Origin of the sequence: Corallococcus sp. Z5C101001, assembly GCF_007352635.1 — a bacterium.
Taxonomy (GTDB): domain Bacteria; phylum Myxococcota; class Myxococcia; order Myxococcales; family Myxococcaceae; genus Corallococcus; species Corallococcus silvisoli.
In genome coordinates this window covers 400,758-453,902 of record NZ_VKLU01000006.1, presented here as the reverse complement: position 1 = coordinate 453,902, position 53,145 = coordinate 400,758, and the positions used below count along the sequence as shown (strand labels likewise).

Annotated in this window: 43 protein-coding genes (1 of these 43 cut by a window edge); 22 read left to right on the top strand and 21 right to left on the bottom strand. The window is 71.0% G+C overall.

Annotation, left to right across the window (positions count from 1 at the left end):
* The 6 genes from FOF48_RS16990 to FOF48_RS16965 all read left to right on the top strand — a co-directional run.
* Window positions 1–4,569 (top strand): response regulator (locus tag FOF48_RS16990; RefSeq protein WP_143902850.1); only part of this gene is annotated, 4,569 nt, incomplete at its 5' end.
* A gap of 119 nt (window positions 4,570–4,688) precedes the next feature.
* Entirely contained in the window at window positions 4,689–6,662 is a 1,974-nt protein-coding gene (locus tag FOF48_RS16985) for a PAS domain S-box protein (RefSeq protein ID WP_143902848.1), read from the top strand.
* Window positions 6,663–6,791: 129 nt separating this feature from the next.
* Window positions 6,792–8,633, top strand: a complete 1,842-nt coding sequence (locus FOF48_RS16980) for a DUF1549 domain-containing protein (protein WP_143902846.1) — start codon at window positions 6,792–6,794, stop codon at window positions 8,631–8,633.
* Complete coding sequence (locus tag FOF48_RS16975; RefSeq protein WP_143902844.1) at window positions 8,633–9,688, top strand: hypothetical protein; 1,056 nt, start codon at window positions 8,633–8,635, stop codon at window positions 9,686–9,688. Before FOF48_RS16980 ends, FOF48_RS16975 begins: the two co-directional genes overlap by 1 nt.
* 12 nt (window positions 9,689–9,700) lie before the next feature.
* Entirely contained in the window at window positions 9,701–11,278 is a 1,578-nt protein-coding gene (locus FOF48_RS36475; protein ID WP_186001943.1) for a DUF1501 domain-containing protein, read from the top strand.
* Between the two features lie 72 nt (window positions 11,279–11,350).
* Window positions 11,351–11,968: a glutathione S-transferase domain-containing protein gene (locus tag FOF48_RS16965; RefSeq protein ID WP_143902842.1), complete on the top strand. Its 618-nt coding sequence runs from the start codon at window positions 11,351–11,353 to the stop codon at window positions 11,966–11,968.
* A 27-nt stretch (window positions 11,969–11,995) separates the two neighbouring features.
* Here the strand turns inward: FOF48_RS16965 and FOF48_RS16960 are convergent, their stop codons facing one another.
* Genes FOF48_RS16960 through yedA form a run of 3 tightly spaced genes read right to left on the bottom strand, consistent with a single transcriptional unit; the run spans window position 11,996 to window position 14,597 of the window.
* Window positions 11,996–12,901, bottom strand: coding sequence for a DUF3396 domain-containing protein (locus FOF48_RS16960; protein ID WP_255442289.1), 906 nt, complete (start codon window positions 12,899–12,901; stop codon window positions 11,996–11,998).
* Window positions 12,898–13,707 carry a hypothetical protein gene (locus FOF48_RS16955; RefSeq protein ID WP_186001942.1) on the bottom strand — a complete coding sequence of 270 codons (810 nt, stop codon included), beginning with the start codon at window positions 13,705–13,707 and terminating at the stop codon, window positions 12,898–12,900. Before FOF48_RS16955 ends, FOF48_RS16960 begins: the two co-directional genes overlap by 4 nt.
* Window positions 13,704–14,597 carry a drug/metabolite exporter YedA gene (yedA, locus tag FOF48_RS16950; RefSeq protein ID WP_255442288.1) on the bottom strand — a complete coding sequence of 298 codons (894 nt, stop codon included), beginning with the start codon at window positions 14,595–14,597 and terminating at the stop codon, window positions 13,704–13,706. Before yedA ends, FOF48_RS16955 begins: the two co-directional genes overlap by 4 nt.
* A 204-nt stretch (window positions 14,598–14,801) precedes the next feature.
* Here yedA and hrcA point away from each other — a divergent pair, with 204 nt between their 5' ends.
* Complete coding sequence (gene hrcA, locus FOF48_RS16945; RefSeq protein WP_143902840.1) at window positions 14,802–15,833, top strand: heat-inducible transcriptional repressor HrcA; 1,032 nt, start codon at window positions 14,802–14,804, stop codon at window positions 15,831–15,833.
* Here the strand turns inward: hrcA and FOF48_RS16940 are convergent.
* Window positions 15,793–16,809 (bottom strand): lipid kinase, encoded by a 1,017-nt coding sequence (locus tag FOF48_RS16940; RefSeq protein ID WP_370456588.1) that lies wholly within the window; start codon window positions 16,807–16,809, stop codon window positions 15,793–15,795. The genes hrcA and FOF48_RS16940 overlap by 41 nt on opposite strands.
* Window positions 16,810–17,055: 246 nt before the next feature.
* On the opposite strand from FOF48_RS16940, the gene FOF48_RS16935 reads away from it, so the two are divergent.
* Window positions 17,056–17,505 carry a transcriptional regulator gene (locus FOF48_RS16935; RefSeq protein ID WP_143902838.1) on the top strand — a complete coding sequence of 150 codons (450 nt, stop codon included), beginning with the start codon at window positions 17,056–17,058 and terminating at the stop codon, window positions 17,503–17,505.
* Window positions 17,506–17,569: 64 nt separating this feature from the next.
* Here FOF48_RS16935 and FOF48_RS16930 read toward each other — a convergent pair whose 3' ends face one another.
* The 3 genes from FOF48_RS16930 to FOF48_RS16920 all read right to left on the bottom strand — a co-directional run bounded on the left by FOF48_RS16930 (window position 17,570) and on the right by FOF48_RS16920 (window position 19,580).
* Window positions 17,570–18,283, bottom strand: coding sequence for an HAD family hydrolase (locus FOF48_RS16930; RefSeq protein WP_143902836.1), 714 nt, complete (start codon window positions 18,281–18,283; stop codon window positions 17,570–17,572).
* 46 nt (window positions 18,284–18,329) lie between these two features.
* Window positions 18,330–19,148 carry a hypothetical protein gene (locus FOF48_RS16925; protein WP_143902834.1) on the bottom strand — a complete coding sequence of 273 codons (819 nt, stop codon included), beginning with the start codon at window positions 19,146–19,148 and terminating at the stop codon, window positions 18,330–18,332.
* A gap of 84 nt (window positions 19,149–19,232) precedes the next feature.
* On the bottom strand, window positions 19,233–19,580 hold the full coding sequence (locus FOF48_RS16920; RefSeq protein ID WP_143902832.1) for a hypothetical protein: 348 nt from the start codon (window positions 19,578–19,580) through the stop codon (window positions 19,233–19,235).
* Between the two features lie 215 nt (window positions 19,581–19,795).
* Here FOF48_RS16920 and FOF48_RS16915 point away from each other — a divergent pair, with 215 nt between their 5' ends.
* From FOF48_RS16915 to FOF48_RS16905, 3 genes are all read left to right on the top strand, one after another.
* A complete protein-coding gene (locus tag FOF48_RS16915; protein ID WP_143902830.1) occupies window positions 19,796–20,797 on the top strand; it encodes a site-2 protease family protein in 1,002 nt (333 codons plus the stop codon).
* On the top strand, window positions 20,794–21,603 hold the full coding sequence (locus FOF48_RS16910; protein WP_143902828.1) for a hypothetical protein: 810 nt from the start codon (window positions 20,794–20,796) through the stop codon (window positions 21,601–21,603). The genes FOF48_RS16915 and FOF48_RS16910 overlap by 4 nt, the downstream gene beginning before the upstream one ends.
* Window positions 21,604–21,755: 152 nt before the next feature.
* Window positions 21,756–23,753 carry an ATP-dependent DNA helicase gene (locus FOF48_RS16905; protein ID WP_143902826.1) on the top strand — a complete coding sequence of 666 codons (1,998 nt, stop codon included), beginning with the start codon at window positions 21,756–21,758 and terminating at the stop codon, window positions 23,751–23,753.
* On the opposite strand, the gene FOF48_RS16900 is transcribed toward FOF48_RS16905, so the two are convergent.
* The 5 genes from FOF48_RS16900 to FOF48_RS16880 all read right to left on the bottom strand — a co-directional run bounded on the left by FOF48_RS16900 (window position 23,707) and on the right by FOF48_RS16880 (window position 30,401).
* Entirely contained in the window at window positions 23,707–25,887 is a 2,181-nt protein-coding gene (locus FOF48_RS16900; protein ID WP_255442286.1) for a TonB-dependent receptor, read from the bottom strand. The two genes, FOF48_RS16905 and FOF48_RS16900, sit on opposite strands and share 47 nt — an antisense overlap.
* A gap of 161 nt (window positions 25,888–26,048) precedes the next feature.
* Window positions 26,049–26,468 (bottom strand): DUF5684 domain-containing protein, encoded by a 420-nt coding sequence (locus tag FOF48_RS16895; protein WP_143902824.1) that lies wholly within the window; start codon window positions 26,466–26,468, stop codon window positions 26,049–26,051.
* A gap of 120 nt (window positions 26,469–26,588) precedes the next feature.
* Window positions 26,589–27,695 (bottom strand): type IV pilus twitching motility protein PilT, encoded by a 1,107-nt coding sequence (locus tag FOF48_RS16890; protein WP_143902822.1) that lies wholly within the window; start codon window positions 27,693–27,695, stop codon window positions 26,589–26,591.
* Window position 27,696: 1 nt separating this feature from the next.
* Window positions 27,697–29,607 (bottom strand): type IV pilus twitching motility protein PilT, encoded by a 1,911-nt coding sequence (locus FOF48_RS16885; RefSeq protein WP_143902927.1) that lies wholly within the window; start codon window positions 29,605–29,607, stop codon window positions 27,697–27,699.
* A 254-nt stretch (window positions 29,608–29,861) separates the two neighbouring features.
* On the bottom strand, window positions 29,862–30,401 hold the full coding sequence (locus FOF48_RS16880; RefSeq protein WP_120605084.1) for an N-acetyltransferase: 540 nt from the start codon (window positions 30,399–30,401) through the stop codon (window positions 29,862–29,864).
* A 269-nt stretch (window positions 30,402–30,670) separates the two neighbouring features.
* On the opposite strand from FOF48_RS16880, the gene FOF48_RS16875 reads away from it, so the two are divergent.
* The 3 genes from FOF48_RS16875 to FOF48_RS16865 all read left to right on the top strand — a co-directional run bounded on the left by FOF48_RS16875 (window position 30,671) and on the right by FOF48_RS16865 (window position 33,339).
* The gene (locus FOF48_RS16875) at window positions 30,671–31,390 is read left to right on the top strand and encodes an ATP/GTP-binding protein (RefSeq protein ID WP_143902820.1); all 720 of its coding nucleotides are present in this window, start codon (window positions 30,671–30,673) and stop codon (window positions 31,388–31,390) included.
* A complete protein-coding gene (locus tag FOF48_RS16870; protein ID WP_143902818.1) occupies window positions 31,387–32,883 on the top strand; it encodes an ATP-binding protein in 1,497 nt (498 codons plus the stop codon). Before FOF48_RS16875 ends, FOF48_RS16870 begins: the two co-directional genes overlap by 4 nt.
* A 207-nt stretch (window positions 32,884–33,090) precedes the next feature.
* Window positions 33,091–33,339 (top strand): hypothetical protein, encoded by a 249-nt coding sequence (locus FOF48_RS16865; protein WP_143902817.1) that lies wholly within the window; start codon window positions 33,091–33,093, stop codon window positions 33,337–33,339.
* On the opposite strand, the gene FOF48_RS16860 is transcribed toward FOF48_RS16865, so the two are convergent.
* Both FOF48_RS16860 and FOF48_RS16855 read right to left on the bottom strand, forming a co-directional pair.
* On the bottom strand, window positions 33,336–34,679 hold the full coding sequence (locus FOF48_RS16860) for an MgtC/SapB family protein (protein ID WP_143902815.1): 1,344 nt from the start codon (window positions 34,677–34,679) through the stop codon (window positions 33,336–33,338). The two genes, FOF48_RS16865 and FOF48_RS16860, sit on opposite strands and share 4 nt — an antisense overlap.
* Before the next feature lie 466 nt (window positions 34,680–35,145).
* Window positions 35,146–36,252, bottom strand: a complete 1,107-nt coding sequence (locus FOF48_RS16855) for an aquaporin (RefSeq protein ID WP_143902813.1) — start codon at window positions 36,250–36,252, stop codon at window positions 35,146–35,148.
* Between the two features lie 161 nt (window positions 36,253–36,413).
* On the opposite strand from FOF48_RS16855, the gene thiL reads away from it, so the two are divergent.
* The 8 genes from thiL (at window position 36,414) to larC (ending at window position 44,995) form a co-directional block, all read left to right on the top strand.
* Window positions 36,414–37,376, top strand: a complete 963-nt coding sequence (gene thiL / locus FOF48_RS16850; RefSeq protein ID WP_143902811.1) for a thiamine-phosphate kinase — start codon at window positions 36,414–36,416, stop codon at window positions 37,374–37,376.
* Window positions 37,377–37,440: 64 nt separating this feature from the next.
* Window positions 37,441–38,814 carry a methyl-accepting chemotaxis protein gene (locus FOF48_RS16845; protein WP_143902810.1) on the top strand — a complete coding sequence of 458 codons (1,374 nt, stop codon included), beginning with the start codon at window positions 37,441–37,443 and terminating at the stop codon, window positions 38,812–38,814.
* Window positions 38,815–38,869: 55 nt separating this feature from the next.
* A complete protein-coding gene (locus tag FOF48_RS16840) occupies window positions 38,870–39,292 on the top strand; it encodes a chemotaxis protein CheW (protein ID WP_143902808.1) in 423 nt (140 codons plus the stop codon).
* Window positions 39,293–39,363: 71 nt separating this feature from the next.
* Window positions 39,364–39,732 (top strand): response regulator, encoded by a 369-nt coding sequence (locus FOF48_RS16835; protein ID WP_014400067.1) that lies wholly within the window; start codon window positions 39,364–39,366, stop codon window positions 39,730–39,732.
* 63 nt (window positions 39,733–39,795) lie between these two features.
* Window positions 39,796–42,417, top strand: a complete 2,622-nt coding sequence (locus FOF48_RS36470; protein WP_186001941.1) for a chemotaxis protein CheA — start codon at window positions 39,796–39,798, stop codon at window positions 42,415–42,417.
* Window positions 42,414–43,004 carry a chemotaxis protein CheC gene (locus FOF48_RS16820; protein ID WP_143902806.1) on the top strand — a complete coding sequence of 197 codons (591 nt, stop codon included), beginning with the start codon at window positions 42,414–42,416 and terminating at the stop codon, window positions 43,002–43,004. Before FOF48_RS36470 ends, FOF48_RS16820 begins: the two co-directional genes overlap by 4 nt.
* A gap of 66 nt (window positions 43,005–43,070) precedes the next feature.
* On the top strand, window positions 43,071–43,823 hold the full coding sequence (gene larB, locus FOF48_RS16815; protein WP_143902804.1) for a nickel pincer cofactor biosynthesis protein LarB: 753 nt from the start codon (window positions 43,071–43,073) through the stop codon (window positions 43,821–43,823).
* Between the two features lie 5 nt (window positions 43,824–43,828).
* The gene (gene larC, locus FOF48_RS16810; protein WP_186001940.1) at window positions 43,829–44,995 is read left to right on the top strand and encodes a nickel pincer cofactor biosynthesis protein LarC; all 1,167 of its coding nucleotides are present in this window, start codon (window positions 43,829–43,831) and stop codon (window positions 44,993–44,995) included.
* 15 nt (window positions 44,996–45,010) lie between these two features.
* On the opposite strand, the gene FOF48_RS16805 is transcribed toward larC, so the two are convergent.
* The 7 genes from FOF48_RS16805 to FOF48_RS16775 form a co-directional block, all read right to left on the bottom strand.
* Window positions 45,011–45,793, bottom strand: coding sequence for a VOC family protein (locus FOF48_RS16805; protein ID WP_143902802.1), 783 nt, complete (start codon window positions 45,791–45,793; stop codon window positions 45,011–45,013).
* Window positions 45,794–45,890: 97 nt separating this feature from the next.
* The gene (locus FOF48_RS16800) at window positions 45,891–47,594 is read right to left on the bottom strand and encodes a DUF6311 domain-containing protein (RefSeq protein WP_143902800.1); all 1,704 of its coding nucleotides are present in this window, start codon (window positions 47,592–47,594) and stop codon (window positions 45,891–45,893) included.
* A 61-nt stretch (window positions 47,595–47,655) separates the two neighbouring features.
* The gene (locus FOF48_RS16795) at window positions 47,656–48,963 is read right to left on the bottom strand and encodes a hypothetical protein (protein WP_143902798.1); all 1,308 of its coding nucleotides are present in this window, start codon (window positions 48,961–48,963) and stop codon (window positions 47,656–47,658) included.
* 35 nt (window positions 48,964–48,998) lie between these two features.
* Window positions 48,999–50,300 (bottom strand): hypothetical protein, encoded by a 1,302-nt coding sequence (locus FOF48_RS16790; protein WP_143902796.1) that lies wholly within the window; start codon window positions 50,298–50,300, stop codon window positions 48,999–49,001.
* A gap of 79 nt (window positions 50,301–50,379) precedes the next feature.
* On the bottom strand, window positions 50,380–52,104 hold the full coding sequence (locus tag FOF48_RS16785; RefSeq protein WP_143902794.1) for a caspase family protein: 1,725 nt from the start codon (window positions 52,102–52,104) through the stop codon (window positions 50,380–50,382).
* Window positions 52,101–52,901, bottom strand: a complete 801-nt coding sequence (locus FOF48_RS16780) for a hypothetical protein (RefSeq protein WP_143902792.1) — start codon at window positions 52,899–52,901, stop codon at window positions 52,101–52,103. Before FOF48_RS16780 ends, FOF48_RS16785 begins: the two co-directional genes overlap by 4 nt.
* Window positions 52,898–53,145: the final stretch of an RNA polymerase sigma factor gene (locus FOF48_RS16775; protein WP_235685892.1), read on the bottom strand. The gene runs 421 nt beyond the window's last position; the window shows 248 of its 669 coding nt (coding positions 422–669); its start codon lies beyond the right edge, outside the window; it ends in the stop codon at window positions 52,898–52,900. The genes FOF48_RS16780 and FOF48_RS16775 overlap by 4 nt, the downstream gene beginning before the upstream one ends.

The window sequence follows — 53,145 nt, the reverse complement described above, 5'->3', positions numbered from 1 at the left end:
ACCATCAACACGATGGTGGACCAGCTCCGCGCGTTCGCGGCGGAGGTGACCCGCGTCGCGAAGGAGGTGGGCACGGAGGGCAAGCTGGGCGGTCAGGCGGACGTGAAGGGCGTGTCCGGCGTGTGGAAGGACCTCACGGACAACGTGAACGTCCTCGCCGGCAACCTCACCGACCAGGTGCGCAACATCGCCAAGGTGACCACGGCGGTGGCCAACGGCGACCTGTCCCAGAAGATCACCGTGAGCGTGAAGGGCGAGGTGCTGGAGCTCAAGAACACCATCAACACGATGGTGGACCAGCTCCGCGCGTTCGCGTCGGAAGTCACGCGCGTGGGCAAGGAGGTGGGCACGGAGGGCAAGCTGGGCGGTCAGGCCGCGGTGCCCGGCGTCGCCGGCGTGTGGAAGGACCTCACGGACAACGTGAACGTCCTCGCCGCGAACCTCACCGACCAGGTGCGCAACATCGCCAAGGTGACCACGGCGGTGGCCTACGGCGACCTGTCCCAGAAGATCTCCGTCGAAGCGAAGGGCGAGATTCTGGAGCTCAAGAGCACCATCAACACGATGGTGGACCAGCTCCGCGCGTTCGCTTCCGAGGTGACCCGCGTCGCGAAGGAGGTGGGCACGGACGGCAAGCTGGGCGGTCAGGCCGCGGTGCCCGGCGTCGCCGGCACGTGGAAGGACCTCACGGACAACGTGAACAGCATGGCCTCCAACCTCACCAGCCAGGTGCGCAACATCGCGCTGGTGACGACGGCGGTGGCCAACGGCGACCTGTCCAAGAAGATCACCGTGGACGCGAAGGGCGAGATCCTGGAGCTGAAGAACACCATCAACACGATGGTGGACCAGCTCAACAGCTTCGCCTCCGAAGTGACCCGCGTCGCGCGCGAGGTGGGCGCGGAAGGAAAGCTGGGCGGACAGGCGGAGGTGAAGGGCGTGTCCGGCACGTGGAAGGACCTCACGGACAACGTGAACTTCATGGCCCGCAACCTCACGACGCAGGTGCGCGGCATCGTGAAGGTGGTGACGGCGGTCGCCAACGGCGACCTCAAGCAGAAGCTGGTGGTGGACGCGAAGGGCGAGGTCGCGGCCCTGGCGGAGACCATCAACAACATGACCGACACGCTGGGCATCTTCGCGGAGCAGGTCTCCACGGTGGCCCGCGAGGTGGGCGTGGAAGGAAAGCTGGGCGGACAGGCCCGCGTGCCCGGCGTGGCCGGCACGTGGAAGGACCTCACGGACAACGTGAACTTCATGGCCTCCAACCTCACCACCCAGGTGCGCGGCATCGTGCGCGTGGTGACGGCGGTGGCCAACGGCGACCTGACCCAGAAGCTCATCGTGGACGCGAAGGGCGAGGTCGCGGCGCTCGCGGACACCATCAACAACATGACCGACACGCTGGGCACCTTCGCGGAGCAGGTCTCCACGGTGGCCCGCGAGGTGGGTATCGAAGGAAAGCTGGGCGGACAGGCCCGCGTGCCCGGCGCGCGCGGCACGTGGCGGCAGCTCACGGACAACGTGAACCAGTTGGCCGGCACGCTGACCAGCCAGCTGCGCGCCATCTCCGACGTGGCCACCGCCGTGACCAAGGGCGACCTGACCCGCAGCATCACGGTCGTCGCGGAGGGCGAGGTCGCGGCGCTGAAGGACAACATCAACCAGATGATCGTCAACCTGCGTGAGACCACGCAGAAGAACCAGGAGCAGGACTGGCTCAAGACGAACCTGGCGAAGTTCAGCGGCATGATGCAGGGCCAGAAGTCCCTGGACGCCGTCAGCCGCCTCATCATGAGCGAGCTGACGCCCCTGGTCTCCGCGCACCACGGCGCCTTCTTCCTCTCCGACCCCGAGGGCGGCGTGCCGTCCCTCAAGCTCACCAGCACCTACGCGTACCGGGAGCGCAAGCACCTGGCGAACCGCTTCCGGCTGGGGGAGGGACTCGTCGGCCAGTGCGCGCTGGAGAAGAAGACCATCCTCCTCACGCGCGTGCCGTCGGACTACATCACCATCTCCTCCGGCCTGGGCGAGGCCGCGCCGCTCAACATCATCGTCCTGCCCGTCCTCTTCGAGGGCGAGGTGAAGGCCGTCATCGAGCTGGCCTCGTTCCACACCTTCAGCGCCATCCACCAGATCTTCCTGGACCAGCTGACGGAGAGCATCGGCGTGGTGCTCAACATGATCATGGCGAACATGCGCACGGAGACGCTGCTCTCCGAGTCGCAGCGCCTGACCCAGGAGCTCCAGAGCCAGTCGCGCGAGCTCACCCAGCAGCAGGACGAGCTCAAGCGCACCAACATCGAACTGGAGGACAAGGCCAAGGAGCTGGCGGACCAGAACACCCGCGTGGAGGAGAAGAACCGCGAGGTGGAGCTGGCGCGCGTCAGCCTGGAGGAGAAGGCGGAGCAGCTCACCATCATCTCCAAGTACAAGAGCGAGTTCCTGGCCAACATGAGCCACGAGCTGCGCACGCCGCTCAACTCGCTGCTCATCCTCGCCAAGCTCCTGTCGGACAACAAGGACGGCAACCTCTCCACCAAGCAGGTGGAGTACGCCAACACCATCTACGCGTCCGGCGGGGACCTGCTCAGCCTCATCAATGAGATCCTCGACCTGTCCAAGGTGGAGGCGGGCAAGATGCAGGTGGAGCCCCGGGACATCATCCTCACGGAGCTCAACCAGTTCATCGAGCGCAGCTTCCGCCCGGTGGCGGACCAGAAGGGCCTCACCTTCCAGGTGGAGGTACTGTCGGGGACGCCGCGCCACGTGCGCACGGACCCGCAGCGGTTGCAGCAGGTGCTCAAGAACCTGCTCTCCAACGCCTTCAAGTTCACCGACGAGGGCGGCGTGAAGCTCACCGTGCGTCTGGCGGACAAGGGCATGCGCTTCGACCACGAGGCGCTGCGCCGCTCGCGGCACGTGCTCGCCTTCGCCGTGAGGGACAGCGGCATCGGCATCGCCAAGGACAAGCAGCGCATCATCTTCGAGGCGTTCCAGCAGGCGGATGGCTCCACCGCGCGCAAGTACGGCGGCACGGGCCTGGGCCTGTCCATCAGCCGGGAGATCGCCAAGCTGCTCGGCGGCGAGATCCGCCTGGAGAGCGAACCCGGCAAGGGCAGCACCTTCACCCTCTACCTGCCGCCGGAGTACCAGGGGTCGGACGAGGAGGTCCCGGCCAGCGACGCCGCCGGGCGCGCGCTGGGCGCCCTGGCGGAGGGGCTCAATCCACCGCCCCCGGCCACCCCCCCCGCCACGCCCCCGCCGCTCCCCACGCAGCCGCTGATGTCGGAGCCGCAGGGGCACGTGCTGGACGCCGCGCTGCCCCCGCAGGTGGAGGGCCCCCACACGCCCGTCGTGGTGGAGGACGACCGTGAGTCCATCCGCGAGGGCGACCGCACCCTGCTCATCATCGAGGACGACCTCAAGTTCGCCCGCATCATGGTGCAGATGGCACGTGAGAAGGGCTTCAAGGCCCTGGTCGCCACGCGCGGCGACAGCGGCCTGGCGATGGCGCACGAGTACCAGCCGGACGCCATCACCCTGGACATCCAGCTGCCCGTGGTGGACGGCTGGAGCGTGCTGGACCGCCTCAAGCGCAACCCGCGCACGCGCCACATCCCCGTCCACATCATCAGCGTGATGGACAAGCACCTGGGCAACACCCAGGGGGCGTTCGGCTACCTCACCAAGCCCGTGAGCAAGGAGGGCCTGGAGCGCGTCTTCGGCCAGCTGTCGCGCTTCCTGGAGCGCCGCGAGCGCCGCCTGCTCGTCATCGAGGACGACGACGTGCAGCGCAACAGCCTCACCCAGCTCTTGAGCGACGGCGGCGACGTGCTCGTCACCGCGGTGGCCACGGGCCAGGAGGCCCTCGAGAAGCTGGAGCAGAACGAGTACGACTGCCTTGTCATCGACCTGCTGTTGCCCGACATGGACGGCATCAAGCTGGTGGAGGAGGTGAAGACGCAGCAGCGCTTCCGCGACCTGCCCATCGTCGTCTACACCGGCCGGGAGTTGACGCCCAAGGACGAGGCCCGCCTGCGCCGTTACACCGGCAGTGTCATCCTGAAGAGCGGCGCGAAGAGCCCCGACCAGCTCCTCAGCGACACCGCCCTGTTCCTGCACCGTCTGGATGAGAACCTTCCGGCGCGCGCCCGGGCGGCCCTGGCGCAGCGCAACGACCAGGACGCGCCGCTGGCGGGCAAGAAGGTGCTCCTGGTGGATGACGACATGCGCAACATCTTCGCGCTCACCAGCGTGCTGGAAAATCACAGCATGCAGGTCATCTTCGCGGAGAACGGCCGGGCCGCCATCGAGCTGCTGGGGCAGAACCCCGACGTGGACGTGGTGCTGATGGACGTGATGATGCCGGAGATGGACGGCTACGAGACCATGCGTGCCATCCGGAAGGACCCCAAGTACGCCAGCCTGCCCATCATCGCCGTCACCGCGAAGGCGCTGAAGGACGACCGCGAGAAGTGCATGGCGGCCGGCGCCAGTGACTACCTGCCCAAGCCGGTGGACACCGACAAGCTGCTGGAGCTCGTCCGGCTGTGGGTGAGTGCTTGAAACTCAACGGCGGCGATCCACCGTGGGACCCCCTTTGCACTTCCGTCTGGAAGGGGGCAGCCCTAGCCTTGTTCGCCGTGTCTCGGCTCACCTGACTCACGCGCTCCCCCGCCGCGCACATGAACTCCACTGAGCACACCCCGGAACGTCCGCAGGAAGCCGCGCCCCCTCCGCGCGCGGCCATCCTGATGGTGGACGACCATCCGGCCAACCTGCTGGCGCTGGAAGCCATCCTCGAGCCGCTGGGCCAGGAGCTGGTGAAGGCCACCAGCGGAGAGGAAGCGCTCAAGCAGCTCTTGCAGCGCGACTTCGCCGTCATCCTGATGGACGTACAGATGCCGGGGCTGGACGGGTTCCAGACGGCCTCGCTCATCAAGCAGCGCGAGCGCACGCGCACCATCCCCATCATCTTCCTCACCGCGCTCAGCCGTGACGCCGCGCACGTCTTCAAGGGGTACGCGCACGGCGCGGTGGACTACCTGCTCAAGCCCTTCGACCCGGAGATCCTCCGCTCGAAGGTCAGCGTCTTCGTGGATCTGTTCCTCAAGGAACAGCAGCTGCAACGCCAGGCCGCGCTCCTGCGCCAGCGCGACCGCGAGGCCCTGGAGCGCCAGAGCGCGCTGCGTTACCGGCGGCTCACGGAGTCCCTGCCGGAGCCCATGTGGGCCGCGCGCGCGGACGGCTCGCTGACGTACGCCAACCGGGCCTGGCGCGACTACACCGGGCACCAGGAGGGGTATGAGCTGTCGCTCTCCTCCTTCCTCCAGGACGTGCACCCCACGGACCGCGAGCGGATGCGCGGCGTGTGGAGCGACGCGCTGGAGCGCGTGCAGGGCAGCGCGGAGGAGTTCCGCCTGCGGCGCAAGGACGGCGTCTATCGCTGGCACCTGGCGCGCGCGGTGCCGGAGCACGACGAGAACGGGGCGCTGGTGGGGTGGCTGGCCATCGCCACCGACATCGACGACAAGCGCCGCGCGGAGGAGGCGCTGGGGCGCTTCAAGACGACGCTGGACGCGACGCTGGACTGCGTCCTGATGTTCTCCCCGGACACGCTCACGCTCACGTACGCCAACGCGGGCGCGGCCAAGCAGCTCTCCGCCGGCGCGGATGAGCTGGTGGGCCTGTCGGTGCTGGACGTGGAGGGCGCCTTCGACGAGACGGGCTTCCGCAAGCTGTTGGCGCCGCTGATGTCCGGCACGCTGCCGTCACAGACGTACTCCACCAACCACCGGCGCCGCGACGGCGCGGAGGTCCCGGTGGAGGTGGTGCTCCAGTACGTGGCGGAAGGCGACGGCCCGGGCCGCTTCATCTCCGTGGCGCGCGACATCACCGAGCGCCAGCGCGCGGAGACGGCGCTGCGGCTGGCGAGCGAGGCGAAGGACGCGTTCCTGGCCGCCGCCAGCCATGAGCTGCGCACGCCGCTGGCCGCGGCGAAGGGCCACGCGCACCTGGCCCTGCTCAAGCTGGGCGGGCAGACGGAGGCTGGCCCGGGCAAGTCCTTGCAGATCATCAACCGGCAGATCGACCGCATGGCGAAGCTGGTGGAGGACCTGCTGGACATCAGCCGGCTGCAGGCGGGGCGGCTGTCCCTGGAGCTGGAGCCGTTTGATTTGTCGCAGCTCGTGTTGGAGACGCGGGACCGGATGGCGGTGCTGTCCCAGACACACGAGCTGAAGGTGGACGTGCCGGAGCACCTGGAGGGCACGTGGGACCGGGGGCGGTTGGATCAGGTGCTGACGAACCTGCTGTCCAATGCCATCCGCTATTCACCCGAAGGCGGCCAGGTGTTGGTGCGCGTGGCGGCGGAGGGCGACACCGGCGTGCACCTGTCCGTGAAGGACGAGGGCGTGGGCATCCCCAGCGAGAAGCAGCGCCTCATCTTCGAGCGCTTCGGCCGCGCGCACGGCAGCAAGTACGGGGGCCTGGGGCTGGGGCTCACCATCAGCCAGGGCATCGTGGAGCAGCACGGGGGCCGCATCTGGGCGGAGTCCAGCGGCACCGCCGGCCAGGGCTCCACCTTCAATGTCTGGCTGCCCCGCCGCACGGAGGCCCAGGCGGCCTCTCCGGTGGAGGCCTCGCGCACGCCGAGCTGACGTCCCAAGTGGGGGGAGTCGTCACCACGAATGGCGCGGACTGTAGAGGGGAGTCCACCCCTCTTCTCTCGGAATGGCAGACGAAATCAGGGATTCGCGGATGCGACAGGAAATGCTATTGTTTCATGCATGCACTGGCACCTGCACCTGAAGAGCGCGGCCCTCGCGGCGGTGCTGTTCGCGATGTTCGGGCTCACAGGGCCCGATGCGCACGCGCAGCAATGCGAACCCAAGCCGTCTGATCCGGTCAAGCCCACCAACGACCAGCTGAGTGACACGCGGTTGTTACGGCGCATCGTGCTGGGGCTCACCGGCACCACGCCGACCGTGGAGCAGTACGAGGCCATGGGCGCCGCGGCCACGCCCGAGGCGCGCGCCACGCTCCTGCGGGCGGCGCTGGACGAGGCGCTCGCATCTCCGAAGTTCTATGAGCGGATGCTGCGCTTCGGGCACGAGTGGATCGCGGTGGGCGCCTACACCACCGGTGCCAACGGCGACGCGTATCAGGGTGACATGTCGGGTCACCTTCACCGGTGCGACGACGGCAGCCTGCATCCCGGCGCGTACTACTCCGTGAGCGAGTTCCTCTCGTCACAGGACCCGAGGAACCAGTGCGCGGACAAGGACGGCACCGGCGCTCCCGCCGTGCCCGAGGTGCGCTCCGTCGAGCCCTGGTGGGCCCCTGGGACCACGGTCCAGGTGCTGGGCAAGGCCGGCTCCGACGTCAAGCAGGTCACGGACTCCTCCACCGGGAAGGTCTACGACTGCGGCGTCGCCTCCGGTGGCTACTATGACCCCGCGATCCCCCGTGGATGTGGCTGCGGGCCGAACCTGGTGTGGTGTTCGCCGCTCGTCGGTCTGAACAGCACGGGCACCTCGTCCCTCAGTGGTCAGCGCCGCCACCCGTACGAGGAGCCGGCGCGCCTGTTCGCGCACCTCGCGTGGTACGACAGGCCCCTGTCCGACCTCGTCGTCGGCAACTACTCGGTCGGAACCAACTGGCTGCGCGCGCTGTATGTGCGCTTCGGCCGCCAGATGGGCAGCAGCGTGGTCGACGCGAACACCACCTGGTGGCGCCCGGACGCGGACAGCGCTCCGCGCGACCCCCTGCACCCCAATCCCAACGACCCGCAGGCGTGGCGCGAGTTCGTGGTGGAGGACCTGGAGCCCTTCCATCTCTCGCTCACCAACGACAAGTCGCGCTCCGGCAGCCTCGAGCGCACCTATCGCTTCGACCCGCGCACCACCACCGAACCCGCGAAGGGGCTGCCCACCGCCGGTGTGCTCACGATGATGGGGGCGATGTCGTCGTTCCCTCGCGAGCGCGTCCGGGCCGCGCGCTTCCTGGAGATCTTCGCCTGCCAGAACTTCTCGCCGCCGCCCGCGGACGTTCACTTCCCTCCGCTGGAGATCGACCCCGCCACCGGCGGGACGTGCCTGCACTGCCACAAGACGCTGGACCCCGCGGCCATCTCCTTCAAGCGGTGGGACTTCACCCCGTTCCCGAGCTACTACGTCCCGTGGCCCTTCATTGGTGGTGTGGGCAACCAGCGCATCACGAAGGATTGGCTGTCCGGACAGTATCCGCACACGGGCAACGCCCCGGGGCTGCGTTGGAGGAACGCCTTCGTCCCCAACACCATGCTGACCCCCATCACCCCGGAGGAGCTGAAGGCCAACCCGGAGTCGGTGCTGCTGGACACGATGCCCGAGTCCTACACGCTGCTCGGCGTGAACGGCGACGGCACCATGGGGCCGCTGGGCTTCGGCAAGCTCCTGGTCCGCTCCGGTGAGTTTGACCGCTGCGCCGCGCGCAGGCTCTACGCGATGTTCGTCGGCCGGGATTTGAACCCGGCCACGGAGAAGGGCTTCATCGACAAGCTCGGGCGGGAGTTCGCCGCGAGGGAGCGAAAGCTCCGGCCCTTCATCCGCTATCTCTTCGAGCAGTCCGAGCTGCGGAGGGGCCTGTGATGCGCACGGTGCGTTCGTTCCTGCTGCCTGGCGCGCTGGTCGCGCTCGCGCTCAACCTGGGGGCTTGTTTCGGGGAGGGGGTCATCGGCCCGGCGAATCATGCGAGCAATGATCCACCCGACTCGGGGACCGTCTGCGCCGCGTCCAGCGACAACGACGCCGTCCGCCTCGCGCTCGCGCCCGCCTGCGAGGGCTGCCACGTCAATGGCAACAAGCCCTTCTTCGCCTCGCTCGCCGCGTTCGAGAGCGGGCTCGTCTACAACGAGCGGTACGTCAAGCGCGGGGACCCGGAGAACAGCCTCCTCATCCAGATGCTCAAGGGCAGCGCTCCGGGGAGCTATCCCCAGATGCCGCCGGGACAGCCCTATGACCAGCTGCTCGCCAATGGTCGCGTCACGATGACCATCGCGCAGGTGGAGCAGTGGATTCGCGACCTGAAGGAGCCGCCCGCGCAGCTGGAGACGCCGTCACCCGCGGAGTTCCGCGTCCGCCGGCTGACCGCCGAGGAGATGGTGGTGAGCCTGATGGATCAGCTGGGGCTCACGCTGGAGGACTTCGTCAGCACCAGCAACCCCGACTGGCGCGACAGGCCGTACGTGGTGGGCTGGAACCGGTTCTTCGTGTGGCCTGGAGACCGGGCGCCCGGCATCTCGGGCGAGTACGTGTCGGATCCACGCACCGTCGAACGCTTCGAGTCGCTGGGCGGTGGCAACTCGCTGCTGTACCGCAAGAAGGACGCGACGTTCGGTCCCTCCGCCGCGCAGGCGCTGGTCCAGATGTCGCAGGCCTGGTGCGCGCGCGCGGTGGACAAGCAGAACAACAAGGCGGTGCTTCGCTTCGCGACGCTCGCGGACACCTCCGCGAAGAACCCGGACGCGGTCCAGAAGAACCTGCGCAATCTCTATCTGCGCATGCTGGGGCAGCCGCCCGCGGACGCGGAGCTGAAGGCGCTGTACGAGGAGGTCTATCTCCCGCTCGAAGCGCAGAGCACGCGCCTGGCCTGGGTGGGCACCTGCGCGGCGCTCATCCGTCACCCGCTGTGGATCACCTACTGAGCCGAGGACCCCATGCCGAACACCTCTCGACGCACGTTGCTCAAGTGGGCCCTTGGCGCAGGGCAGCTGGCCCTCCTCGACCGCGCGGGGCTCCTGCGCTCTGGCGTCGCGCAGGCCGCGCAGTCCGACCTGCCCTCCCGGCTCGTGGTCATCTACATCCCGGGGGGCTTCCGGCCGGCGTACTACTTCACCCCGATGGAGGACGCGGAGATCCCGCTCTGCGTCCCGGGGGCCGCTGGCTACAACAGCGAGCCCGTCTTCTTCGACGCGAGCAAGGTGGTGGACCTCGCGCCCGCGAACGGCCCCTACAAGCCGCTGCGGACCTGGCAGTCCTGGAACCCCCAGAACCCCGCCGCGCGAGCCGAGTTCAGCCCGCTCATGTATGGCTACAAGCACTTCGCGCTGCATGAGCAGCTGAGCGTGCTGCACGGCGTCGACCAGGGCACCAACGACCACGCGAGCGCCTTCATCTCCGCGATGTGCGGCGTCGCGGGCGCGGACTACCGGGCGCCCGCGGTGCATTCGGTCATCGCGAACCACTTGTATGAGAAGCACCGGGAGAGTCGGCCGTTGCCGTTCGTGGTCGTCTCTGGAGACCGGGGGACACCGGTGGGCATGGGGTTGCCCTCGCACGCCTCGCCCATCGGCGTTCCGTCCATCGAAGCCCTCAAGCCGATGCTCTCCGCGAAGCCCGCGGACAACGCCTGGTGGACGGGGCTGGACGCGCGCACGGAGGGGGCCGAGCTGAACGCGAGCGGTGCGCCCACCGGGGCGACCTTGAAGACGACCACGGTGGAGCGCTTCACCCTGTCGCGTGCCCAGCAGCTGCTCGGGCGGTCGACGGTGAAGGTGGACAACTACCTGGAAGGCCTTCACGGCTCGTTGGCGTCCGTCTCCCGCGTGCTGGCGACGGACGTGGTGTCCGTGCTGGAGAGCACGAAGGGCATCGACACGCTGAAGACGAACCGGCCCTCGTACCTGTCGAGCTACCTGAACGAGACGTTCACCTACACCTTCGGCAACGCGAACTTCCACCTCGTCGGGCTCGACCCGCGGATGGACATGGCGCTGCGCCTGCTCAAGTCGGACCTGTGCACCTCGGTGCATGTCTCGTTGCAGCTGGACTTCGATACGCACAACGGCGCGGGCCACGCCTTTAGCTGCGCGCACGGTCGCGGGCTGATGGATTGCGTGGCGCGCTTCCTGGGGGAGATGAAGGCCGCGCCAGCCCCGGGCAAGCCGGGCAAGACGCTGCTCGATGACACGCTGGTGCTGGTGATGAGCGAGTTCGGCCGGAGCTGGGCGTCGCGCGCGAATGACGGCAGCTACAACCTGCCGGATGACCACCACCCCTACACGTCGGTCTGCTTCGCGGGCGGAAACGTGGCGGCGAACCGCCAGGTGGGCTCGTACACGACGCGCGGGCTCGGCGTTCCGGTGGACCTCATCGAGGAGACCGGGCAGCCGTCCAAGCGAGTCCCCCGGTCCGCAGATGTCGTGACCACCGCGCTGCGCATCATGGGCATGGAGGCCCACGAGTTCTTCATTCCTGGCGGCTACGGCGAGGTGGTGGGACTGCGGAAGGGGTAGGCGCTTCCGGCGCGCGCTGGCCAGGAGTATGTCCACGGTCGTTCGCGAGCCGTGTCTCCTGGAGGTGCCTGGATGTCCGTCACACTGATTGGCCGTTCGAGTTCGCACTTCACCCGCATCCCGCGCATCTTCGCCGCCGAGCTGCGCGCGCCCTATGACTTCCAGGTGGTGCGGGACCTCATGTCCTCGAATCCAGAGGACTACGGGGGCAACCCCGCGCTCAGGATTCCGGTGTTGAGGACCTCCGAGGGCTCCTGGTTCGGAGCCCTGAACATCAGCCGCGAGCTGTGGCGGCGCTCAGGGCGTGCCCTGCGCGTGGTGTGGCCGGAGGACCATGAGCTGCCCGTGCTCGCGAACCTGCTGGAGCTCGCGCAGCAAGCGATGGCGACGGAGGTGTCGCTGGTGATGGGGCGGCTGGGTGGGGCGGGCGAGGACGGCGCTCATCAGGCCAAGCTGCGCAAGAGCCTGACGGGGATGCTCGCCTGGCTGGAGGAGCACGTGCAGGCGGGGCTCGAAGCGCTGCCGGCACGGGACCTGAGCTTCCTCGAAGTGACCCTGTACTGCCTCGTCATGCACCTGGAGTTCCGCGACGTGCTGCCCATGGCGGGGTACGCGAACCTCCAGGCCTTCTGTCGCGGCTTCGGAGCACGCGCCTCGGCCGTGGAGACGACGTTCAAGTTCGACGTGTGATGGGGCGTGGTGGGGGGAACCGTAGGGTTACGGGCAGAGCCGTCGGTGCCACTGATTCATGAGGCGCTCGAAGCCGTTGAGGTCTCCCTTGTATTCAAAGACGTAGGGGGCCAGCAGGGAGGCCAATGCACTGTACTGCGGGGGAACGGCTGCCTTCTCGGTGTCGATGGCGTCAGGCCATTCACCCAGGGTGATCAGCAGGCGTTCGTCTTCCAGGGGCAGCAGGGAGGTATCTGGCAGCGCCTGCCGCAGTGCTTCGACGCCGCCGAGCTGTCCCAGCAGCGGTTGGCCCAGGAACGTGAGCCAGTAGGCCCCCAGTGCGTGGGTGCCGATGACCGAGCTGAACTCACTGGCATGGGGAGCATCCAGGCCTGGATGGCGAGCAAGGAGCGCTTCGAGGAGGTTCCAATCCCCCTCTGCCCAGGAACCTTGTGACGAGACAACGGCGAAGCTGGCGTAGCCGAAGCTGAATGGCAGCTCGCGAGCCAGCTCAAGGGCCAGGATTCGCAAGTGAGCAGCGCCGTGCTCAAGGAGATACTCGGTCGGGAACGTGAACGACAGCGTCGTGGCGGGGGCATCATGAAAGGGGCTGTCGAGCTGTCGCCCGTAGTACTCGACCTGATAGCCACCGGTTTCGCTGGGGCTTTCTCTCAGCTCCATGTTCCTGCTGCCACTTCCCTGTCGTACAGCCACTTCCTGGTGGTTGTGCTCCCATCCCTTGTCATCGAGCGGGACCATGTCGCCGTCGGATGACGTGTACCAACTCAGGGAGCCAGGCGGGATGGCATGAACGTAGGTCCGTATGGCGCGCCAGATCGCGGGTCCCACCTCGATGTGATTCCGAGGGAGGAAGAAGCACAGCACGACGCCATCACGCCCCACGAGCCAGTTGCCTCTGTCTCGAAGTCGGATGACGGGAAAAGCCTTGTTCATGGCGGTGATGCCTTCACACCAGTTCGTGGCGACACGAGCATCGCTCGTCCACCCAGCGCTCGTTCGTAGATAACCCGCTGGGACTCGTTGGCATAGGCGCTGTTACTCCCATACTCCGTCCATCGCGCCACGTTGGTCTGAGGGCAGGGGAACTTGAAGTCCAGGATGAGCGCGGCCTTGAGCAGGTCGCGGTCCGCATGGAGCACGAGGTCCGGCTTGATGGTTCCGCGGAGCTCATCGGTGCAACCGTCGGCGATGAGCCGCGCCTCCTCCCGCCGGCTGACGGTCTCCACCATCCGTGCGTTCGGATAGTAGCGGTAGCGTTGCTCGATGCTGAAGGGCGCGGGCCACAGCGCCTTCAACGCCTCCTCGGCGCACTGGAGCGCGAGCACATGCTTCTGTTTCCCCAGATGCATGGCCCGGGTGATGGGATTGCCGCAGGCGTCATGCTCCACCACCTCGCCGCACTCCTGTCGCGTCGGAGGACGGTCGCGGAAGAAGCGCGCGTTGCCAAGCCGCTCGGCCTGGACGGCGCATGCCGCGAGGCGCTCCTCGAGCTCGTCCACCGCATGCTCGTGCTGCATCAACGCGAGCACGGCCGGGGGAATGTACCGGACCAGGGTGGACGCCACGGCGCGGGTCGCGGCCTGCGCGGAGGCCTGCTCCGCCACGTACGCCGCATACCGGGCCCGCGCGGCCGTGTCCGAATCGACGAAGCCCAGCTCCCCGTGCCTGGACGTCCGCGAGCTCCCGGCGCACGCCGTGAGCAGCGCCCCCGTCACGCACAGGAGCGCGAGCCGGCTCACCGCTTCCCGCGCGCCAACAGCATCACCGCGACCAGGATGGCGCTCATCGCCCCCAGCGTGAGCGGCCCCAGCGTCTCTCCCGCGAACACCACGCCCAGCAGCACCGCCACCGCCGGGTTCACGTACGCGTAGCTCGTCGCCAGCGCCGGCCTCGCGTGCCGCAACAGATAGCCATACGCGCTGAACGCCACCAGCGAGCCGAAGATCACCAGATACAGGAACGAGGCCACCGCGAGCCGGGGCACCGCGTCCGACATCCGCTCCCCCAGCGCGAAGCTCACCCCCAACATCATCACGCCCGCGCTCAACATCTGCGTCGCTGGCGTCATCAGCCCCGAGGGCATCGGCAGCCGCCGGCTCCACACCGACCCGAACGCCCAGCTCATCGGCGCCACCAGCAACGCCAGCGCCGCCGCGCCGCCGCCGCCCATGTCCCCGCTGAGGTTGAGCAGCACCACGCCCGCGAACCCCAACACCAGCCCCGCCAGCTCCGCGCGGCCCGGCCGCTGCCCGAACGCCACCCCGAAGATGGCCATCCACAACGGCATGCTCCCCACCACCAGCGCCGCCACGCCGGACGGCACCCCCAGGTTCTGCGCGAACGCGATGCCGCCGTTGCCCACCACCAGCAACAGGAAGCCCGTGGCCGCCCCCGCGCCCCACTGCCGCGCCCCAGGCCCCGGCTGGCCCTTGAGCCGCAACCCCGCGAACAGCACCCCGCCCGCCATCAGGAAGCGCAACCCGGCCATCCGGAACGGCGGAAACCCCGTCAGGGCGAACCGCATCGCCAGGTAGGTCGACCCCCAGATGACGTAGAGCGAAAAGAGGCTGAACAGCATCCACCCCCGGTGGGGAGCGGGCTCGGCGACTTCGACGGTGGCGGTGGTCACGGCGGGCGGACTTCTAACCCCCGCTCCGCCCCGGGGCGATGTGCGCTTTGCCGCACCCTCCTCGGTCCCGGGGGCCAGTCCCCCGCCTGCCTGCCCTCCCAAACAGCCCCGCCGGATTGAATGCCCGGAGCGTCCCTTTTAGAATTCTACAGGAAGCGTGGATGCCCGAAGCCCGGGCCCATGGTTTCCGGAGCGTGAGCGGGAATGCCCGACGAGCTGGGTGAGCGCGAGAAGGAAGTCCTCCGGGCCGTGGTGCAGGAGTACATCACCACGGGCGGTCCGGTCGGCAGTCAGCACCTGACGCGCCGCGGAGAGTTCGAGGTCTCCTCCGCGACCATGCGCAACGTGCTCGCCGACCTGGAGGCCCTGGGCTTCCTGGAGAAGCCCCACACCTCCGCGGGGCGCGTGCCCACCGACCGAGGCTACCGCTTCTACGTGGACACCCTGGTGAAGCTGCGCGACCCCGCCCCCCGCGATCGCGAGCTCATCCACGCCGGGCTCGTCCATGAGTCCAGCCTGGACGACATCCTGTCGGAGGCCAGCCGCGTCCTGCACTCGCTCACGCGCCACGCGGGCGTGGTCCTCACGCCCCGCCCCGACGCCGCCGTGTTCCAGCGCATCGAGTTCCTGCGCCTGCGCGAGAACCGCGTGCTCGCCATCCTGGTGGGCCAGAACGGCCAGGTGCACAACAAGGCCCTCACCGTGGACTTCCCGGTGACGTCCGACGAGCTCGTCAAGGCCAGCAACTACCTCTCCGAGCTCCTCCACCAGGTGCCGCTGGAGGAGGCGCGCGAGCGCATCCGCGCGGAGATGGACCAGGACCAGGCCCTCTACAACGCCCTCACCGCCAAGGCCCTCCGGCTGGGCGCCGCCGCCACCGACCTCCAGACGCCGGAGCGCGTGCTCATCGAAGGCACCGGCTCCTTCCTGGAGCAGCCGGAGTTCGCGGACGTGGAGCGCATCCGCGCCCTGTTCCGCGCCCTGGATGAGAAGCACAAGCTGCTGCACCTGCTGGACCGCGTGCAGCGCACCAAGGAGATGCACGTCTTCATCGGCGCGGAGAGCGAGTTCTCCGCCGCCGGCGACGTCACCGTCATCGCCAGCCCCTACGGCACGGCGGAGGCGGTGCTGGGCACGGTGGGCGTCATCGGGCCCACGCGCATGGACTACCGGCGCGTGATTCCCCTGGTGAACTTCACCGCCCAGGTGCTCTCCAGCGTGCTGGAGAAGGTGTAGCGCCCTCCAGCGGCCGGGGCGCGTAGACGCGCAGCGCCCCGGGGGCCACCTCGAAGCGCACGGGCGTCATGCCCACGTTCTCCCCGTCCGCGTTCACCTCCATGGGCGGCCGCGTCTCCACCACGAGCCGGGCCGTGTGCAGGTGCACGACGGACGCGTGCTCCAGGTGCCCGCCGCTGCGCATGCCCAGCGCCACGCGCGCCAGCGTGGCCACGTCGTGCAGGTGGCCCAGTCCGGTGCGCTCGCCGCCGTCCGCCGCCGACGGCGCGGTGACGGCGTAGACGTGCAACTGGCGGTCGTCCAGCGTGGCGTCCGGCGCCACCATGTTGCCCGCGCCGTGGTAGCGGCCGTTGCCCACGACGAGCTGGAGCGCGTCCACCTCCAGCGTCCGGGCGTCCGCCTGGATGCGGACGTGGAAGGGCTGCAGCGTGTGCATCTCCACGGCGGCGGCCACCGGGTAGGCCAGCTTGCCCGCGCGCTGCTTCAGCTCCCGCGTCAGCCGCTTCGCGATGGCGGTGGTGAGCCCCAGGCTGGCGGCGTTGAGGAAGGGACGCCCGTTGACGAGCCCCACGTCCACCCGCGCCGTGTAGCCGCCGGCGATGACGCCGCACGCGGCCTCCAGCGTGTCCGGGATGCCCAGCGAGCGAGCGAAGTCGTTGCCGGTGCCCAGGGGCACCACGCCCAGCGTCACGTCGCGGCCCATCAGCGCCTGCGCCGCGCAGCTGATGGTGCCGTCGCCTCCTCCCACGAGCACGCGGCGGGCACCCGAAGCGATGGCCTCCCCGACCACCGCGCGCAGGCGCCTGGGCCGGGTCAGCGCGTGCGCGGCGAGGAGGGGAATGCCATGGGCGGCGAGCAGCTCGCGGGCGCTCTCGAAGGCCTCGCGCCCGGAGCGGGAGCGGGTATTCACCACCAGGACCGCGGGCCCCTCGTCCAGGTGGCGCATGCGCGGCGGTGCGTTGAGTGCGGGTTCCACGAGGGAAGCCTCGGCTTTCTGTGCGGCGCCTCCAACCTGCGCACGAGGGCGCTCCAGCACCAGCGGCCCCCATGCGAAAAGGGCAGGGGCTCTGTCCATTCCCCACCCTGGCGGTGCGGGAGCTTCCGTGGGTGGACAGGGGTAGGGCGCTGGCGGGTTCTCTGCCTGGGTTGGCGTGTTCACCTTCCCGGTGACGCGGCTCCGTGCCACGGACCCGCGCCGGAACGCATTCCAGGAGGGTGATGCATGGCACGAGGGAGCAAGACCCGGTACTCGGCGAAGCAGAAGCGCATGGCCGGGAAGATCGAGCAGGGCTACGAGGCGAGGGGCACCGGCGAGAAGACGGCGGAGGCTCGCGCGTGGGCCACCGTCAACAAGCTCACCGGGGGCGGCCTGAAGGGGGGCTCCGGCAGCAAGGCGAAGGCGGCCCGTCGCCGTCCCGCGGCCCGCAAGGCCGCGCGCAAGGCCACTCGCGTGGCCAGCAAGCGCCGCGTGGCCACCGCGAAGAAGAGCGCTGTCTCCCGCCGCAAGGCCGCGCCCAGCCGGGCCCGGCGCACCACCACCGGACGCAAGGCCACGTCGCGCACCGGCACCGCGGGCAAGCGCTCCACGGTCCGCAAGAGCACCGCGCGCCGCGCGCCCGTGCGCAAGAGCCCGTCCCGTTCGCGTTCCAAGCGCGGCGGTTCGCGCCGGTAGCGGTGGCGTGAAGGCGGACACCGGTGGCCACGGGCTCGTGGCCGCCGTCACCCCGGAGCGCGCGTCAGCGCGACTCCTCGTCCTTGGGCGTGTCCCTCGGCGCCGCGTCCCACGGCCAACCCTCGGGGTCCTGCTCCAGGCGGTGCAGGAGGTCCGTGGGGTCCTTCACCAGGGTGCGGCAGCCGGCCGTGCGCAGGTCCTCCGCGCGGAAGCCGCCGCACAGCACGCCCACGGCCGCCAGGTGCAGCTTGCCGGCCGCCAGCGCGTCGAAGGGCGTGTCGCCCACCATCACCACCGTGGCGGGGGCCGGCTTGCCCAGCTTCGCGAGCGCCACCTCGAGGAGGTCCGGGTGCGGCTTGCTCTTGTCGGCCTCGTCCTTGTTCGTCTTCGTCTCGAACAGGCCGTCGATGCCGCACAGCTCCACGTAGCGCTTGAGCTCGTCGTCCTTCGCGCTGGAGGCCAGGGCCACCTTGCGGCCGCGCTTGCGCAGCTGCTGGAACAGCTCCTTCACGCGCGGGAAGGGGCGCACCTTGGGCAGGAACTCGCGCTTGAAGAGCGCGGAGCGGTACTCCTCCAGGTCCTTGCCGAAGCGCTCCAGCTCCTCGTCGTTGAAGAAGACCGGGAGCAGCTGATCCGCGCCCTTGCCAATCTGGCTGCGCACGTGGGCGAACGGGATGTCCCGGCCGAACTCGATGAACGACCGGCGCCAGGCCTCGGCGTGCTCGTCCACGGAGTCCATCAGCGTTCCATCGACGTCGAAGATGACGTTCTCGACCATGCGCGGCAACCTCCGCCGTCCAAGGTGGCGATGGGCCGCGAGACGGTCAACCGCCCGCGGGTGGATTCGGTCCACTCTCCTGCGCTTCGCTGTCCACGAGTGTCCGGGTCTGCACGCTGTATCCGTCCGGGGCGCTGGGCGTGAACGCGTCGTTGGGCAGCGCGGCCTTCAGGTCCACCTTCGACAGCGCCGTCTCTCCCTGCTTCACGCCGCCCACCCAGCGCGACAGCCGGCGCGGCACGCACAGCCCCAGCGCCGCGTCGCAGTGCTCCTCCTCCATGCGCACCTCCGCCTGCGTGCCGTCCGGCGCGCGCGTGCGCTTGGCCAGGAAGTCCAGGGCGGGCCAGCGCAGCACGTACGTCACCTCCACGCCCGCGCCCGCCTCGCCCTCCAGCGTCATGGACAGCTCCACGGCCTCCTTCGCCTGGGGCAGGTCCGTCACGCGGCGGGCCTTCGTGCTGCGCAGGAGCAGCGGCGCGCGGAAGCCATCCGGCACGAAGGGGGTGAAGACCTCGGTGAGGAACGCGGACAGCTTCTGCGCGGAGACCTGGGAGGTGAAGGTCGTGAACTGCCTGCTCGCGTCCACCTGTTCGTACAGGTGCTTGCCATCCCACGACACCGTGCGGGCCCGCGGCGCGGACACCGTGCCGCGCATCTTCTGGGGCGCGCGGTACGCGAAGGTGAAGCCCGCGGACGCGGTGTCCCCTTCCGTCTGCGTCCCCTCCAGCTGGTAGTTCACGAGCTTCGCGTCACGCGCGGCCAGCTGCTCGCGCACGCGGGCCATCCGCTGCGCGTCGTCTCCGCTCCCCGAAGAGGAACGGCACGCGACGAGGCACACGAGGGGGAGCAGCAGGAGGGCGCGCATGGTGAAGGACCTCTTTCAAAATGGAAAAGGCCCCACTGTTCCCAGGGGGGCCTTCGGACTGCCTCGGTGAGGAGGCAGCAGGGACTACTTCACCGCCACGCCGGTCGCGGAGGAGCTGGTGACGCCGATGATGGTGCCGAACAGGGCGAAGATGCCGTGACGGGGCGTGGTGTTCGCCGTCTTCAGGTCCACCTTGGAGGCGCCCATGGCCTTCGCCTCGGTGATGAGGAGCTTGTTGACCACGGTGTCCAGGTCGCTCTGCACGATGTCGATGATGTGGAAGATCGCGGTCAGGCCCAGCGAGCTCCCCTGGATGACGGCCACGGCCTCGCCGTTGGCGGCGATCTCGGAACCGGAGACAACGGCGGACTCAACGCTGGTGCAGCCCACGAGGGAGGCAGCGGCAACGGCGGACAGGATGAGCTTCTTCATGGTTTTCTCCCCAACTGACGGTGGCTTGGATGGTGACCGGGCGACCTGAACGGACGCTCAGTCGTTAGAAGGAACCTCAAGCGGCGCGGTTCGTAGCAGAAGTCAACTTCAAGTCAAGGACCCGGGTCTGGGTAATCCGAGTTGTGTTTTACACTTCATCCGCTCGGTGACCTGGGACCGGTCGCCCCTCTTGCGGACGTGAGGCATCTTCGCGCATGCACCCGGTTTCCCTTCCACGTCCCACCCCGCCCCGCGTCTGGCTGCACCTGCTGTTGTTCGCGGTGACGCTGGGGACGACGTTCCTCGCCTACCTGCTGCTCTTCGGCCGTTCGTTCCCTTTCAGCGAAGGGGGGCTGTTGCCGGAGGACCGGACGCAGGCGCTGGCCTTCAGCGTGTCGTTGCTCTCCATCCTGGGCTCGCATGAGATGGGGCACTACGTGCTCGCGCGGTGGCACCGGGTGGACACGTCCCTGCCGTACTTCATCCCGCTGCCGGTGCCCGGGAGCCTGGGCACGCTGGGCGCGGTCATCCGGCTGCGAGGGCGCATCCCCACGCGCAACGCGCTGGTGGACATTGGCGCCGCGGGGCCGCTGGCGGGCCTGGTGGTGGCGCTGCCGCTGCTCTACTGGGGGCTGCTGCACTCCACGGTGGTGGATTCGCCGCCGGTGCCGTCCTCGTTCCCGGGGGACTCGTCGCTCTGGGTCCTGGGGCAGAACCTGCTCCACTGGGTCGCGGAGAAAGTGACCCAGGCGCCCGCCGCGGCGCCGGCCACCTTCACCCAGCACCAGACGGTGTTCGGCGACAACCTCATCATGAAGGCGCTGACGTGGCTGGCCCTGGGCCCGGTGCCGGAGGGCAAGGACGTCGTGGTGCACCCGGTGGTGATCGCCTCGTGGTTCGGCCTGCTGGTGACGCTGCTCAACCTGCTGCCGGTGGGCCAGCTGGACGGGGGGCACCTGACGTTCGCGGTGCTGGGGCCCCGAGCGCGCACGCTGGGCCAGGGCGTGGCGCTGGTGCTGCTCTTCCTCACGGTCTTCGTCACCGCGTCCTGGGGCCTGTGGCTGGTGGTGGCGAGCAAGGTCGTGGGCTTCGGCCACCCGGAGGTGGTCCAGCCAGAGGAGCCCCTGAGCCCCCTGCGCAAGCTCATCTGCGCGCTGTGCCTGCTGGCGCTCATCGGTTGCGCGATGCCCATCCCCCTGCGAGAGGTGTGGTCATGAAGTACCAGTGCGAAGGGTGCGAGCGGCTGGTCCTGGTGGAGTCCTTCCACCTCGAGGACGGCCGGCTCGCCGTGACCTGCCGGATGTGCGGCGCGAAGACGTTCGCGGGCGCGTCCACGTCCCAGCTGGCTCCCGCCGTGCCTGCGTCGGCCCCGGGAGCGTCCGTGGTGGCCCAGGACGCGCCGCCCCGCGTGGAAGAGCCGGGGCCGCGTGGGGGCGAGAGCGCCGCGGTGGCGGTGTCCGCCCCGGAGGACTTCGTGCGCTCCGCTCCCGCTCGGGCCAGCGTCGCCACGCTGAGGGTGGTGCGCTCCGACGCGCCGTCCGGCGACGTGCGTGCCCTGGACGGGGACCCCTTCCAGGCGCCCGCGGGTCATTGTCCGAAGTGCGTGGCGCCGATGCGAGAGGGGGCGGAGGCCTGCGCGCAGTGCGGGCTGGTCTACGCCAACTTCATCCCGGACGAGCAACAGCCCTCCGAGGCGCTGGCCACCGGGTGGCGCGCGCTGATGGACACCTGGGCTGACTGGGACGCGCATGACCGGCTGCTGTCCCTGGCGATGGGGCGGGGAGAGCTGGCCATGGTGGGCCGGCTGTATCGCCTGCGGCTCGCCCGGGCGCCGGACGACGCGCAGGCGCTGCGAGGACGGGATGAGGTGGTGCGCCGGGTGACTTCCGCGGTGCCGCTCGCCTCCGACGGGCCGTCGCCGGAGCTCGCCCGGAAGGTGAAGAACATGGTGATGGGCGCCGTGCTGCTGGTGGCCCTGGTGATGGTGCTGGTGCTCTTCCAGATCCTGCGCGGTTCGTTCTAGGGCCACGGGCCCTCCGCGAGCGCTGGCCGGCCCGCTTCCCGGGCGGGCGGGAGCGGCGGTCTCCCGGCGATGTCCGGGAACGCGCGGGGGGCTCCCGGCGCTGTTATCCTGCGGGGCCCTCTTCCCCGCGTCCTCCTGCCCCGAACCGCCGCATGTCCGCGCCCGCGCCCCGTCCTCTCTCTGTCGACAGCTTGCTGGGCCCTGGCGGCGCGCTGGAGGAGGCGCTGCCCGCGTACGAGCACCGCCCGGAGCAGCTCCAGATGGCGCGCGCCGTGGAGCGGGCCTTCTCCGAGGGCAGCTACCTGCTGGCGGAGGCCGGCACGGGCACGGGCAAGACGCTGGCCTACCTGGTGCCCGCGCTCCTGGCGGGCCGCAAGGTGGTGGTGTCCACGGCCACGAAGACGCTGCAGGACCAGGTGTTCTTCAAGGACCTGCCGCTGCTCAGCGAGAAGCTGGGCCTGCGCTTCGAGGCGGCCTACCTCAAGGGCCGGGGCAACTACCTGTGCCTGCACCGCTACGAGTCCTTCGAGAAGGACCCGCAGTTCGTCTCGCGCGACGAGGCGAAGCAGTGGCCGCTGCTCAAGAAGTGGGTGACGCAGACGGAGACGGGGGACCGGGCGGAGCTGGACCTGCCGGAGTCGTTCGCCGCGTGGTCCCGGCTGTCCACCACGTCGGAGACGTGCCTGGGTTCGCGCTGCTCGCAGTACGAGACGTGCTTCGTCACCCGGATGCGCAAGCGCGCGGAGGCCGCGGACCTGCTGGTGGTGAACCACCACCTGTTCTTCGCGGACCTGGCGCTGCGCAGCTCCGGCAAGCGCACGGAGGGCGTGCTGCCCTTCTACGACGCCGTCATCTTCGATGAGGCGCACGCGCTGGAGGACGCGGCCAGCGGCCACTTCGGGTGCAGCGTGTCCAACTACCGGCTGGAGGAGCTGTCGCGCGACGCGGTGGCGGCCCTGCCGGCGAAGGATGAGCGGCACGCGACGCTCTCCGCGCTGGCCCAGCGGGTGCGCTCGCACGCGGACGCGCTGTTCCTCCAGACGCCGCGCGCGCTGGGCATGTCCAACCAGGAGTCCACCGTGGCGCTGCGCCCGGAGACGATGGGCAAGCTGTCCGGCGCGCTGGAGCAGGTGCGCGAAGGCCTGGCCGCGCTGGCGTCCTTCGCGGGCAGCGAGCGCGAGCCGGAGCTGGCCGCCATCCACCGCCGCGCGGAGGAGATGGGGGAGCAGCTCTCCTTCCTGGAGAAGGCGGAGTCCGCGGACCATGTGTACTGGGCGGAGGCGCGGGGCAAGGGCCTGTTCCTGCGCGCGAGCCCCATCGACGTGGCGAAGGAGCTGCGCGACCGGCTCTACGGCGCGCTGGACACGGTGGTGTTCACGTCCGCGACGCTCGCGGCGGACAGCCGCTTCGACTTCTTCGCCAAGCGCATGGGCATGTACGACGACGAGGGCCAGCCCGTGACGCGCGTGCGCACGCTGGCGGTGCCCAGCCCGTTCGACTTCCCGCGCCAGTCCGCGCTGTACCTGCCCACGCACCTGCCGGACCCCAGCGCCCCGGGCTTCATCGAGGCGGCCGCGGAGGAGATTATCCAGCTGTGCGAAGTGACGGGCGGGCGCGCGTTCGTGCTCTTCACGTCCCTGCGCAACATGGTGCGCGCCTACGAGCTGACGGCCACGCGGCTGCCCTACCAGGCGCTGCTCCAGGGGGAGCGGCCCAAGCAGCAGCTGCTGGATGCCTTCCGCCAGACGCCCAGCGTGCTCTTCGCCGCGCACAGCTTCTGGGAGGGCGTGGACGTGCCAGGAGACGCGCTGAGCCTGGTCATCATCGACCGGCTCCCGTTCGCGTCACCGGGAGATCCGCTGGTGGCCGCGCGCATCCGGCAGATCCAGGCGCGCGGCGAGGAGCCGTTCGACCAGTACCAGCTGCCGCAGGCGGCGCTGGCGCTGCGCCAGGGCTTCGGGCGGCTCATCCGCACGCAGGCGGACCGGGGCATCGTGGCGATGCTGGACCGCCGCATCGTGACCAAGGGCTACGGCCGGGTGTTCCTCTCCAGCCTGCCGCCCGCGCGGCGGATGGAGGACACGACGGAGCTGAGCCGCTGGTTCAACGGCCCGGTGCGGCCGGTGCCCCCCGTGCGCTCGATTCGCTGAGCACGTCGCGCAGGCGCAGGCCCACGCGCGCCTGGAACGGCGGGGCCAGCGTGTCCACGCCCGCGCGGCCCGCGAGGTACTGGCGGTCGAAGAGGTTCTCCACCGCGCCGAAGGCGTCCACCTTCCAGAAGAGGTGGCGGCTCACGGACACGTCCACGACGGCGGCGCCGCCCATGCCGCGCGTGTTGAGGTCGTCCTCGTACTGCGGGCCGAACACGCGCAATTGCGCGGTGACGGAGACGATGGACGGGGCGTCGAAGGTGACGGCGAGCGAGCCGCGATGCCGTGGGTCCTGTGGCAGCTGGCGACCCACGAGGTCGGGCTGGCCGGGCGCCTTCGTGACGACGGGGTCCACGAAGGTGTAGGCGGCCAGGGCCGTCCACTGTCGCGACAGCCGCCAGTCCACGCCCAGCTCCACGCCGCGCACGCGGGCCCGGCCCAGGTTCTGCCGCTGGCGGGTCGTTCCGTCGGGCAGGGGTTCGGCGAGCGTGACGTTGGTGACGGGGCTGTCGAGCACGTTCCAGAAGCCGGTGACGCGGCCGGTGAGGCCGCGCGGACCGGTGGCCTCCACGCCGGCTTCGGTGCCCCAGAGGCGTTCGGCGCCCAGGTCGGGGTTGGCCGCGGTGAGCACGGTGCCCACCTGGAAGGGGCGGTAGAGCTCATTGAGCGTCGGGGCGCGGAAGGCGCGGTAGGCGGAGGCGCGCAGCGTGAGCCAGTCCACCGGGAGGAGGCGCGCGGCGAGCCGGGGGCTCAGCTGCCGGGCGGTGCGGGGCGCGAAGTCGGTCGTGCGGGAGGAGCCATTGGCGAAGCTTTCGAGCAGCACGCCGTCGCGGTTCCTCCACGTGTCCCAGCGCAGCGTGCCGGCCAGCTCCAGCGCGGACGACACGGTGTAGAGGTCCTGCACGAAGAGGCCGCCGGAGAGCTGCGTGCCCCGCGTGTCGCGCGAGTAGAGCGTCGTGGGGGTGTAGGCCGGAGGGAAGAGCAGCTCGTCCGCGCGGCCTGCCGACCGGCGCGCATCCACCCCGGCGGCGAGCACGTGCGTTCCGCCCAGCGTCATCGCCGGTCCGGTCCAGACGAGCGACCCTCCCTGGTCGTTGGCGGGCACGTCCTGGAACGCGGAGCGGACCTCCAGGCGCCGGTTCGCGCTGATGCGGGCGCGGTCCTGGGCGAAGTGCTGGGTGCGGCCGAAGAGGCCCAGCGCGAAGGTGCCCGCGCCGTCCGTGCGCAGGCGCGCGTCGCCAGCGAACCAGGCGAGGTCCACGCTGGCGACGGTGGAGCGGGTGCCTCCGTTCTGCGTCTCGCGGAACACGCCCGCGCGGGCGGACAGGGAGAGGCTGTCGGTGGCCTCCGCCTCCACGCGGGCCTGGGCGCTGACGTGGCGGGACGGGGTGTCGCCGTCGATGGGGCCTCGCTGGTTCGCGGGGACGATGCGGTAGCCCTCGCTGGTGAGGCCCTCGACCTCCAGCGAGGCGCCCACGCGGCCCCACCGGTCCGCCACGCGCCCGGCGGCGAAGCCCGTGCCCAGGTTGCCCACGGACAGGTCGGCATCGAGCACGGGGCCCGTGATGGGCCGTGAGAGCAGCTGCACCACTCCACCCAACGCGGCGCTGCCGTAGAGCGCGGAGCCGCCGGTGGGAACGACCTCGATGCGCTCCAGTCCCAGCCGGGGCAGGGCCCGCCAGAACACCCAGCCGCCGTAGGGGTCGTTGAACGGGAGCCCGTCCAGGAGCACCAGTCCCCGCGCCACGCCGGACGGCGCGAGGCCGCGGAGGTTGAGCCCCTGGGCGGTGGGGTCCGCGACCAGGGACGGCGTGCGGCGGAACGTGGCCGCGGAGGGCAGCGTGCGCACGAGCGCGTCCTGCGTGAGCGTGGGGCTGCGCTCCAGCTCCGCGCGCGGAATCACCACCGTGGTGGCGGGCACGTCGCGGAGCGGGCGCGGCAGGCGCGTCGCGGTGACCACGGTCTGCGTCTCCGGCGCGCTCGGGGCTTCGGCTGGCGCCGCCCTGGGCGCGTCCCGCGGGCCTTCGGGCAGGTCCCCGTCCACGCCCTGCGCGGAGGCCACCGCGCAGAGCATCCACGTCACTCCGAGGCAGGACCGGAGGCGCTGGAGCGAAGGGCTGAGCAGACGGGACATGGCGCGCGGTCCAGGCATCGCGTCCCGCTCTACTGGATGTCGGACTTCCGGGCGAGTCATGACATCCCCCCACGAAACACGAACGGCGGTGAAGTGCCCGGAAAGGCCCCCCACCGCCGCCGTTCACGCCCCGGACCCGAAGGCCCGGTCCCGCGTGGGAACTACGCCGCGGACATGCCGCCCGAGGCGGCGGCCGGGCCCTGGTACTGCGCGTCGCCGAAACCGAGGATGGCGTAGAAGATGGGGCCGAGCAGCGCCAGGCCGATGCCGAAGCCGGTGCCCTTGCCGAACGACTTCGCCATGTCGATGCCGATGATGAACAGCGCGATGATGTTCACGCAGGGCAGGATCGCCAGCACCACCCACCACGCCGGACGGCCGACGATCTTCGTCATCACGTAGATGTTGTAGAAGGGGACGATGGCCGCCCACCCGGGCTCGCCGGCCTTGGTGAACGTCTTCCAGATCCCCGCGATCGCCAGACCGATGACCGCCAGATAGATGATCCAGAACAACGGCCCCGGGCCCGCCGACTGGTGCTCCTGCATCTGCTGCATCATCTGAAGCTGCTGCTCGTCCATGAAGTACTTCCCCCTCGGAAGTGTGGGGCGCGGCAGTGGGCCGGCCCCGGTTCAGTCCCGAACAATTCGCGAAGTAGGGGGGCGAAAGCAAATCCCTTCACCCGGGGGCCGGGCGCGCACTCACGCCTTCAGTGTCTCTGGCACCACCCAGTCCGGCTTCAGCCGCTGGATGACCTTCACGAAATTCTCTTTGTCCTGGGCTTTCTCCAGAGCGGCGTCGGGGACGATGACGTCGTCCTTCACCAGCCGCTCCAGGTGCATGTCCAGGGTCTGCATGCCCTGGCCCTGGCCGGCCTGCATCTTGGATGCGATTTGAAACACCTTGCCCTCGCGGATCATCGCGGCGATGGCGGCCCCGCCCACCAGGATCTCCAGCGCTGCGACGCGGCCCTTGCCGTCCGCGGTCTTGATGAGCTGCTGGGCGACGATGCCCGCCAGGGACTCGGCGAGCATGCCGCGCACCTGGCCCTGCTCGTCCGCGGGGAAGGCGTTGATGATGCGGTCGATGGTCGCGGGCGCGCTGTTGGTGTGCACCGTGGCGAAGACGAGCACGCCGAAGCTGGCCAGCTGGAGCGCCAGCTTCATCGTCTCGTTGGTGCGCAGCTCGCCGATGAGGATGACGTTGGGGTCCTCGCGGCCGGCGGAGCGGATGGCGGTGGCGAAGCTGGAGGCGTGCGGGCCCACCTCGCGGTGGGTGACCTGGGACTTGAGCGATTCGTGCACGAACTCCACCGGGTCCTCGATGGTGAGCACGTGCGACGGGCGCGTCTTGTTGATGTGGTTGATCATCCCCGCGAGCGTCGTGGACTTGCCGGAGCCCGTGGGGCCCGTCACCAGCACCAGCCCGCTGCGGCGGTCCGCCAGCTTGCGCACCACGTCCGGCGTCTTCAGGTCCTCCAGCGACAGCACCTTGCTGGGGATGGTGCGGAAGACCGCGCCGATGCCGGTCATCTTGTAGAAGTAGTTCGCGCGGAAGCGGGCCTTGGTGCCGTAGCCATAGGCGAAGTCCAGGTCCAGCTCCTCGGTGATCTGCCGCTTCTGCTCCGGCGAGCAGATCTCGAAGAGCAGCGCCTCCAGCTCCTCGGAGGTCAGGGGCTCGTCCCTCAAGGGCACCAGCTCGCCGCGGATGCGGCCCAGGGGCGGGTAGCCCACGCCCAGGTGCAGGTCGCTGCCCTTTCGGTCGAGCAGCACGTCGAACCAGGTGGCGATGCGGGGGGTGTCCGTCATGTCAGGCGCCCTTCTTGCCAAGCAGTGAGCCCACCTTGGACAGCATCCGCGCGCCCTCCTGGGGCGAGGCGGGCGGGGGCACGGTCGCGGCGCCGGGCCGCTTGCCCGTCACCATGGCCTCGATTTCGTCCGGGTTCTCCGCGAAGCCCTTCACGGTCTCCAGCGTCGCCTTGCCCGAGCGCGCCAGGTCCGACAGCGAGTCCTCGAAGCGGATGATGCCCAGGGACTTGCCGCGCTGCTGGAGCGAGGGGATCTGATACGTCTTGTTGTCGCGGATGAGGTTGCCCAGGGCCACGGAGCCGGTGAGGACCTCGGCGGCGGCGACCATGGACTTGCCATCCGCGGAGGGCATCAGCCGCTGGCTGACGATGAGGCGCAGGCCGCTGGAGAGCGACAGCCGCACCTGCTGCTGATCCCCGGGCGGGAAGAGGTCGATGAGCCGGTCGATGGTCTTCGCCGCGCTGGGCGTGTTCATGGTGCTGATGAGCAGGTGGCCTGTCTCGCTGGCCGCGAGCGCCATGCGCACCGTCTCCGTGTCGCGCAGCTCGCCCACGACGATGACGTCCGGGTCCTCGCGGAGGCTGCCCTTGAGGGCGCTGGCGAAGGTGCGCGTGCTGGTGCCCACCTCGCGCTGGCTGATGAGGGCGCGCTTGCGCGGGTGCACGTACTCCACCGGATCCTCCACGGTGAGCACGTGATGCGTCGTCTCGCGGTTGATGATGTCCACCAGCGCCGCGAGCGTGCTCGTCTTGCCGTGGCCGGAGGGGCCCGTGAGCACGATGAGGCCCTGGTGGTGGTGCGTCGCCTTGGCGATGTCCGGGGGCAGCCCCAGGGACTCCAGGGTGGGGATCTCCCGGGAGATGACGCGGAAGGTGCCCTTGAGGCCCGTGCGCTGGCGGCCCACGTTGACGCGGAAGCGCCCGGTGTCCTCGGAGTCCAGCGCGAAGTCCACGCTGCCGTCGCGCTCCAGCACCGGCCGCAGGCGCTCCGGGATGATGGGCAGCAGCAACCGCTCCACCATCTCCGGGGACAGGGGCGTGTCCTGCGGCTGCAACTCACCCGCGAGCCGCATCAGCGGCGGCCGTCCAGCCACCACGTGCAGGTCGCTGGCGAGCATGCTGCGCGCCTGCTCCAGCAGCACGGCCAGGTCGCGGCCCGGCGCGGCGGCCGTGCGCGAGATGGGGATGACCCGCGAAGGAACCGGGGTGGAGGCCGCGCCCGTGTGGCCCGGTGCCGCGTGCACGGAGGATGCGCCTGCATGGCCCGTGTGGCCCGGTGCCGCGTGCACGGACGCCGAGACCGAATGACCCGCCGCGCCGGAGTGCGCTGACGCCGCGCCCGAGTGGCCTGTCGTACCGGGGTGAGCTGACGCCGCGCCTGCATGGGTGGACGCCGCGTGAGCCGAGGCCGCCCCCGCGTAGGCGCCCGCCTGAGCGGCCATCCCTCGCGCGGCGGTGGCGCTTCCCGCGGATCCACGTCCTGGGTCCGCCATCCCAGGCCCACCGGCCTGGACGGCGCGAGCCATCGCCTCGGCCGGAGCCGACACCGCCGGCATTCCCCCATAGGGCGTCCGCGTGGGTGCTGCCACCGGAGCCGACGCCGCGGGCACCCCCGCGTAGGGCGTCCGCGTGGGCGCGGCGGCAGCCGGGGCGGCGGCCGCTGCCTGCGCCGGGGCCGCCTGCGCAGCGCCCTCCGCGCCGCGCGTGAGGCGCACGTTCATCAGGTCGCCCCGGCGCACCGCCGCGATGGAGATCGCCCCCAGGCCGGTGGCATTCACCGTCCATTGCACGGGCGTCTCGGCCACCGTGGACGCGCGCGCCATGCCCACCATGGCCTGGAGCGCCTTCACGAGGTCGTCGGTGGAAAGGGCGCCGGGATCCACGGGCTCGTAGCCGGTGGCGCCGCGCACCATCGGAGGACGACCGCTGGCCAGGGCCAGCTCGGTGATTCCGGGACGTGACAGGTGACGCAGCAGCTCTGCGAGCGGTTTCATGCAGGGGGTGGGTGCCACCGCTGCCGTGGCGTCAGGCCCGGCGGGGTGGAACGCCCCCGAGGATAGTCGACCGCGACGTTCCAGGTCATCGGGCCCGCCCCGTAAAGCGCGACGGGAGCGGCCGTGTGAGGGCCCCTCCCGTCGGGAACAACCTGCTGTGTGGGGCTGGCGGACTAGAGTTCGCGCGACATCAGGAGCCGCAGCTTGCCGGACTTCTTGGAGACCACCGTGGCCACCGTGGTGAAGCCCGCCTTGCGGTAGAAGCCCACCGCCGGCGCGTTCGCCGGATCCACGCGCAGCGCGATGGTCTTGCGGTACATGTCGCGGGCCGCGTCCAGCGCCTTGTCGAGCAGCATCGCGCCCACGCCGTGGCGCCGCAGCTCCGGCTTCACCACGATGTTGCGCAGGTAGGCGGCGCCCGGCACCGGGCCGTCACGCTCCACCGTCACGTAGCCCACGACCTGGTTCTGGATCCGCGCCACGTGCAGGAAGGGCTTGAGCTGGGTGAGCGCCTTGAGGCTCTCTTCCTGGCTCTCTCCGCGTCCCTTCCAGGGTTCGGAGTTGGCGCGCAAGGCCGACACCGTGGTCAGGTCCTCGTCGGTGGGCGGACCGAACTTGACCCCGTTCACCAGATCATTCGGAAGGGTCGCCCCCTCCAGCACCGGCGTGGGGGCCGCCACCTCGACGCCTGGGTCCACCTGCTTCATCGTCATCGCCTTGCTCCTCCGTCGCGTCCGCGATCCTAACCGGTCCCCCCTTACCCATGCACGCGATCATTCCGCGCGCATTGTCCTCTTTTCCGTGTGGGGAGACGTCCTCCTCCTGGCGAGGAGCAGGAACTTGTCGGAACGTCACACGCAAGCGCGTCATTCCGTGAGGGAACGTCCTGCCCTGCCGTCTGGTGTGCGACCGGCCTTCCGCGCGGGACGTGAGCCCATTATAAAACGCCTGTCCGGGTCCCCCTCGGTCCGAGTCCTCCCCCTTGCAACTGAACCACGCACAGCGCGAGCTGACGCTCAAGATCGTCTATTACGGCCCCGGGTTGAGCGGGAAGACGACCAACTTGCGCAAGCTGCACGCGCGAGCGCGGGCGGACGTGCGAGGGCGCCTCCTGTCGGTGGACACGCACGACGACCGGACGCTGTTCTTCGACCTGCTGCCGGTCTTCTTCTCCACCTCCACGGGCTTCAAGGTGAAGGTGAAGCTCTTCACCGTGCCCGGGCAGGTCATCCACAACGCCACGCGGCGGGTGGTGCTCCAGGGCGCGGACGCGGTGGTCTTCATCGCGGACAGCCGCCGCGACGCGGCCCCGGAGAACAACGCCTACTGGCGCAACCTGCAGGAGAACCTGCGGGAGATGGAGCTGGACCCGCAGCAGGTGCCGGTGGTCATCCAGTTCAACAAGCGGGACCTGCCGGACAGCCTGACGGACGCGGAGCTGGCGGAGGTCCAGCGCCGGGGGAGCCAGCCGGTGGTGGGCTCCGTCGCGGTGCGGGGTGAGGGCGTGGTGGAGACCTTCCACGCCGTGGCCCAGGCGGCCTGGCGCGCGCTGGAGCTGCGGGCCCAGCTGTCGCGCAACGTGGGGCTCAGTGAAGACGAGTTCCTGGGGCAGATCTTCCGCCACATCGACCTGAGCGGCACGGCGCTGGAGGGGCGTTACAGCCCGCCGCCCGGCATCCGGGAGAGCGGGAGGGCGCCATGAGCGGCCCATCGAGCGGAGGCCCCCGGAACGCCGCGGGCTCGCCCCGGCGTGAGTCCGCGCTCCAGCGGCGGCTGTCGCTCGGGGACCTGTTGGACCTGCCGTCCTTCACGGAGGTGGTGAAGGGCTTCAGCGACCTGTACCGCGTGGGCATCAAGGTGCTGGACACGCGCGGCAACAAGCTGGCGGACGTGAAGGTGGGCCACGGCGACTTCTGCGCCTACGTCTTCTCCTTCCCGGACGGGCGCCAGGCGTGCACCGCCATGGTGGGCCGGGTGAAGGACGGCCCCGTGCTGCCGGAGGCCGGCGGACGGGTGGCGGACGGCGACACCTCCGAGGCGTCGGGCCTCATCGCGCTCACGTGCTTCACCGGCCTGCGCTACGTGGTGATGCCGGTGCGCTGGGACGGCGACCTGCTGGGCCGGGTCATCCTGGGGCCCTTCACGCCAGAGGAGCTGGCGGACTTCCCGGCCACGCTCACCGGCATCCAGGGCCTGGACCTGGAGCGGGCGCAGGAGCTCCTGGGCCGCGTGCGCCGCGTGCCGGAGCGCACCGCCGCGCAGGTGCTGGGCCACTTCGGTCAGGTGCTGGGCGCGCTCGTGGCCAGCGGGCAGAAGGCGTACCTGGCCACGCACCTGCACCTGGAGTCCACGCTGGAGGTGCACCGCGAACTGGAGGCGCAGAACGCGCGGCTGCTCCAGGCGAACGCGCGGCTCAAGGAGCTGGACCGGCTGAAGTCCACCTTCCTGGGCACGGTGAGCCACGAGCTGCGGACGCCGCTCGCGTCCATCCTCGGGTATTCGGAGATGATGGCGGAGGGGCTGGCGGGGCCGCTCAACCCGGAGCAGCTCCAGTACGTGCGCACCATCGTGGAGAAGGGCGAAACGCTCCTCTCGATGATCTCCTCGCTCCTGGACCTGAGCCAGATTGAGGCGGGCCGCCTGCGCCTGTCCATGGCGCCAGTGGACCCCGGCTACGTCATCCAGACGGCGGTCTCCAGCGTGCTGCCGCAAGCGCAGCGCAAGGGCCTGGAGCTGGAGGTCCGGCTGCCCCACACGCCGCAGCCCCGGCTGGCCGGCGACCTGGACAAGCTCCGGCAGGTGGTGGTGAACCTGCTGGCCAACGCGGTGAAGTTCACGCCCGCGGGCGGCCGGGTGAAGGTGACGCTGTCGGACGCGGCGATGCAGCAGGAGCTGGGCGTGCCCGGCTATCGCATCAGCGTGGAGGACACCGGCGTGGGCATCCGCGCCGAGGAGTTCGAGCGCATCTTCCAGAGCTTCTACCAGGTGGACGGCAGCTCCACGCGCGAGTTCGGCGGCGCGGGGCTGGGCCTGGCCATCGTGAAGAGCCTGGTGGAGGGCCACGGCGGCCGCGTGCGGGTGGAGAGCGAGTTCGGCCACGGCTCGCGCTTCATCGTCCAGCTGCCCCTGCACCCGCCCATGCAGGACCGCGGGCTGACCGCCGCGCCGCCCATGCCGGAGCCGGACCGCTTCTAAAGGCAGACGCCCGGCCCGGAGGTGTGGGCGGCGGTGCGTTCGCACGCCGCGTCCATCCGCCACGTCCGCCGAAGGTCCAGCGCCATGGAGTTGGCGTGCGTCTGGAATTTTATGGGTTTTGCAGGAATTTACTGTGTTGTTTTGATTTATGCTTTGGGGTCGGATGGTCTGTCTTTCGTCGTCCAATCCCCAGGCATGGCGTTCCAGATGAAGACGTTGTCGATCCGCGCGTTCGGCGCGGCTGTGTTTGCTATTGCCGGGCTGACCGTGGGCTGTGGCGGCGCTCCGGAGGACATGACGGCACCCGAGGGCGAGGCCCCGGGTGGGACGCCCATCGCCCAGGTGTACACGGGGCAGGCCATCGACGTGTCCGGGGTGAGCGGCGCCTGGTTCTATGCCTATCACCCGGCGTCGGGTCTGTTTGGCTACACGCTGAGCACCTACGACTGCAGCTAGTCCGCGGTGGACTGTCCGGGGGTGTGGGGCTTGAGCAGCCCCGCGCCGCCGGCGTCGGGAGGCATGAACGACGGCAGGTGCGTCTGGACGAGCGCGCCCACGAGCCCCAGCAGCATCACGACGCCCAGGGCGCGGCCCAGTCGGAGCGTGAGGGAGCGCTGCTCGGACACGCGCGCCACGAGGATGAAGTTGATGGCGGCGCTGGCGAGCGACGCGATGATGGCGCCCACTCCGGCCGTCGTGGGGGAGATGGTCCCGTTGGCGCACAGGGACGCGGCGGAGGCCACCGCGGACGCGCTGGACACCAGTCCGCCCACGGCGCTCACCGCGTAGAAGCCCCAGCGGCCCAGCAGCGTCTGTCCCACCGTGCCCACGACCTGGAGCGCGAGGAAGATGAGGCCGAACTTCAGCGCGGACGGCAGGGAGAAGGGCGACTTCAGGGGCAGGGCGGGCGGCTCGGCGCCGGGGGTGGCCTCCACCCGCGAGCGCATCAGCGCCAGCCCCGTGCTGGACAGGAGGATGAGCACCAGCGGGATGGCGGAGTCCACGAGCGCGCGGAAGGACAGCAGGCCCAGCAGGACGGCGTTGCGCAGCGCCATGGCGGCGGTGGCCAGCATCACGCCCCGGTAGGCCACGTCCAGCAGGCGCCCGGAGGTCTCGCGCACGCGGTTGGCCAGCTCCGCCACGGTGACGGTGCTGTTGACGAGCCCGCCCAGGAACCCCGTCACCTCCACGCCGTGCGTCCCGAACACCTTCCACAGCAGGTAGTTCACGAAGCCGATGGCCGCGATGAGGATGACCGTCACCCACGCGGCGCGCGGCTCGATGAGGCCCCACGGGTCCACCGGCTGCGAGGGCAGCACCGGGTAGATGGCGAAGGCGAGGATGGCCAGCAGGATGGCGGAGCGCAGCTCCTCGGCGGTGATCTTGTGGCTGAAGGTGGCCATCCGCTCCTTCCACGCGAGCAGGCCCGCGGTCGTCACGCCCACCGCCGCGGGCGTCACCGTGTGGCCCAGGCCGCACAGCACGCCGGTGAAGCCCGTGACGAGCAGCGCGGCGGACGTCGTCAGCTCCGCGCCGCCGTTGGCGCGCAGGGACTGCCAGTTGAGGAAGCACAGCAGCACGCCCAGGAGCGCGAGGCTGAGCAGCGCGAAATTCGGGCCCAAGAGACCGCCCATGCCACCCAGCAGCGCCGCGAAGCCGAACGTGCGCAGGCCTGCTTCCTTGCCGCGCCACTCCCGCTCCAGCCCGACGAACAGCCCCACCGCGAGCGCGAGCGTCAAGCGCATCAGCGTCTGCAACGGGGGCCAGGAGACGACAGGGGGAAGACCTTCCATCATGCGTGAAACCTCTCTGCTGCTGTCATGCTCGCCCGTCGCCCCGTCGTCAACGCCGCACCCCGTCACTCCTGCGTGGACCGTTGCGCGGCACCTCCCGCGTCCCATTCCGCGAGTGGCTGCGTCCGCGCCCCAGGGAAGGAGCGTCCCCGCGTCGTGACGCCGCGTCCGCGCGTGGAGGTGCCCCGGAGCCATGGAGGGCCCGTCCGCGAAGGGCGATGCCGTCGCTCCGGCTCGCCGAAGCACCCGATGTCATGGAATGCATCCGCAGGGGGACACCGCTCCGGCTCGCCGAAGCATCCGGTGCCAAGGAGGGCGTCCGCGAAGGGCGATGCCGTCGCTCCGGCTTGTCGGAGCACCCGGTGCCATGAAGAGCATCCGCGCAGAGTGGTGCCGCCGCTCCGGCTCGTCGATTCCCCCCTCGTCAGCGGGACCAGAGGTGCGAGCCGGGATGTCCGCTTCGGCCACCTCAGGTCAGCGCGCGGGGGCCTTCGGGGGCGGCTCCGCTCACGACGTGCAGCCGCTCCCAGCCCTGTCGCGCGAGGAGCTGATGCACCTTGGGACGCAACGCCGCCTGCAGCGCCTTCGCGCCAGCCTCGTCCTTCAGGGACAGCGCGGGCAGCGACCAGCGCTCGCGCACCCGGGCGTCCATGCCCGGCGCCTGACCCGCGACCTCGATGAGGACATAGTGGGACGCGGGCACCCCCCGGTCGCGCGTGGGCGCGGCGCGCAGGTGGGCCTCCTCCATCAGCGCGTCCACCGCCCCGGGCGGCCCCATGTCGTCCCGCGCCGGGGGCGGCGACACCACCGCGCGCGCCCGCTCCGGGTGCGCCAGCGAGTTGAAGAGCGCGGCGGCCAGGTGCGCGGGACCTGCCTCCGCGCACTCGAAGACGACCGTCTCCACGGCCTGGGGCTCGGGCCGGGGCGCGCCGCCCAGCAGCCAGCGGAACAGGAACACCGCCAGCGCCGCGCCCAGGAGCTGCGCGGCGACGAAGGACTCCACCTCCCACGGGCTCATCACGCCCACGTGGGCGCTCGCCGCGCGCGCCAGCACCAGCGCCGGGTTGGCCAGCGAGCGCGAATCGGTGAACCACACCGTCGCGGCCACGTACCCCGCGATGGCCAGCGGCGTCGCGGATGGGCGCGTGCGCACGCAGCCTCGCACCACCACCAGCAACCCGAAGGTCGCCACCATCTCCGTGAGGAACCGGGCCCCGTCCGCCACGGGCAGCTTCGCGGTGAGCAGCAGCGGCTCATTGCACATGCGGTGCGCGACGAGCCGCCCCACCAGGCTGCCGGACAGCTGCGCCAGCGCGTACAGCGGCACCTCGCGCCAGGGCGTGTGGTCCCCCAGCGCGTCAGCGAACGTGAGCGCCGGGTTGAGGTGCGCGCCCGACAGCGGCCTCAGCACCCACAGCAGGCACGCCAGCACCGCGCCGCACGACAGGGACATGAAGAGGCGTCCCTCGGTGGCGCTCGCGCCCAGGTGCTCCGCGACGTGGTGCGAGCCCTCCAGCGCCACCACCACCAGCCCGCAGCCCAGCGCCTCCGTCACGAGCCGGCGGCGAAGGTCCATGGGTGTGGAGGAGGAATGCACCTCCGTTCCTATGCCTGGGTGGTCTGACACCGTCAACGCCGAGGGCACGCGCCCCGCTCACGGGTCCGGTGGCCGACGCTGGGCCGCGCGGCGCGCGGGGACGTTGCGTCACCCGGCACGGCGTGGTCTCTGTGCCGCCCATGCCCGGTGAGTTCGACCTCATCCAACGCTTCCTCGCCTGCTTTCCGCGCGCCCGGGTGCCGGTGGGACCCGGGGACGATTGCGCCGTGCTCGCTCCGTCGAAGGGCGCGCTGTGCGTCACCACCGACGCGGTGGTGGAGGACGTGCACTTCACCCGCGCGACGTTCTCGCCCGCGGACATCGGCCACAAGGCGCTCGCGGTGAACCTGTCGGACCTGGCCGCCATGGGCGCCGTGCCCCGCTGGTTCGTCTGCGCGCTCGCGCTGCCCCGGGACTTCCCGCCTCGCGAGCTGTCCGCGCTCGGCCGGGGCATGGCCGCGCTCGCGAAGGCGCACCGCATCGCGCTCGTGGGCGGCAACTTCACCTCCGCGCGCGAGGTGTCCGTCACCCTCACCGTCACCGGCGAGCTGTCCCACCCACCCCTCCTCCGCTCGGGGGCCCGGCCCGGGGACCTGCTCTACGTCTCCGGCACGCTGGGCGACGCGCGCCTGGGCCTCCAGCTGCTCCAGGCCGGCGTCCGGCGGGGCGCGGCCGTGAGGCGCCAGCGCCGCCCCGAGCCCCGCGTCGCCCTGGGACAGGTCGCCGCGCGGTTCGCCTCCGCCGGGATGGACGTGTCGGATGGGCTGGCCCAGGACCTGGGGCACCTGTGCGCCGCGTCCCGGGTGGGCGTGGTGCTGGAGCTGGACCGGCTGCCCCTGTCCCCCGCCGTGCGCTCGGCCCTGGGGCCTGAAGGGGCGCTCCAGGGCGGGGAGGACTACGAGCTGCTCCTGGCCGTTCCCCCTCCGCGCGTGCAGGCGTTCGAGCGGGCGTGTGCCCGCGCCGGGCAGGCGGTGACGCGCGTCGGGGTGCTCACCCGGGAGCGCGCGTGGCGCATCCGTGACGCCGAAGGACGCCCGCGGGTGACTCCCCCCGGATTCGATCACTTCGCCCGGTCAGGCAAGCAGATCCGGCCGGATGATTGACCCGTACCGGACAGCAAGGCTAAACCCCTGGGCTGTTTTCCGCCCCTCCCGCTGAAAGCACTCCGTGCGCCGCCCCCTTCGCGACGACCCATCCTCTGGCCTCACCCCCCGACGCGAGCCCGTGCAGCGCCTGCTGCGCGCCGTCGAGGGCCCCAAGGCGGTCCGCGAGCAGTCCCTGCACCGGAAGATCACCACCGGGTACATCCTGCTGGGCCTGCTGCTGGGCACCTGGCTGCTCTGCACGGAGAACCTCTTCGACACGTCCTGGGGCCACTGGAGCTCCGTCATCCGGGTGAGCGTGGGCGTGCTCATCACCTTCGGCGGCGCGGCGTTCCTGCCGTCCCTGCTGGCGCGCGTCACCCGCGTGAAGGTGCTCAGCCGCTCCGCGTTCGAGATCTCCCAGGGCGACCTGTCCAAGCCCGTGGCCGCGGAGGTGCACAGCACCCGCGACGAAATCGACGAGCTGACGGGCGCCATCTCCCGCATGCAGGAGAACCTGCGCGAGCTGGTGGGCAAGATCCAGGACACCGCCAAGAGCGTGGCGGACACGGCCATCGACCTGCAGCGGTCGGCGGAGAACGTCAACGGGTCCACGGAGGAAGTGGGCTCGTCGATGGAGAAGATCGCCAGCGGCGCGGAGACCCAGTCGCAGCTCGTCTCCCAGGCCTCCAAGGTCATCACGGAGATGGCCGGCAGCATCCAGCGCACGGCGGCGAGCGCGCTGGACGCGGCCCGCACGTCCGCGGAGACCAGCAGCAGCGCGGAGGACGGCTCCAAGGCGGCGCGGCTCGCGGGCGACAAGGTGAAGAAGGTCTTCAACCGCATCGAGTCCGCCAGCCAGCAGGTCTTCGCCTTCGGCGAGAAGACGCAGGAGATCTCCAAGATCGTCGACGCCATCACCCAGGTGGCCCAGCAGACGAACCTCCTGGCCCTCAACGCCACCATCGAGGCGGCGCGCGCGGGCGAGTACGGCCGCGGCTTCGCGGTGGTGGCGGACGAGGTGCGCAAGCTGGCGGAGAGCGCGGGCCGCTCCGCGGAGCAGATCTCCCGCCTGGCGCGCGACATCTCCGGTCAGTCCACCTCCGTCGTCAGCGCCATGAAGGAAGGCATCGCGGAGCTGGCGGAGGGCCGTGAGGACCTCACCGACATCATGCGCTCCATGGGCGCCATCACCGACACCGCGCGCAAGGGCGCGGAGAAGGTGACGCTCATCTCCGACAGCACCCGCGAGCAGATGAAGGGCAGCGAGGAGATGGTGAAGGCCATCGAGGAAATCAAGCTCGTGGCGAAGAACAACGCCAGCTCCACGGAGGCCATCCAGGCCGTCATCCAGGAGCAGACGGCCGCGGTGTCGCGGATGACGTCGCTGGCGAGCGAGCTGACCAACCTCTCCGTGGAGCTGCAGAGCGTGGTGCGCAGCTTCCGCCTGGGGCCCTGAGCGCCCCTTCTTCCACCCCGCGCCTGCGCCGCGTTCCGGCACAAGGGCCTCCACCGTGCGGCACGTCATCTTCCGGGTCGAGAAGGAACGCTACGGGTTGCCCTTGTCGGCGGTCCGGGAGGTCGTCGTGCCTCCGGAGCGCTACACCCGTGTTCCACGCGCCCCCTCCGCCATCACCGGCGTGATGAACCTGCGGGGCCGGGTGGTGACCGTGGTGGAGCTACGGCAGCTTTTGCACCTGCCTGAAGGTCCCACGCCGCTGTGCCGCGTCGTGCTACTGGACCGGGGTCGCAGGGACTTGGGGCTCCTGGTGACGGACGTGGACGGCATCGAGGCGGTGGAGCGCGTCAGCGCCGCGCCGGGCAAGGCCATGCCCGCGGTTCGCGGCGTTGCCCGCCTGGGCGGTCTGGGAGTGACCGTGCTGGATCCGGAAGGACTTGATGCGGCGGTCGTTGCCTTGTTCACTCCCTCCAAGTGAGTAGCCCCCTGGAAACGGCCGGTGATAGGGTGCGCTCCCTCTAGGCCTGAAACGGAGGCGGAGTTCTTCACATGGCTAAGCGGGTGCTGGTCGTCGACGACGCCATCTTCATGCGCAACATGATCAAGGACATCTTTGCGTCTGGAGGGTTCGAGGTCGTCGGTGAGGCGGCCAACGGCCTGGAGGCCGTGGAGAAGTTCAAGGAGTTGAAGCCGGACCTCACGACGATGGACATCGTGATGCCCTTCAAGAGCGGCATTGAAGCGACGCGGGAAATCATCAAGGCCGACAGCAGCGCGGTCGTCATCATGTGTTCGGCGCTCGGGCAGGAGAGCCTGGTGATGGAGGCCATCGAGGCGGGCGCCTCGGACTTCATCGTCAAGCCGTTCCGGGCGGAGGACGTGCTGGCGGTCGTCAAGAAGGTGCTGGGAGAGGCTTGAGCGGTGCATGAGGCCGCGCCCGCCCGGGTCGCGGCCTCATCCGCCTGAAGGAGGTGCCGGGTCATGACGATGGACATGTCCCGGTACCTGGGCCTCTTCATCTCGGAGGCCACCGAGCACCTGGAGGCGCTCGGGCGGGACCTGGTGGAGCTGGAACGCGAGGCCACCGCCAGCACCGTGGACTCGATGTTCCGTCACGCCCACTCGGTGAAGGGCATGGCGTCGTCCATGGGCTTCGAGCCCATCGCGATGCTGGCGCACCGGGTGGAGGACCTCGTGGACGCGGTGCGGCAGGACCGCAAGCTGCTCGACCGGGACCTGGTGGACCTGCTCCTGAGCGCGGCGGACACGCTGTCGGCCCAGGTGCGCGCCGTCGCGTCCAGTCGGGAGCCGGAGCCCGCCGAAGGCCTGCTGCAACAGCTGGGCGTCCGGGTGCAGGCGCTCACCGGCCACGCGCCCGCCGCGACGCGCGTGGCGCAAGTCACCGCGCTCAAGCCCGCGACGCCGCCAGCCGGTGACGACGGACCCGAGGGGTCCGGTTCGCCGCCGGGCGGGGCAGACGGTCCTTCAGGGGCCGGAGCCTCGGGCTCGGGAAGCTCCGGTGCCGGGAGTCCGGGTGGCTCCGCTGCTTCGGGTTCGGCGGCATCGGCCCCAGGGAGTCCGGGTGACTCCGCTGCTTCGGGTTCGGGAAGCTCTGGTGCTGGGAGTCCGAATGACTCTGCTGCTTCGGGTTCGGCGGCATCCGCCCCTGGGCGTCCGGGTGGCTCCGCTGCTTCGGGGCCGGAGCCAGCCGGCCCGGGAAGCCCGGGCGGCACCGCTGGCCCACCGGTGCCGGGTGATTCGCAGGGGCCCTCCACTCCGCGCTCGGAGTCCTCCGGCGGCGGTGCCGGGTCCACCGATGCGGGCGTGCCGGGAAGCCCGGTAGGCCTGACGGTGGTGAGAGCCCCGGAGGCCTCGCGTGGCGCTCCGGGTCCCGAGGCCGGAGCTCCCGGTGGCCTGTCGCCCTCCGGCCTGTCCGCGCTTCCCCCCGCCAGCCTGATGCCGCCGCGCGACCTGAGCGGCCCGGAATCCCTCTACGGCGCACCCGGCGCGCGCTCCCTCACGGCCGTGCGGGCGGACTCCGACCCCTCCGCCTCCGTGGTCGCGCTGGCCGCGGGCCTCAAGGCCGTCGCCAGCGCCGCGGACCTCCGGGCCAGCGCGCCCCGCTGGTCCGTCCGGCTGCGCATCTCGCCCACCTGCCAGGTGCCCGGCGTGCGCGCGTTCCTCGTGCACAAGCGGCTGTCCACCCTGGGCACGCTCGTGGACCTGCGGCCCCCCCTGGAGGAGCTCAAGGCCGGCCGCATCCCCGACGGCTACATCCAGGTGGACGTGGAGACCCCCGTGGGCGAGGCCGGCATCCAGGCCGCCCTCCGCAACGTGGCCGAGGTGGAGGTCGTCTCCGTCGCCCCCACCCTCCCGGAGCCCCCCGTCCTGCCCGTCGCCGCGCCGGCGTCGGACAGCGCGCGCGCCAGCGCGGACGCGAGCTCGCGCACGGTGCGCGTGCGCACGGAGCTGCTCGACTACTTCCTCGACACGGTGGGGGAGCTGATGCTCGCCACCGCCCGCCTGCGTGAAGTGGGCAAGGTGCTGCCGGAGAACACGCGCCCCGCGCTGGAGGAGGGCGTCTACCGGCTGCACACGCTGGTGAAGGACCTGCACGACAAGGTGATGAGCGCGCGCATGACGCCGCTGTCGCTCATCACCGACCGGCTGCCCCGCGCCGCGCGCGACCTCGCCCGCCGCAAGGAGCGCGAGGTGGAGCTGGTCATCACCGGCGCCGAAATCGAGCTGGACCGCGCCATCCTCGACGAGCTGGCGGATCCGCTGCTGCACCTCTTGCGCAACTGCATCGACCACGGCCTGGAGTCCCCCGACGAACGGCTGGCCGCGAAGAAGCCCACGCGCGGCCGCGTGCTGGTGACGGTGCGCCGCGCGCGCGACCGCGTCATCATCGACATCGAGGACGACGGCCGGGGCATGGACCCCGCGAAGCTCAAGGCCTCGGCGTTGAAGCGCGGGCTCATCACCGAGGACGCCGCCCAGCGCATGGCGGACCGAGACGCCTTCCTCCTGTCGTGCCTGCCCGGCGTCTCCACCGCGAAGGACATCACCGACATCTCCGGGCGCGGCGTGGGCATGGACGCGGTGAAGCGCGTGGTGGAGAGCGTGGGCGGCACCCTCGAAATCGACAGCGAGCGCGGCCGGGGCACCGTCTTCACCCTGCGCCTGCCGCTCACCGTGGCCGTGGTGCACCTGCTCCTGGTGGAGGTGGGCGAGGAGGTCTTCGGCCTGCCCATCGCCAAGGTGGTGGGCGCCACGGAGGCGGACCCGCAGGCCCTGAGCAAGAGCCGCGAGACGGCGCTCCTGCCCCACGGCAACGGCCTGTTGCCGGTGCACGCACTGGAGGTGTTGCTGGGGGTGCCCGCGTCGCCCAGGCCGGGATTCCGGCCCTTCGTGGTGATGGAGGGCGACGCCGGCACCGGCAAGGTGGCGCTGGCGGTGGATCGCCTCCTGGGGCAGGAGGAAGTCGTGCTCAAACCCCTGTCCCGGCCCCTGGACTTGCTGCCGGGCCTGTCTGGCGTGACCATCCTGGGCAGCGGGCGGCCCGTGTTCATCCTGGACGTCCCGAGGTTACTGACCGCGTGAGCCCCCCCCTGCCCAGTGACGCGCAGCTCGACGCCCTGCGCGAGGTGGCCAACATCGGCTGCGGACACGGCGCCAATGCCCTGGCCCGCCTGGTGGGAGGCCGCGTGGACCTGTCCGTCCCCGAGGTGCGGGTGACGGACGCGGCGCAGGGCCCCGCGCTGCTCGCCGAGGACGCCCCCGCCGTCGCCGTGCGCCTGGGGATGACGGGCGAGCTGCGCGGCGCGCTGGTGCTGGCCCTGCCGCCCCGGGACGCGGAGGCGCTGGAGTCCGCGCTGGTGCGGGGGCAGCCCGCCTCCCCCGCGGAGCGCGAGAGCGCGCTGACGGAGGCCGCGAACATCCTCGCCAGCGCGTGCCTCTCCGCCATCGGACGGCTGACGGGCTGGCGGCTGTTGCCCACGGTGCCCCGGCTCGAGCGCGGCCCGGTGCGGCCGGTGCTGGCGGACGTGCTGGGGGACGTGGAGCCGGGGCCGGGCGTGGTGCTGGCCGCGCGCTTCGCGGCCACCGGGCCCACGTCGCTGGGCGGTCAGATGCTGCTGGTGCTGGAGCGCGGGAGCGCCCAGGCGCTGTTGTCCCGGCTGGGCCTGTAGTCCGCCGGGGGCCTCCCCCCACCGCGCTCCTGGAGGACCGGGGGCGGGTGGGGTAGAGGGTCGCCCATGGACGAGAAGGCGCTCAGGGCCCTGCTGGGGCAGGTGAAGACGGGCAAGGTCACGCTCGACGACGCGGTCGGCAAGCTCAAGGACCTCCCGTACGCGGAGCTGGGCTACGCGACATTGGACACGCACCGCAACCTGCGCTTCGGCTTCCCGGAGGTGGTGCTGGGCGAGCCCAAGACGGTGGAGCAGCTGCTGGGCATCGTGGGCGCGCTGGTGGAGCGCAAGCAGACGGTGCTGGTGACGCGGCTGCAGCCGGACAAGGCGGAGGCGCTGCTCGCGCGCTTCCCCAAGGCCGAGTACCACCCGGTGGCGCGCATCTTCCACCTGCGCCAGCGCAAGGTGAAGGCGGGCCTCATCGCGGTGGTGACGGCGGGCACCAGCGACATCCCCGTGGCGGAGGAGGCCGCGCTCACCGCGGAGGCCATGGGCGCCCAGGTGCGGCGCGTCTACGACGTGGGCGTGGCGGGCATCCACCGGCTGCTGCGCCGCCGGGAGGAGATCCAGGAGTGCCACGTCGCGGTGGTGGTGGCGGGCATGGAGGGCGCGCTCGCGAGCGCGCTGGGCGGCCTGGTGGGCATCCCGGTGGTGGCGGTGCCCACGTCGGTGGGCTACGGCGCGAACCTGAAGGGCATCTCCGCGCTGCTCGCGATGGTGAACTCGTGCGCCTCCAACGTGGCGACGGTGAACATCGACAACGGGTTTGGCGGCGGCTTCTACGCGGCGCTCATCTCCCGCACGAAGGGACGGCGCTGAGAGCCATGCGACGCATCCTCTACCTGGAGCCCGTGGGCGGCATCGCCGGGGACATGTTCCTGGCGGCGGGCATCGACCTGGGCGTGTCGCCGGATGCGCTCGCCCAGGCCCTCTCCGGTCTGAGCGTGCCGGGCTGGAAGCTGGCGGTGTCGCGCGCGGTGCGCCACGCCATCAGCGGCACGCACCTGGATGTGGTGCTGGACGCGAAGGAGGCGCACCCGCACCGCGCCTACGCGGACATCCGCCGGCTCATCGAAGCGGCCCCCACGCTGCCGGAGCGCGCGAAGTCGCGGGCGCTGGCGGTGTTCCGCGCCATCGGCGAGGCCGAGGCGAAGGTGCACGGCGTGTCCATCGACGACATCCACTTCCATGAAGTGGGCGCGGTGGACTCCATCGTGGACATCTGCGGCGCGGCGGTGGTGCTGGAGCTCTTGGGGGACCCGGAGGTGCACGCCGCGCCGCCGCCCCTGGGCAGCGGCACCATCCGCGTGGCGCACGGGCAGATGCCCATCCCCGTGCCCGCGACGCTGGAGCTGCTTCGCGACGTGCCCGTGCGCTTCGAGGGCGTGGGCGAGCTGACCACGCCCACGGGCGCGGCCCTGCTCAAGGTGTTGACGCGGATTGGCCACCCGCCAGACTTCATCGTGGAGAAGGTGGGCTACGGCGTGGGGACGAAGGACTTCCGCGACCGGCCCAACGTCCTGCGCGCGTCCCTGGGCCGCGTGGAGGCGCAGGCCACCGAAGGGCTGTGGGTGGTGGAGGCGAACCTGGATGACGCCACGCCGCAGCTGCTGGCCTATCTGGTGGAGCGGCTGCTGGAGGTGGGCGCGAAGGACGCGTGGGTGTCCCCGGTGGTGATGAAGAAGGGCCGGCCCGCGCACCTGCTGGGCGCGCTGGTGGAGGGCGGTCTGCGCGAGGCGGTGGTGGACGCGGTGCTGCACGAGTCCACGTCGCTGGGCGTGCGCTACCACCGGGTGGAGCGCCACGCGCTGGAGCGCGACTGGGTGGAGGTGGAGACGCCGTGGGGCAAGGTCCGCGTGAAGCGGGGCCTGCGCGACGGCCGGGTGCTCAACGCGCACCCGGAGTTCGACGACTGCGTCCGCGTGGCGCGGGCCGCCGGCGTGCCGGTGAAGCAGGTGATGGCCGCCGCGATGGCGGCCCTCACGCCTTGATGCGGCAGCCGCGGACTACGGCTTCGGCGGTCGCGCCAGGGTGATGATGCCGAAGGCCGCGCCGCCGGGGTCGGCGACGATGCTGATGCGGCCGTAGGGCGAGTCGAACGGCGCCATGATGACCGTGCCACCCTTGCGGGCGACGGTGGCCGCGGTCTCGTCGGTGTTGCCCACGGCGAAGGTGACCATCCAGTGGGCCGGCACGTTGGCGGGGGTCTTCGCGTCCAGCTGCATCACGCCCGCCGCCTCACCGCCGTCCTTCTTCAGGACCCAGTACTGCATCTGCTCCCCCGGCATCTTGTCCGCCGTCATGCCGAAGAGGTCCTTGTAGAAGGCGACGGCCTTCTCGCCATCGCGCGTCTTCGCCTCGTGCCAGGCCATGGTGCCGGGCTCGTTCACCCGGCCCGCGCCAGGGAACTTGTTCGGCTGCCAGAAGCCAAAGGCCGCCCCGGTCGGGTCCTGACAGAAGGCCATGCGCCCCGCCTCGCTGACGTCCATGGGCTCCATCATCACCTTGCCGCCCAGCTCCTTCAGACGGGCGACGGAGCGGTCCACGCTCTCCACGGCGAAATAGACGTTCCAGGCCGAGGGGGCGGGCGAGTCCTTGGGGCGCGGCATCATCGCCGCCACCTCGCTGCCCTGCGTGCGGGCCATCGTGTAGTAGCCGTTCTCCTTCAAACTGGGCCCGAACGTCCAGCCGAACACCGCCCCATAGAAGTCCTGGGCCTTCTCCAGGTCCCAGGCCATCAGGTCCACCCAGGACACCGTCCCCGCGGCGTGCTTCGTCATCGTCGGCATGGTTGCTCCCCTCGCTGTGCGCCCGGGTGATCCGGGCTACCTGGAAGGTAACAGCGCTGGCGAGGGACACTGAAAGGAAATTCAGTGTCGCGGCGCATCAACGGAGGGGCTGTCGCGCGAGCCCCTGGGCGAACGCGTCCGTGTTGCCGGACACCACGCACACCGGCAGCCCCTCCACCCGGCCGCACCTCGCGCCCGCATCGAGGAAGGGCCGCAGGTGTTCGGGCAGCACCACGTACGCGGTGCGCGCGTCCAGTCCGCCCGGGGGCAGCGGCGCGTGGCACTCCGCCTCCAGGGCCTGGGGCGTGCGCGACGCGTAGCCGCTGTTGAAGGTGAGCTTCAGCCGGTACGCCTGATACGCCAGCGCGTTCACCAGCGGCTCGTCGTACCGGCACACCCACTGCACATGCGGTGGGAAGAGGGCCAGGTGCTGGTAGGGGCCCTCCAGCGCGGCCCAGTCCGGAGACCGCAGGCGCTGGAAGCGCACGGGCTTGAAGAGGGCGCTCTTGTCTTCGCGCGCGTCGTACGCCTGCACCGCCAGCGCCACCGCCAGCGCGGCCCCGGCGACGCCGGGCACGCCCCTCCACAGGCGCACCACCAGCAGCACCGCGCCGACGACGAGCAGATAGTCCAGCGGCCACACGAAGCGGCCCGAGGCGCGGAACGCGTTCGTGGCCTTCACCAGCGGCGCGTACAGCGCGCCCAGGTCCGCCACCGGCTGGCCCAGCCACGTCACGCGCGAGGACAGCGCGTAGACGGCCATCAGCAGCACCACGACCGCCGCGGGCAGCCCCCGGCGCCAGTCCAGCGCGCGCGCTTCACGCGAGCGCAGCGGCAGGCTCACGGCCGCGAGCGCGAGGAGCAGCAAGGCCCCCGCGCCCAGGTAGCCGAAGCCCTCGCCCTGCCGGGGCGCCGCGGGGAGGTCCGGCAGCAGTCGCGACCAGCCCAGCGGGTTCACCAGCGTGGCCAGGTCCGCGGAGAAGTCCCCGAAGCCCTCCGCGCCCAGGCCGCTCCCGCCGAAGTAGCCGAAGAGGGCGAACAGCCCCACGTCCAGCGCCGCGATGCCCGCGCAGGCCCCCGCGACGCGCGCGAGGCCGAGCTTCCGGCTCCAGACGAGCCGCACCCCGAGCGCCAGCGTCAGCGGCATCAGCATGGCCACCCAGTACGGGTGGGTGCCGGAGGCGATGGCGTTGAAGAGGGCCGCGAGGCCCAGGCTCCGCGTCGCGGCGCGCGCGTCCGCCACGTCGCGCAGGTTGAGCCACAGCAGCGCCACCAGCAGCCAGTGCGCGCACAGCGTGGGGTGGCCGAAGCGCGCCGCCATCACCGGCGACAGCGCCAGCAGCGCGCCGCCCAGCGCCACGGGCACCGGGCGGGGGGACACCGTCTCCACCAGCCGGGCGCCGAAGTAGCCCATCAGCGCGTAGCACAGGCCCAGCCACGGTCCGGTGTACTGGAAGTCCACGGGCAGCAGCCCGTTGAAGGGCTTGAGGAGGACGGCGAACCACGGGTTGCCGTCCGTGAGCGCCACCGACGAGCCGTAGGGATAGAAGTGGTTGGGCGCCGCGCCCAGCGGCAGCTGCCAGTCCGCGTTGCGGAAGAAGAGCCAGCCGAAGATGTGCGCGGCCCAGTCCTCGCGCATCATCCAGTCGATGCGCGTGGGCGGCAGCACCGGCCCTCCGCCCATCCACAGGAACCAGCCCAGCCCTCCGAGCACCGCCAGCACTCGAGCGACGACGAGGGCCCGGTGGGACGCGGCGGGGGAGGGGGACGGGGGACTCGGGTTCGGGACGGACTCGCTCAAGGCGCGGCGACTGTAGGCGCCGGTTTCCGCGCCCCGCAACCGCTGGCTGTCCGCGCGGGGCCTACGGGCAGTAACGCGCGTAGCGCAGGCCGCGTGTCGTCACGGAGGTGCCCCCGTCCTTGGGGTGGAAGAAACGCACGTAGGTGAAGCCCACCTGTCTCCGGGCCCTGCCGTCCACGAGATCCTCGTACACCGCGGAAGCACTGGCGCGCGCGTTTCCTCCATCCAGCGTCTCCAGGGTCAGGGGCGGTGTCGAGCCGACGCGGCCAGACTCCGTCAGCGACTGCACGACCAGTTGGCCGCTGCTGTCGTCGACGTTCGAGAACGGGTCCGCGTCATCCAGCAGGGTCGACATCTGGTCCCCGGGCCCCAACTGCAGCGCGGGGCCACGGCTCATGAAGGGCCCCAGCCCGCGGGCCTTCCAGCCGCTGTCCTCCTTCCGCCACAGCCACGCTCCCTGGTTGTTGGAGCCCAGCAGGGCGGGCCGCCCGTCCGCGTCCACCTGGAGCGCGACGCGCAGTCGTGGCGAGCCCAGGGGAACCATCCAGTCCAGAGGCTCGGTGGCCCAGGTCCCGGACGTGTTGCTGGCGTACACGACCTGGCTTTCGTCGAGGCCCAGCGTGAGCAGGAACACGGCGTGGAGATGGCCGGCGGCATCCACCGCCAGCCGCTCGCGATCGCCCAGCGGGATTGGCACTGGGAGCGGGTTCAGGGTCCAGGTTCCCCCGTCGCCAATGGCGCCATGCACGTAGGTCTGTCTCTCGGAGCCGGGTTGTTCGACGAGCAGGTGCGGCGCTCCCTGGGGATCGAGCGCGATGGCCCCGGCCCGGCCCTTCCCCAGCAGCTGTGAGCGCCAGACCCCTCCCGTGTCATGCGCATAGCCGAAGGAGTCTCCCTGTTGGAACAGCACGTGGTGGGTGCCGTCCACGGCCACCGCCATGTGCACGTCATAGAGGGGCGAGACGTCGCCCGCCTGCGCTGGGCCGTCGCCCGGGCGGGTGGTGCCTACATACAGGCGCGAGTTCTTCGAATAGGCGTAGTGGCCCACGCCCTGCGCGTCGAAGGCGAAGCCCGCGGTGATGACATCCAGCCCCTCGTCCACCACCCACGTCGTCCACCCCGACTTGCCGCAGGCCTGCTCGCCCGGGCCGGCGTCGGGGTCTTCGCCCGCGTCCGTTCCGTCGTTACTCCCTCCGGAGTCAGGGCTGGTCACCACGACCGCCACGCAGGTGCCGGACACGTTCTGGTACTCGCGGCCCGGTTCGGGTGGGGAGACCCCGTCCAGGCAGATGGGGTCGCAGCTGGCGAGCACCGCCGCGGCCAGGACGGCGCTCGACAACGCGGTGGGCAGGAGGAGCGAACGGGGCATGGGAAGAATCCGCCAGGGGCGCGGCGTGCGCGGGCCTATGGGCAGTAGCGCGCGTAGCGCAGGCCGCGTGTCATCTGGGGCAGGCCGCCGCCATCCGGGGAGGTGTAGTGGATGTAGAAGAGGCCTGCCTGCACCGCGTCCTGGGCGTCCACGTGCACCGCGGAGTCACCGAGGAGCGTGTTCCCGCCATCCCGCGTCTCCAGGAGCGCGGGCGGCGTCGTTCCGACGACGCTCGGGCCGTCCCATGTCTTCACGACCCACTGGCTGGGGCTTCCGCTCGAGTTCGCGTCCGGGGCCGCGTCATCCAGCAGGGCCACCCCCAGCCCCGAAGGGCTCTCCGTCAGCGAGGGGCCGCGGCTCAAGAGGCCCCCGAGCCTCTGCTGCTTCCAGCCGCTGCCATCCTTCACCCACAGAGACGCGCCCTGGCTGTCGGAGCCCAGAAGGGAAGGTTGCCCGGCCGCGTCCACCCGGAGCGCGATTCGAAAGCGTGGCGAGCCATTGGGAATCGTCCAGTCCAGCGGCTCCTCGGTCCAGGTTCCCGCCGCGTTGGTCGCGTACACGGCCTGGAAGCTCCCGCTGAGCGTGCGCACGAACACCGTGTGGAGGTGGCCCGCGGCATCCACCACCAGCCGCTCGCGATCGCCCGCGATGCCAAGCGCATTCAGCGGGGTCAGGCTCCAGGTTCCGTCTTCGGAGCGCGTCCCGTACAGATAGCCCATCAGCATGGAGGGCTGGCCAATGAAGAGGTGCGGCGCTCCCTGGGGATCGAGCGCGATGGCGCCGATCCAGCCCTTTCCCAACAGCTCCGAATGCCAGACACCGCCGGTGTCGTGCGCGTAGCCGAAGGAGTCGCCCTGCTGGAACAGCACATGGTGCGTGCCGTCCGCGGCCACCGCCATGTTCACGTCGTAGGCCGTCGCAACGCCGCCGACCTGCATCGGAGCGTCCCCCGGCCGGGTCGTGCCCACGTACAGGTGTGAGTCCTTGGAATAGGCGTAGTGGCCCACGCCCCGCGCGTCGAAGACGAACGTCGCGCTGAGGCTGTCCAGGCCTTCATCCAGCACCTGGGTCGTCCAGCCCGACTTGCCGCAGGACTGCTCGCCCGGGCCGGCGTCGGGGTCTTCACCCGCGTCGCCCGCGTCTGTGCCGCCGTCGCTCCCGCCAGCGTCGGGGCTGGTCACCACGACCGCCACGCAGGCGCCGGACACGCTCTGGTACTCGCGGCCCGGTCCGGGCGGGGAGACCCCGTCCAGGCAGATGGGGTCACAGCTGGCGAGCACCGCCGCGGCCAGGACGGCGCTCGACAACGCGGTGGGCAGGAGGCGCGAACGGGGCATGGAAAGAATCCGCCAAGGGCTCGGGGTGGGCGCGGCGTGCGCGGGACAGGGCGCGGCCCACGGCTCCGGCCCGCGTCCGTTAGCGCCTCAGGGACACTTCCAGGCCGTACTGCGGATCCGTCCCGGTCTGGCCGTTGGCGGTGACTCGGTCCAGGCCCACCTGGGCCGACAGCCGCAACTTCATCCCCGCGAGCCGGCCCATCACGCCCGCGGCCACGTGGCCGGTGAGCAGCAGCGGGTCCGCCTGGCGGAAGCCCGGCGCCGTCAGGCCCAACAGGCCCCAGCCCACGCCCACCTCCGCGAACAGCGGCACGCGCGTGGGACTCTCCAACCCCACCAGCCCCTCCACGGTGAAGCGGTGCAGCCGGATGCCGTCCCGGCTCGCGAGCGGCGTCACGCCATACGCCCCGCGCGCGCCGTAGTAGAGCAGGTGCACCGAGGACGGCGTGCGCCACGACAGGCTGGGCCCGGTGGCGAACTTCGCCAGCCCCAGGGGCGAGCGCCCCGCGCCCAGGCCCAGCTCCAGCCCGGACGTCCAGCCAGACGGCGCCGCCGCCAGCGGGGACAGGGACCCGCCGATGACGGGCGTCTGGAGACCGGTGAAGTCCACCGGCACCAGCCCCGCGGCGGCCACGTACTCCTCGTAGAAGGGGCGGTCCAACGGCACGGAGAACAGGCCGCGGCGGAGCGCCTCCTCCGCGGGGCCTCGCTCCTGCAACTCCCGGGGGCGCAGCTCGGGCGTGCCGGCGGACAGCTGCGCCAGCGTGAGCCGCGCCTCCGCGTTCGGCGCGCGCACCCAGTACACGTCGCGCGGGGGCAGGAGGATCCGCGTCCACTGCTGCTCCGAGCGCCGCACGTCCACCAGCCGCTGGCCGTCCGCGTCCTCCACGGAGATGCGCGCGTACGCGAAGCCCGCGGGGAAGGTGACGCGGGGCCCCTCCGGCGCGGGGCCCACCAGCGGGCGGCGGGGCGCGGCCGTGGGCGCGAAGGCGTTGACGGACAGGCGCGCGGGCAGGCCCTTCACGCCGTGCAGCGACGCGGCCACGAACGCGGCCAGCTCGCTGTACTCCACCTGCCCGTCGCCGTTGATGTCCGCGCCGCCCAGGAGGCCCGAACGCGCCACGTGGCTGAAGACGCCCGCGCGGATGCGCGACCACTCGTGCGTCTCCCCGTCCTCGCTCTCCGCGAAGAGGGCGCCCACGTTCGGCCGCGACGCCAGCTGCTCGCGCGCCAGCACCCCGCGCAGCTCCGCCAGCACCGCCGCGTCCGGCGTGCCCCCGCGACGGCCCACCACGCCCGACGCGCGGCAGGCATCCGCGATGACGTGGACGTAGTCCGCGCCCATCGGATCCACGACCTCCGCGTAGAGGCTGGTCCGGTCCAGGCGCGCGTCGGCGAGCGTGAAGTAGGCGCGGCCCGCGCTGTCCGTGTTGCCATGGCCCACGTAGACGATGAGCACGTCCGTCTGGCGCCCCGCCGCGCGGTCCGCGAGCGCCGCGGCCTGGAGCCGCTTCACCGCCTGCTCCACCGCGGCGCGCGTGGGAGGCTGCGCGGACTGGAGCATCAGGCTGCCGGCCTGGCGCGTGGAGTCGTCCGGATCCACCAGCAGCGTGGTCTCCACGCCCAGCCGCTTGAGCGTCTCCGCCCACAGCACGCCGTCGTCGTCCGCGTAGCGCAGGGGCGCGAGCGACGGGTCGTCACTGCCATTGTGGGCGATGACGAGCGCCCGTCGCACGGTCTCAGCGAATGCCTCGGGAGCCGCCATCAGCAGGGCCGCTCCCAGGAGCACTTCCAGCTTCTTCATGGAGAATCCTTTACCTGGACCTCCTGCCTGAGCACCACCACCCCCTCCGTTACTCCGCTCCGCAGGGCCGCCAGGGTGGCGTCCGGGTGCTCGGAGAACGTCGCGGTGATTTCGGCCATATCGGGGGTCGCGGGCAGGACGACCGTCAGGTCCAGGGGACCCTCTTCGCCTGCCTTGCCGCTGAGCGCGTAGGGGCCGTTGACCTCCTCATGGCCCCCGGCGCGCACCCGCACCGCCACGTGGGCGTAGGGCGTGCGGGCCCCGGCCGCGAACGCCAGCTTGGCCCCCGGCGCACAGGCGGTCCCGGAGTGCAGCTCGCGCATCCGCTCGCCTGGCGCCGAGCAGAAGATGCGCAGCACCGGCTGCGCCAGCGGGAGGAGGATGGGAGGGGCCGGGTCATGCACGGCCCCCCGCGGGCTGAACTCGGGTTCGGTGGGCGCGGCGATGGTGGGGCCGACGGACGTGGGCGTCACCATCACCGACAGGAAGAGGGCCGCGAGCGTCGCGCCGAGCACCGCCAGGGTGGGCCACCGGGCCGGGGTCGCGTCCGAGGGCACCGCGGCGCCGAGGGCGGCCTCCAGGCCCGCGGCGGTGAGCGCCTCCAGCTCCAGGGCGGTGGGGGTGTCCGTCTGGCCGGACTCGAAGACGCGGTGGGCGTGGGCCCACTTGTCATACCGGACGCCACAGCGGGCACAGGCGTGCGCGTGGCGCAGGAGCCGCGAGGATTCGGGAGCGGATAGCTCCCCCAGGGACCAGCGCGTCAGCCCCGCGTCCGCATGTCGTTCGTACCACTTCATGGGAGGCTCCCGGATGAGAGGGCGCACAGGGACAGGGTGGCCAGCAGGGCGCCCAGCTCCAGACGTCCCGGTGCGGCGTCACTGTCCAACCACCCCGAGTTCTTCAGGTGCTCGGTGAACTGCAGTCGCAGACGGCGCTCGCGCACCCGCACCTCTCCGCGGGTGAGCTTCAGCTGGTCCGCGGCGGACTCCTGCGACAGGCCGTCCATGAAGCGCAGCTGGGCCAGGGCGCGGCCTTCGGCGG

Excerpts from the sequence above, each read along its gene's own strand:
- FOF48_RS16985 (WP_143902848.1), top strand. The coding sequence starts at position 4,689 with ATGAACTCCACTGAGCACACCCCGGAACGTCCGCAGGAAGCCGCGCCC.
- FOF48_RS16980 (WP_143902846.1), top strand. The coding sequence starts at position 6,792 with ATGCACTGGCACCTGCACCTGAAGAGCGCGGCCCTCGCGGCGGTGCTG.
- FOF48_RS16975 (WP_143902844.1), top strand. The coding sequence starts at position 8,633 with ATGCGCACGGTGCGTTCGTTCCTGCTGCCTGGCGCGCTGGTCGCGCTC.
- FOF48_RS36475 (WP_186001943.1), top strand. The coding sequence starts at position 9,701 with ATGCCGAACACCTCTCGACGCACGTTGCTCAAGTGGGCCCTTGGCGCA.
- FOF48_RS16965 (WP_143902842.1), top strand. The coding sequence starts at position 11,351 with ATGTCCGTCACACTGATTGGCCGTTCGAGTTCGCACTTCACCCGCATC.
- FOF48_RS16960 (WP_255442289.1), bottom strand. The coding sequence starts at position 12,901 with ATGAACAAGGCTTTTCCCGTCATCCGACTTCGAGACAGAGGCAACTGG.
- hrcA (WP_143902840.1), top strand. The coding sequence starts at position 14,802 with ATGCCCGACGAGCTGGGTGAGCGCGAGAAGGAAGTCCTCCGGGCCGTG.
- FOF48_RS16935 (WP_143902838.1), top strand. The coding sequence starts at position 17,056 with ATGGCACGAGGGAGCAAGACCCGGTACTCGGCGAAGCAGAAGCGCATG.
- FOF48_RS16930 (WP_143902836.1), bottom strand. The coding sequence starts at position 18,283 with ATGGTCGAGAACGTCATCTTCGACGTCGATGGAACGCTGATGGACTCC.
- FOF48_RS16925 (WP_143902834.1), bottom strand. The coding sequence starts at position 19,148 with ATGCGCGCCCTCCTGCTGCTCCCCCTCGTGTGCCTCGTCGCGTGCCGT.
- FOF48_RS16920 (WP_143902832.1), bottom strand. The coding sequence starts at position 19,580 with ATGAAGAAGCTCATCCTGTCCGCCGTTGCCGCTGCCTCCCTCGTGGGC.
- FOF48_RS16915 (WP_143902830.1), top strand. The coding sequence starts at position 19,796 with ATGCACCCGGTTTCCCTTCCACGTCCCACCCCGCCCCGCGTCTGGCTG.
- FOF48_RS16910 (WP_143902828.1), top strand. The coding sequence starts at position 20,794 with ATGAAGTACCAGTGCGAAGGGTGCGAGCGGCTGGTCCTGGTGGAGTCC.
- FOF48_RS16905 (WP_143902826.1), top strand. The coding sequence starts at position 21,756 with ATGTCCGCGCCCGCGCCCCGTCCTCTCTCTGTCGACAGCTTGCTGGGC.
- FOF48_RS16900 (WP_255442286.1), bottom strand. The coding sequence starts at position 25,887 with ATGTCCCGTCTGCTCAGCCCTTCGCTCCAGCGCCTCCGGTCCTGCCTC.
- FOF48_RS16895 (WP_143902824.1), bottom strand. The coding sequence starts at position 26,468 with ATGGACGAGCAGCAGCTTCAGATGATGCAGCAGATGCAGGAGCACCAG.
- FOF48_RS16890 (WP_143902822.1), bottom strand. The coding sequence starts at position 27,695 with ATGACGGACACCCCCCGCATCGCCACCTGGTTCGACGTGCTGCTCGAC.
- FOF48_RS16885 (WP_143902927.1), bottom strand. The coding sequence starts at position 29,607 with ATGGTGCGCGGCGCCACCGGCTACGAGCCCGTGGATCCCGGCGCCCTT.
- FOF48_RS16880 (WP_120605084.1), bottom strand. The coding sequence starts at position 30,401 with ATGACGATGAAGCAGGTGGACCCAGGCGTCGAGGTGGCGGCCCCCACG.
- FOF48_RS16870 (WP_143902818.1), top strand. The coding sequence starts at position 31,387 with ATGAGCGGCCCATCGAGCGGAGGCCCCCGGAACGCCGCGGGCTCGCCC.
- FOF48_RS16865 (WP_143902817.1), top strand. The coding sequence starts at position 33,091 with ATGAAGACGTTGTCGATCCGCGCGTTCGGCGCGGCTGTGTTTGCTATT.
- FOF48_RS16860 (WP_143902815.1), bottom strand. The coding sequence starts at position 34,679 with ATGATGGAAGGTCTTCCCCCTGTCGTCTCCTGGCCCCCGTTGCAGACG.
- FOF48_RS16855 (WP_143902813.1), bottom strand. The coding sequence starts at position 36,252 with ATGGACCTTCGCCGCCGGCTCGTGACGGAGGCGCTGGGCTGCGGGCTG.
- thiL (WP_143902811.1), top strand. The coding sequence starts at position 36,414 with ATGCCCGGTGAGTTCGACCTCATCCAACGCTTCCTCGCCTGCTTTCCG.
- FOF48_RS16835 (WP_014400067.1), top strand. The coding sequence starts at position 39,364 with ATGGCTAAGCGGGTGCTGGTCGTCGACGACGCCATCTTCATGCGCAAC.
- FOF48_RS36470 (WP_186001941.1), top strand. The coding sequence starts at position 39,796 with ATGACGATGGACATGTCCCGGTACCTGGGCCTCTTCATCTCGGAGGCC.
- larB (WP_143902804.1), top strand. The coding sequence starts at position 43,071 with ATGGACGAGAAGGCGCTCAGGGCCCTGCTGGGGCAGGTGAAGACGGGC.
- larC (WP_186001940.1), top strand. The coding sequence starts at position 43,829 with ATGCGACGCATCCTCTACCTGGAGCCCGTGGGCGGCATCGCCGGGGAC.
- FOF48_RS16805 (WP_143902802.1), bottom strand. The coding sequence starts at position 45,793 with ATGCCGACGATGACGAAGCACGCCGCGGGGACGGTGTCCTGGGTGGAC.
- FOF48_RS16795 (WP_143902798.1), bottom strand. The coding sequence starts at position 48,963 with ATGCCCCGTTCGCTCCTCCTGCCCACCGCGTTGTCGAGCGCCGTCCTG.
- FOF48_RS16790 (WP_143902796.1), bottom strand. The coding sequence starts at position 50,300 with ATGCCCCGTTCGCGCCTCCTGCCCACCGCGTTGTCGAGCGCCGTCCTG.
- FOF48_RS16785 (WP_143902794.1), bottom strand. The coding sequence starts at position 52,104 with ATGAAGAAGCTGGAAGTGCTCCTGGGAGCGGCCCTGCTGATGGCGGCT.
- FOF48_RS16780 (WP_143902792.1), bottom strand. The coding sequence starts at position 52,901 with ATGAAGTGGTACGAACGACATGCGGACGCGGGGCTGACGCGCTGGTCC.